Genomic DNA, 55122 nt, shown 5'->3' with positions numbered 1-55122 from the left:
GTGGCTGCCGGTCTGTCGCGATCTGCTGAATGACTTTTTCCTGCCGGACAGTGAGACCGAAGCGGCGCTGGCGCTGATTGAGCAGCAGTGGCTGGCGGTTATTGATAGCGGTCTGGAGGCGCAGTATGGCGAGCAGGTGCCGCTGACGCTGCTGCGCGATGAGCTGGCCCAGCGCCTCGATCAGCAGCGGATCAGCCAGCGCTTTCTTGCCGGCCCGGTCAATATCTGTACCCTGATGCCGATGCGTTCGATCCCCTTTAAGGTGGTGTGCCTGCTGGGGATGAATGACGGGGTTTATCCGCGCACGCTACCGCCGCTGGGCTTTGATTTAATGAGCCAGAAGCCGCAGCGCGGCGACCGCAGCCGGCGCGATGATGACCGCTATCTGTTCCTCGAAGCGCTGATGTCCGCCGAGCAGACGCTGTATATCAGCTATATCGGCCGTTCGATCCAGGACAACAGCGAGCGTTTTCCTTCGGTGCTGGTGCAGGAGCTGGTGGATTATATCGGCCAGAGCCACTGTCTCGCCGGTGACGAAGAGCTTGACTGCGACGCCAGCGAAGCGCGGGTTAAAGCCCATATCACCCATCTGCATACGCGCATGCCGTTCGACGTTGCCAATTTCCAGGAAGACGAGAACAAGAGCTACGCTCGTGAATGGCTGGCGGCCGCCGGCCAGCAGGGAGAGGCGCATAGCGATTTTATACAGCCGCTCACCGCGCCGCCGATTGACAGCCTGCCGTTCGATCAGCTTCTGCGCTTCTGGCAGCACCCGGTACGCGCGTTCTTTCAGCAGCGTTTGCGGGTCAATTTCCGCGCCGAAGAGGACGATATTCCAGACGACGAGCCGTTCACTCTTGAAGGGCTGAGCCGTTATCAACTGAATCAGCAACTGCTCAATACGCTTATTGAGGAGCAGGACGTCTCGGCTATGTTCCGCCGCTTTCGCGCCGCCGGCGAGCTGCCGTATGGCGCCTTTGGCGAGCTGGTCTGGGAGACGCAGCGCCTGGAGATGCAGGCGCTGGCCGAGCGGGTGATGGCCGAGCGCCAGCAGGCGCAGAGCATGGAGATCGATCTGCAGTGCGGCGGCGTGAACCTGACCGGCTGGCTGCAGCAGGTGCAGCCGGACGGTCTGCTGCGCTGGCGGCCTTCGCTGCTGAGCGTCTCCCAGGGGATGCAACTTTGGCTGGAACACCTTGTCTACTGCGCCAGCGGCGGCACCGGCGAGAGCCGGCTGTTTGTGCGGAAAGAGGGAGAGTGGCGCTTTCCGGCGCTGGCGCCCGCCGAGGCGCAGGCGTACCTTAACGAGCTGGTGGATGGCTATTTGCTGGGGATGTCGCAGCCGCTGCTGCTGCTGCCGGAAAGCGGTGGCGCCTGGCTGAAAGCCTGTTACGACGCCGAAAAGGATGTCATCTTAATGGACGAAGAGACGCAGCAGAAAGCGCGGAGCAAATTCCTGCAGACCTACGAAGGGAACATGGTGGTCAGCGGGGAGGGCGCCGATATCTGGTATCAACGCCTGTGGCGTTCGCTGGAGCCGGCGCATTACGAAGAAATCATTGCCCAGACGCAGCGTTATCTGTTACCGCTATATCGTTACCATCGGTCCACACAAATTTAAATAGTATAAAAATTGCGCACTGAATGGCGGTTCATTTAATATGCGCAACGTATCACGGACTGATGGACATAAAAGGCTGCACGCTGTGCAGCGCAAGTTTGTTAATGATGAGGTTCGTGAATGCCCCGCAGTTTATGGTTCAAGGTTTTTGTTGTGCTGGCCGCCCTCTGGGCGCCGTTTAGTCAGGCCGACACCGGATGGCAGCCGATTCAGGAGACGATCCGCAAAAGCGAAAAAGATACGCGTCAGTATCAGGCGATCCGCCTTGATAACGACATGGTCGTGCTGCTGGTTTCCGATCCGCAGGCGGTGAAATCGCTGTCGGCGCTGGTGGTGCCGGTGGGATCCCTGCAGGATCCGGCAGATCATCAGGGGCTGGCGCATTTTCTGGAACATATGACGCTGATGGGGTCGCAAAAATATCCCCAGCCTGACAGCCTTGCAGAGTTTCTTAAGCTGCACGGCGGCAGCCATAACGCCAGTACCGCGCCCTACCGCACCGCGTTTTATCTTGAAGTGGAAAATGATGCGCTGGACGGGGCCGTAGATCGCCTGGCCGACGCCATCGCCGCGCCGCTGCTGGATAAAAAATATGCCGACCGCGAACGTAACGCGGTCAACGCCGAGCTGACGATGGCCCGGACGCGAGACGGGATGCGCATGGCCCAGGTCAGCGCGGAGACCATCAACCCGGCTCACCCGGCGGCCCACTTCTCGGGTGGCAACCTCGAGACGCTCAGCGATAAGCCCGGCAGCCCGGTGCTTGATGCGCTGCACACCTTCCGCGATAGCTGGTACTCCGCCAATCTGATGAAAGCGGTGATCTACAGCAACAAGCCGTTGCCGGCGCTGGCGCGCATGGCTGCGGACACCTTTGGCCGCGTGCCGAATCGTCAGATCAGCAGGCCGGAAATTACCGTCCCGGTGGTCACGGATGCGCAAAAAGGCATCATTATTCACTATGTGCCGGCGATGCCGCGTAAAGTGCTGCGCGTCGAGTTTCGCATCGACAACAACAGCGATCGCTTCCGCAGCAAAACCGATGAGCTGGTCACCTATCTTATCGGCAACCGCAGCCCGGGCACGCTCTCTGACTGGTTGCAAAAACAGGGTCTGGCGGAAGGTATCCGCGCCGATTCCGATCCGGTGGTAAACGGCAACAGCGGCGTACTGGCGATCTCAGCCACCCTCACCGACAAAGGCCTGGCGCACCGCGATGAAGTGACGGCGGCCATTTTCAGCTACCTCGACCTCCTGCGTACTCAGGGCATCGACAAACGCTATTTCGACGAACTGGCGCATGTGCTGGCGCTCGATTTCCGCTATCCGTCGATCAACCGCGACATGGACTACGTGGAATGGCTGGCGGACACCATGATCCGGGTGCCGGTCGAGCATGCGCTGGACGTAGTCAACATTGCCGACCAGTACGACCCGCAGGCGATCAAAGACCGGCTGGCGATGATGACCCCGCAGAACGCCCGCATCTGGTATATCAGCCCCCAGGAGCCGCATAACAAGACGGCTTACTTTGTCGATGCGCCGTATCAGGTGGATAAGATTAGCGAGCAGACGTTCGCTGACTGGCAGCACAAATCGCAGGCCATCCAGCTGCAGCTGCCGGCGCTCAACCCCTATATTCCGGATGACTTCACCCTTATCAAAAGCGATAAAGCCTGGCCGCATCCGCAGCTGATCCTTGATGAACCGACGCTGCGGGTGGTGTATGCCCCGAGCCAGTATTTTGCCAGCGAGCCGAAGGCGGACATCTCCCTGGTGCTGCGTAATCCCCAGGCGATGGACAGCGCTCGCCGGCAGGTGATGTTTGCCCTCAACGATTATCTCGCCGGCATCGCCCTCGACCAGCTCAGTAACCAGGCGGCGGTCGGCGGCATTTCGTTCTCTACCGGCGCTAATAACGGATTAATGGTCAATGCCAACGGCTATACCCAGCATCTTCCGGCGCTGTTCAGCGATCTGCTGCAGGGATACTTCAGCTATACGCCGACCGAGGAGCAGCTGGAGCAGGCCAAATCCTGGTATGCGCAGATGATGGATTCCGCCGAGAAAGGCAAAGCCTACGATCAGGCGATAATGCCGATCCAGATGGTCTCGCAGGTGCCGTACTTCCAGCGCGAAGTGCGCCGGGCGCTGCTGCCCTCCATCACTCTTAAAGAGGTGCTCGACTACCGCGCCAACCTGAAAACCAGGGGGCGTCCTGAACTGATGGTGATCGGCAATATGACCGCCGATGCCGCCACGACGCTGGCCCGCCAGATCCAGCAGCAGCTGGGCGCTGACGGCAACGAATGGTGCCGCAATAAAGACGTGGTGGTGAACCGGCAGCAGCTGGCGATCTTCAATAAAGCGGGCAACAGCACCGACTCCGCGCTGGCCGCGGTGTTCGCGCCGCCCAACGTGGATGAGTTCAGCAGCACCGCCGCCAGCACCCTGCTGGGACAGATCATTCAGCCGTGGTTCTACAACCAGCTGCGTACTGAAGAGCAGCTCGGCTACGCGGTCTTTGCCTTCCCGATGAACGTGGGGCGCCAGTGGGGCATGGGCTTCCTGCTGCAGAGTAGCGATAAGCAGCCGGCCTTCCTCTGGCAGCGGTTCCAGGCCTTCTTCCCCACCGCGGAGGCGAAGCTGCGGGCGATGAAGCCGGAAGAGTTTGCCCAGCTCCAGCAGGCGGTGATAAGCCAGATGCTGCAGGCGCCGCAGACGCTGGGCGATGAAGCCTCGAAACTGAGCAAAGATTTCGATCGCGGTAATATGCGTTTTGATTCACGTGATAAAGTAGTGGCTCAGATTAAACTGCTGACGCCGCAAAAACTTGCCGACTTCTTCCATCAGACGGTGGTGGATCCGCAGGGCATGACGATCTTGTCCCAGATTTCCGGTAGCCAGAATGGCAAAGCGGACTATGCCCAGCCGAAAGGCGGCAAAGTGTGGGAAAACGTCAGCGCATTGCAGCAATCCTTACCCCTGATGCGAGAGAATGAATGACCGACACCGCTGAGTCTTTGGATCCCCTGCGCTTGCCCCTGATCGGCGAGCGCCTGATAGAAGCCTCTGCGGGCACCGGAAAAACCTTTACCATCGCCGCGCTGTATCTGCGGCTGCTGTTGGGGCTGGGCGGTGAGGCCGCCTATCCCCGCGCCATCAGCGTTGAAGAACTGCTGGTGGTAACCTTTACTGAGGCGGCGACCGAAGAGCTGCGCGGCCGTATCCGCAGCAACATCCACGAACTGCGCATCGCCTGCCTGCGCGGCGAATCCGACAATCCGCTCTACAGCGCGTTGTTGGCGGAGATCGCCGATAAAGACGAGGCCGCGAAGACGCTGCTGCTGGCTGAACGGCAGATGGACGAGGCGGCGGTATTCACCATCCACGGCTTTTGCCAACGGATGCTGAGCCTTAACGCCTTCGAGTCGGGCATGCTGTTCGAGCAACAGCTGATCGAGGATGAATCCCGCCTGCGTTATCAGGCCTGCGCCGATTTCTGGCGCCGCCACTGCTATCCCCTGACCCGCGATATCGCGGCGGTGATCCACGACGTCTGGAAAGGGCCGCGCGATCTGCTGAAGTCCCTTGACCGCTGGCTGCAGGGCGAAGCGCCGCAGCTTAAGTCGCCGCCAGCCCCTAACGAGACGCTGGCCGAACGCCATCAGCAGATCATCGCCCGCATTGACTCGCTCAAGCAGCAGTGGCGCGAGCAGGTGGGCGAGATCGAAGGCGTGCTGGAAAATTCCGGCCTTGACCGGCGGAAGTTTAATCGCGGCAACCAGGGCAAGTGGATGGAGAAAGTGAACGCCTGGGCGCAGGAAGAGACGTTAAGCTACCAGCTGCCCGACGCGCTGGAGAAATTTGCCCAGTCGTTTCTGCTCGAGCGCACCAAAGCCGGTGGCGAACCGCCGGTGCATCCCCTGTTTAGCGCCGTAGAGTCGTTGCTGGCCTCCTCGCTGACGCTCACCGATCTGGTGCTGGCGAGAGCGATGGTCGAGATCCGCGATGCGGTCGCCCGCGAAAAGCGCCGCCGCGGCGAGCTGGGGTTTGACGATATGCTCAGCCGGCTTGACGAGGCGCTGCGCGGCGACAGCGGCGAGACGCTGGCCAGCGCCATTCGCCAGCGTTTTCCGGTGGCGATGATCGATGAATTTCAGGACACCGACCCTCAGCAGTACCGGATTTTTCGCCGCATCTGGCGCCGGCAGCCGGAGACGGCTCTGCTGCTGATCGGCGATCCGAAGCAGGCCATCTACGCCTTTCGCGGCGCCGATATCTTTACCTATATGAAAGCGCGCGGCGACGTTGCCGCGCACTACACCCTCGATACCAACTGGCGCTCCTCGCCGGGCATGGTGGGCAGCGTCAATCGGCTGTTCAGCCTCAGCGATAACCCCTTCATGTTCCACGAGATCCCGTTCCTGCCGGTGAAGGCGGCGGCGAAGAACAAGGGGCTGCGCTTTACCGTTGACGCGGCGGACGTACCGGCGATGAACGTCTGGCTGATGCCCGGCGACACTGTCGGGTCTGGCGATTATCAGACCTTTATGGCGCAGCTCTGCGCCACGCAGATCCGCGACTGGCTGAGCGCCGGTCAGCGGGGGCGCGCGCTGCTGTGGCGCGGGGAAACCTCGCGCCCGGTACAGGCTTCGGATATTACCGTGCTGGTGCGCAACCGGCTGGAGGCGGCGCAGGTGCGTGAAGCGCTGCAGACGCTGGGTATTCCCTCGGTCTACCTCTCCAACCGCGACAGCGTTTTTGAGACGCTGGAGGCCCAGGAGCTGCTCTGGCTATTGCAGGCGGTGCTGGCCCCGGAGCGGGAAAATACCCTGCGCAGCGCGCTGGCGACGTCGATGTTTGGCCTGACCGCGCTGGATATTGAAAACCTGAACCAGGATGAGCAGGCGTGGGACGCGCTGGTGGAAGAGTTCAGCGAATACCGCCAGATTTGGCGGCAGCGCGGAGTGATGCCGATGCTGCGGGCGTTGATGACAGCCCGACATATCGCCGAGAATCTGCTGGCGACCCGCGGCGGCGAGCGGCGCTTAACCGACATTCTGCACATCAGTGAACTGCTGCAGGAGGCGGCCAGCCAGCTGGAAAGCGAGCATGCCCTTGTGCGCTGGCTGGCGCAGCATATCGCCGAGCCGGACAGCAACGCCGCCAGCCAGCAGATGCGTCTCGAAAGCGATAAGCACCTGGTGCAAATTGTCACTATTCACAAGTCAAAAGGGCTGGAATACCCCCTGGTCTGGCTGCCGTTTATCGCCCGGTTTCGTAAACAGGACCAGGCGTTTTACCACGATCGCGAGACGTTCGCGGCGGTGCTGGATTTGGGCCAGGATGAGGCCAGCCTCGAGCTGGCGGAGGCGGAACGACTGGCGGAAGATCTGCGCCTGCTGTACGTGGCCCTGACCCGCGCGGTCTGGCACTGCAGCCTCGGCGTGGCGCCGCTCAGCAGCCGGAAATCCGGCAACAGCGATTTCCACCTCAGCGCGCTGGGGCGGCTGCTGCAGGCGGGCGAAGCTATGGACGCCGCCGGGCTGGCTGCGCGGCTGGCAGACTTCTGTCATGGCGATATTGCATTACAGATTCCGGGCGAACTGGATCTCACCCCGTGGCAGGCGCCCGCGGCGACCATCCCGCGATTGTCGGCGCGCGAGCTGCAGCGCCGCATCGCCGACGACTGGCGGGTGACCAGTTACTCCGGACTGCAGCAGCATGGTTTCAGCGGCGGGCAGGATTTGCTGCCGCGTCTGGATGTTGATGCCGCCGGCGTCGGCGAAGTCGTGGAAGAGCCGCAGCTGACTCCGCACCAGTTCCCGCGCGGCGCCGCGCCGGGGACCTTCCTGCACAGCCTGTTTGAGGAGCTGGACTTCACCCAGCCGGTGCCGGAAGGGTGGATGGCGGAGAAGCTGCAGCTGAGCGGGTTTGACGCGCAGTGGGCGCCGGTGCTGACCGACTGGCTGGGGGGCGTGCTGAAGACCCGCCTGCCGGGGCCGGATATCGCGCTCAATCAGCTTGCGGCGCGGGATAAACAGGTGGAGATGGCATTTTACCTGCCCATCGCCCAGCTGCTGACGGCGGAGCGCCTTGACGCGCTTATCCGCCAGTACGATCCCCTCTCTGCCGACACGCCGCCGCTGGATTTCCGCCAGGTGCGCGGCATGCTGAAGGGCTTTATCGATCTGGTCTTCCGTCACGAAGGCCGTTATTACCTGCTGGATTACAAATCCAACTGGCTGGGGGAAGATCGCGAGGCCTACACCCGGCCGGCGATGGAGCAGGCGATGCGTGCCCACCGCTACGATCTACAGTATCAGCTGTATAGCCTGGCGCTGCACCGCTATCTGCGCCACCGGCTGGCCGATTATGACTATGACCGCCACTTCGGCGGCGTGATTTATCTTTTCCTGCGCGGCATGGACGGGCAGGAGGGGGGGCAGGGGATCTTCACCACCCGGCCGGTGCGACCGCTGATTGACGGTCTGGATCAGCTTTTTGCCGGAGAAACTCAGGAGGAGGCCTCATGACTTTCGAACAACTACTGCTGGCGGCGGTGGAGCAGCGTCTGCTGCGGCCGCTGGACGTCCAGTTTGCCCTGATGGTGGCGCAAAACGACCCGCCGGCGGTCAAGCTGGCGGCGGCCTTGCTGAGCCGGGATGCCGGCGAGGGGCACGTCTGTCTGCCGCTCTCGCGGTTGAGCGGCGACGAGGCGCTGAGCGGTAAAGCGGGGGAGATCCGCGATCGGCTGCTGGCCGAAGCCGGCGCGCCGGAGGACTGGCCCGGGCTACTGCTCGCTTCGTCGGCGGTGAGCTGCGGCGATGCTCCGGCGCCGATGATTTTGTGCGGCGACCGGCTCTATCTGAATCGGATGTGGCGCAACGAGCTGACCGTCGCCCGCTTCTTCAATGAAGCCAACCGGGTGCTGGAGATGGATGAGGCCCGGCTGGCGTCAACCCTGAATGCCCTGTTCCCTGCCACCGGCGAAACCGACTGGCAAAAAGTGGCCGCGGCGGTGGCGCTGACCCGCCGCATCTCAGTGATCTCCGGCGGTCCCGGGACCGGGAAGACCACCACCGTGGCGAAGCTTCTGGCGGCACTGATCCAGATCGAAGACAGCCCGCGCTGTCGTATTCGCCTGGCGGCGCCAACCGGGAAAGCGGCGGCGCGTCTGACCGAATCGCTGGGCGCGGCGCTGAGAAAATTGCCGCTGACCGACGCGCAGAAAGCGTTGATTCCCACCGAGGCCAGCACGCTGCATCGTCTGCTGGGCGCCCAGCCAGGCAGCCAGCGGATGCGCTATCACGCCGGCAACCCGATGCATCTGGACGTGCTGGTGGTGGATGAAGCCTCGATGATCGACCTGCCGATGATGTCGCGGCTTATCGACGCGCTGCCGGCCCACGGGCGGGTGATCTTCCTCGGCGACCGCGACCAGCTGGCCTCCGTAGAAGCGGGGGCGGTGCTGGGGGATATCTGCGCCTGGGCGAGTTCGGGCTATACCGCCGCGCGGGCGCAGGAGCTGACCCGGCTGACCGGTTCGCCGGTACCGGCGGGCGAGGGGGCTATCGCGGGCGCGCTGAGAGACAGTTTGTGCCTGTTGCAAAAGAGCTATCGCTTCGGCAGTCACTCCGGCATCGGGAGCCTGGCGCGGGCGGTGAACGCTGGCGCGCGCGCGGAGGTGAAGGCCACGCTGCGCCAGCCGTTTGACGATATCGCGCTTCATCCCCTCAGCACGACTGAAGAGTACGAAGCCATGCTCGGCGCGGCCCAGCAGGGCTATGAACGCTACCTGCAACTGCGCCGCGAGCGGGCCGAACCGCAGGCCATGCTGGCCGCTTTCAGCGAATTCCAGCTGCTGTGCGCGCTGCGCGAAGGGCCGTACGGCGTGAGCGGCGTCAATGAGCGGCTGGAGCAGCGGCTCAACCGCCAGCGAGCGATCGCCCTGCCGCGCCACTCCCGCTGGTATGACGGCCGACCGATCATGATATCGCGCAACGACAGCGCGCTGGGGCTGTTTAACGGCGATATCGGCATAGCGCTGGAGCGCAACGGCGAGCTGCGGGTGTGGTTCCTGATGCCCGACGGCGCCATCAAGTCGGTGCAGCCGAGCCGTCTGCCGGAGCATGATACCGCCTGGGCGATGACCGTGCATAAATCGCAGGGCTCGGAGTTCGAACACGCGGCGCTGATCCTGCCGGCGCGCAGCGTCCCGCTGGTGACCCGCGAACTGGTCTACACGGCGATCACCCGCGCGAAACGGCGGTTGTCGCTCTATGCCGACGAGCAGGTGCTCTCCCAGGCCATTGTGACGCGCACCGAACGGCGCAGCGGCCTGGCGGAGATTTTCGCCGGGCGCGAAACCCCATGAGACGCCGGGTCCGGGCGATGGAAAATGCTGCAGCCGTCGCCCGGGCTGGCGGAAAAATCAGTAACTGAAGAACAGAGGGATAAGCCAGAGCGCCGAGATCGAGTTCATGGCGAAAAAGCGGACTGCTGCGCCGCCGGCCAGCGGTGGGGTGGAACAGCGGGCACAAAAAATCACCAGCGAGGAGATGAGAAGATTCATGCCGGACGTCAGGGCCAGCAGAAATAATATCGCGATGGCAGCGCCGAGCGCGGCATAGCCATGCTGATGATGGCGCTGGTTATCCCAGAGGAGCAGTATCATCAGCAACCACGGATAGAGGGCGATCGCGGTGGTGATGAGATTAATATGTCTGACCAGCCAGTTCGGTTTGGTTTCCATTCTTTAAGCGATCCTTACAGGGCGGGTGGCGGCCGCGGCGCCAGTCGACGTCCTGTCGACAGCCAATAGCATATCGGTGAGCCAGCGAGAAAAAAATGGCCTGCGCGGAAACCAGGAATTTCGCCCGCGTGCGTACGCCAGGCTGGCGGGAAGAGGGGTGGGAGACCGGCCGGGGATAAAGCGATAAGCGTCGCGCTATCCCGGGCCGTTAGAAAGAGTGAAGAAGGGCTTAAGCGAGGTCGGCCATCAGCACCTTCGACCGGCGCTGATAGTTATACATCTGCTTTTTACTCTCCGGCAGCAGGTCGATATCCACCGGCGTGAAGCCGCGCTCCTGGAACCAGTGGATGCTGCGGGTGGTTAACACGAACAGTTTGCTCAGTCCCATCTGCCTGGCCTGAGCGGCAATACGCTCCAGCAGCACCTCTCCCCGCGACGAGCTCCGGTAATCCGGATGCACCGCCACGCAGGCCATTTCGCCGATCTTCTCTTCCGGGAAAGGATAGAGGGCGGCGCAGGCGATGGTGGTGTTATCGCGCTGAATAATGGTGAATTTGTCGATCTCCATCTCCAGCTGTTCGCGGGAACGGCGTACCAGAATGCCCTGCTGCTCGAGCGGGCTTATCAGCTCAAGAATACCGCCGATATCATTGATGGTCGCCCGACGGATCTGCTCCGCGCTCTCCATGACGATCTGAGTGCCGATGCCGTCGCGTGAAAACAGCTCCTGCAGCAGCGCGCCATTTTCCTGATAGCTGATCAGGTGGCAGCGCCGTACGCCGCTGCGGCAGGCCTTCACCGCCCCGCGCAGGAAGCGCACGGTGCCGGAGTTATAGTCTTCGTCTGCTTCCAGCTCTTCGACGCGGGCTTGCGCCTCATTAGGGAACAGTTCGGAGACAATTTCCCCGGCCTGGTTGTAAACCCCTTGCGACGAACAGAAGCCGATCATTTTCTCCGCCTTCAGCTTGATGGCCAGCTGGGTAGCGATCTCTTCCGAAGTCAGGTTAAAGCTCTCGCCGGTGACCGACACCGCGACCGGCCCCATCAGCACAATGGCGCCGCTGTCGAGCTGACGATGAATCGCCTCTTCGTCAATGCGGCGAATACGCCCACTGTGGCAATAATCGACGCCGTCATCGACGCCCAGCGGCTGGGCAATGATAAAGTTGCCGCTGACGACGTTGATATGGGCCCCCTGCAACGGGGTGTTGTTGAGGCTCATCGACAGACGGGCGGTGATCTCCAGCTGCAGCATGCCCGCCGCCTGCTTCACCAGCTCCAGCGTTTTGGCGTCAGTCACTCGCGTCTGCTTGTGATAGATCGGCTCGTGATGGTGCTCGGCGAGGTTCGCGTCAATCTGCGGTCGAGCGCCATAGACCACCACCAGACGGATGCCCAGGCTATGCAATAATCCTATGTCATTGACAATGTTCGAAAAATTCTCATGCTCAATGGCTTCGCCGCCCAGCATGATGACAAACGTTTTTCCCCGATGGGCATTAATATAGGGAACAGAATGGCGGAATCCTTCTACCAGTTCAGTGCGACGTTCCTTCACCATGACAAACCCTCAATGCATGATTATTCGTAATTATTGTATTTTTATTCTGTTTTGCCGTTAAACGCAAGTGCCAATTTTAGGCTAAGTCGCGAAAAACATGTGACCCGGCGCAGGGTGTCAATGAATGTTTACCCTTTTATAGATGACAGGTTATATGCCTTTAGTTAAAGTTTCTGGTCAATCTGTTTGTTTTGGGTACAAATGCGTTTTTATTGCTTGGGAGTGGCATGTCGGGAAACAACTCAGGATTAAGCCGTCGCCGTCTGTTGCAGGGCGCGGGCGCCATGTGGTTAATGAGCGTGAGCCCTGTCGGGTTGGCCGCCGCCGCGCGGGTGGTCGCCGTTCGCGTCTGGCCAGCATCGACCTACACGCGTGTCACGGTAGAATCGAATCATGTGCTGAAATACCGGCAGTTTGCCCTCAGTAATCCGGAACGAGTGGTAGTGGATCTGGAAGGGGTTAACCTGAACTCTGTGCTGAAAGGCATGGGCGGCCAGATCCGCGATGACGATCCCTTTATTAAGTCCGCCCGCGTGGGCCAGTTTGATCCACAAACCGTGCGCATGGTCTTTGAGCTCAAGCAGAACGTCAAGCCGCAGCTGTTTGCCCTCGCGCCGGTGGCTGGCTTTAAAGAGCGTCTGGTGATGGACCTCTACCCCGCCAACGCCACCGATGTTCAGGATCCGCTGCTGGCGCTGCTCGAGGATTACAACAAAGGCGACCTGGAGCGTCAGGTGCCGCCGGCGCAAAGCGGGCCGCAGCCGGGCAAAGCCGGGCGCGACCGGCCGATTGTCATCATGCTCGATCCCGGACACGGCGGCGAAGACTCCGGCGCCGTGGGAAAGTATCGCACCCGCGAAAAAGACGTGGTGCTGCAGATTGCCCGTCGCCTGCGGGCGCTGATCGACAAAGAAGGCAATATGAAGGCCTATATGACCCGCAACGAAGACGTGTTCATCCCGTTGAAAGTGCGTGTCGCCAAGGCGCAGAAGCAGCGCGCCGACCTGTTCGTGTCGATTCACGCCGATGCCTTTACCAGCCGCCAGCCCAGCGGCTCTTCGGTGTTTGCCCTCTCCACCAAGGGGGCCACCAGTACCGCGGCAAAATATCTCGCCCAGACGCAGAACGCCTCGGATCTGATCGGTGGGGTCAGCAAGAGCGGCGACCGCTATGTCGACCACACCATGTTCGATATGGTGCAGTCCCTCACCATCGCCGACAGCCTCAAATTCGGAAAGGCAGTGCTGGAGAAAATGGGCAATATCAATAATTTGCACAAGAATCGGGTAGAGCAGGCGGGCTTTGCGGTACTGAAGGCGCCTGATATCCCCTCCATTCTGGTGGAGACGGCGTTTATCAGTAACGTGGAAGAAGAGCGGAAACTGAAAACGGCCAAATTCCAGCAGGAGGTGGCCGAGTCGATCCTCGCCGGGATTAAAGCCTACTTCGCCGACGGCGCGACGCTGGCCCGCCGCGGATAACCACACAGGAAAGGGACATGGCCTTACTGAAAAGCGCCCATGGCGGCAATATCCGCGAGGCCGCCGCCCTACTGGGCATAGCCCCCGGCGAGCTGCTGGATTTTAGCGCCAACATCAATCCGCTGGGGATGCCTGCCTCGCTCAGGCAGGCGATCGTTGACAACCCAGGCTGCGCCGAACGCTACCCTGACGTCGAGTATCAACAGCTGCATCAGGCGCTGGCTGCCCACCATCAGTTGCCGGCGGCGCATATCCTCGCCGGCAACGGCGAAACTGAATCGATCTTCACCCTCGTCCACGGCCTTAAGCCGCGGCGGGCGATGATCGTCATTCCCGGTTTTGCGGAGTACCGGCGGGCGCTGCAGACGGTGGACTGCGAGGTGGTGGAGTATGCCCTGCGGGAGCGCGATGGCTGGCAGCTGACCGACGCGATCCTCGATGCCCTGACTCCGGCGCTGGACTGCCTGTTTCTCTGCACCCCGAACAACCCCACCGGCCTGCTGCCGGAGCGGGGCCTGCTGGAAGCCATTGCGCAGCGCTGCCGGGCGCTGAACATCAGCCTGATCCTCGATGAGGCCTTCCTCGACTTTATCCCCGACCAGCCGGGGTTTATTCCTCTGCTGGCGCAGCATCCGCACGTCTGGGTTTTGCGATCGCTGACCAAATTTTATGCCATTCCGGGGCTGCGTCTCGGCTACCTGCTGAACGCTGATGCCCAGGCGGTGGCCCGACTGCGCGCGCGACAAATGCCGTGGTCCATCAACGCCTATGCCGCCCTGGCCGGGGAAATTATTCTCCAGGATCGGGCGTATCAGCGGGCCACCTGGCAGTGGCTGCAGGAGGAGGGAGCGCGTTTCTATGCGCAGCTGCAGGAGATGGCCGGGCTGACCGTGTGGCCCGGGCGTGCTAACTACCTGTTCTTGCGCTGCGACAGAGCCGATTTTGACCTGCAATATGCCCTGCTGCGCCAGCATGTGCTGATCCGCAGCTGCGCCAACTACCCGGGGCTGGATAGCCGCTATTTCCGGGTGGCGATCCGCAGCGCCGAGGAAAACGACCAGCTGCTGGCGGCGTTGCGCCGGGTGCTGGCCTGAGGCCTACTGCAGGATGACGCCCCCGGGCACCATTGCCAACAGATGCTGCTGCGGCCAGTGGGCGGCGATGTCGCTGTCTGCCAGCCGCCATTGCAGAAATTCGACGTCATGCCGACGGCGGTCCAGTAGCAGGCCGACGACGCTGCCGCTGTGCGCCACGTTGAGACCATAGAGCCCTGCGCTTTCCACCAGGTCCAGCAGCGCGTCAAACCCCGGCTTAGGCAACAGCTGCTGGCTGGCAATGGCGCTGATGGTCGCTGCTTCGCCCAGCAGCTGCGGGTTGCCGCAGTGGCAGGCCTGCTGTACTTTCTCCCACGCCAGCTGCAGCCGGGAGGCGTTTGCCAACAGGCCCGGCTCGCGCGGCAGCTGGTGATAGTCGGTGGTGCGCAGCGTCAGCGGGCTCTCCAGCACTAACAGGTCGAGCGCCGGCGGAGGGGGACAGGCGATTTGCGTGGCGGCGGTATTATGGTCGAACAGCGTCAGCTGGCGAAACAGGGTGCTGTCGGTAGGCTCCAGCGCGACGCACAGGCGCGCCAGCGTCGGCTCATCCAGTAGATGGCCCAGATGATGGGCGGTGGCGACGGCGGTGGCAGCGATATCGGCGGTGCTGCTGGCCATCCCTTTGGCCACCGGGATCGTTGAGTGCAGGGTGATGCGGATCTGCTGGCTCAGCGCTGGGGGGTAGCCCCAGTGGGCCAGCAGCTGGTCGACCATCGCCCGCGACAGCGGCCGCTCGTCTTTTCGCGGTACCCCGGTCTCGACCTCGACGGTGCTGTACCAGTCCACCGGACAGGAGACCAGCTTTTCGCTGCCGAGGATCCAGCCCTGGATAAGTTCTCCGCACGAGGCGGGACATTGTGCAACAGCCACGTTTTCACCTTTCCGCTTACCTTCGCCAGGGCGCATAGTGGCATGGCGACCCGCCGGTTACCATGATTCTCCGCAAGAGGAGGCGCGTCGTTTATGCCGACACCGCCAGCTCGCGCGCCTGCGGCAATGCAAGACGCATGACGTCGCGGGCAATCATTAGCTCTTCATTGGTGTTGATCACCGCCACTTTGACCAGCGCATTATCCGCCTGAATAAAGGTCGCGCTCCGGTGGTTTTTCTCGTCGTCCAGCGCGAGGCCGAGAAAATGCAAATTGCGGCAGATCGTCGCCCGCGCCCGGGCGGAATTCTCGCCTATGCCGCCGGTAAAGATCAGCGCGTCCAGACCTCCCATCTGCATGATATAGCTGCCGATAGTCGCGCGAATGCGTTCGGCAAACAGCGACAGCGCCAGAGCCGCCCGTTCGTTGCCGGCGTCAGCTGCCTGTTCGACGTCGCGGTAATCAGATGACACACCGGAGACGCCCAGCAGCCCGGATTCATTATTCAGCAGCTGGTTGAGCTGCTGGGCGGATTTCCCTTCTTTCTCCACCAGCCAGGGAAGTATCGACGGGTCGATATCGCCGCTGCGGGTGCCCATCATCACCCCGGACTGCGGGGTAAAGCCCATTGAGGTATTCACCGATTGCCCGCCTTTGATGGCGCAGACGCTACAGCCATTGCCCAGATGGCAGCTTACTACCCGCAGGGCGCTCAGCGGTACGCCCAGCTTTTCCGCCAGCGCGCTGCTGACATAGTGATGGCTGGTACCGTGAAAACCGTAGCGGCGAATGCCCAGCTCGGCGTAATAGCGCCAGGGGAGGGGATAGAGCCAGGCCTCCGGCGCCAGGGTCTGGTGAAAGGCGGTATCAAAAACCGCCACCGCCGGTACCGCGGGTAACAGCTGGCGAAAGAGACGTATGCCCAGCGCATTGACCGGGTTATGCAACGGCGCCAGCTCCGCCAGGCGCTCGATCTCCCGCAGGGTATCGTCGCAGACCAGCGCGGCGTCTTTGAAGCGTTCGCCGCCGTGGGCGACGCGGTGGCCAACGCCGTCGATCTCCTGCAGGCTGCTCAGGATCCCGCGGCCGGTCAGCGCCTCCAGCAGCAGGGTCACTGCCTCATGGTGATCGGCGATGGGCAGCGTCTCCTGCCATTTCTGTGCCGACGTTTTCAGCGTGAAGCGGGCCTCGGGCAGGCCGATACGTTCGATCAACCCCTGACAGAGCAACGCCCCCTGCGGCATGTTAAGCAGCTGAAACTTCAGGGATGAGCTGCCGGCGTTAATCGCCATGATTTTATAGGTCATTGATATTCCTCTGCATTCAGGCAGGCGAACAGGTCATCAAGCCCGTCGCCGGTTAACGCGCTGGTGATAAAGATATGTCCGGCGCCCGCCGCCTCGAGCCATGTCCGGACCTGTTGCAGACGGGGCGGGGCGGCCAAATCGGCTTTGGTGATCACCCCGATGACCGGGCGGTTCATCGGGGCGGTAAACCCCGGAGAAAAAGGTGACCAGGGCGCATCGGCATTTAGTACCAGCGCGATGACATCGGCCTCGCAGGCGCTGGTGAGCAGTGCACTGTACAGGCAGCGGTTTTCCAGATATTCCCCGGGGGTATCGATGGCGGCCGGCGTCCAGACGATGGCCTGGGTTTTCTGATAGCGCAGGGTTTCGCCACGCAATACCTGGGTCAGCGAGGTTTTGCCGCACTGGCTGGGTCCGATTAGCATCAGGCGTTTCATGGGCTCAGGTCCGGGTAATTGGGCAAGCGGTGAAGCGCATCAGCTCACCGAGGGTGCGGGTGACCTGCCTGAGCGCGTACTCCACGGCGGAGACATCGCCGGTCAACACCACCGCGCCGGTGAAGCGATCGAGAAAACCGATCTCCACCGCGCCGGACTTGGTAGCGATGTCGCAGGCGATAATCGATGCTTCACTGGGGGTAATGGTAAGAATGCCGATGGCGGAGACCGCGTCCGGCAGACCCAGCTTTTTGAACAGATCTTTGCCAGGATTGGCAATGAGATGCGCCAGAGTAACCTGTTTGCCCGGGACATACTCCTGGATCATGCGTTCGGTAGGGGTTTGCGGTTCCATTATCCCTCCATCAGCTGTTGCCACAGCGCATCGTGCGGTCGCGGGATCACTGCCCGGTGAACCAGTAATCCTTTCTCGCCTGCGCTGTCGCTGGCCACCGTGACGGCGTTGTCGACATCGGCGATATCACCCGCCACCACCATGTAGCATTTGCCGCCGATACCAAACGCCATATGGACCCGCACCAGGGTGACGTTGGCCGCTTTCACCGCGCGGTCGGCGGCGCTGATGCACGCCGCCACGCTCCAGGTTTCGACGATCCCCGCCGCCTGCCGCTGCCCGACCACGTTGAGACCGCTGATCGCCGGTAGTACGCTGGGGTGAATGTTGGCCAGCACCAGGCTGTCCACCAGCATCTCCCCAGCGCGCGCGGTGCCGGCGGCGATTGCCTGCTGCACGGCGCCGACGTCGCCGCCGAGCATCAGCAGGAATTTCCCGGGGCAAAGGGTTCTGCAGAGCAGGAGCTGTACGTTCGCGCTTTTCAGCATGACGTCACCCAGCTCCATCCCCCTGGCGATGCTGGTCAGTTCTAAAATTCCGATAGCCTGGGTCATGATTAACCTCTTACAAGCGTAATGGCCTGCTCCGTGATGGCGGAGACCTGGCCGTCAATACTGGCGTGCACCGGCGCGCCGAGGGCGTCGGCGGGGATATCCGCCAGTAGCTGGCCGCGCGTTACCCGCTCTCCCGGCGCGACGCAGGGCACGGCGCTGATGCCGATATGCTGGCGCAGGGGCAGGGTGACGCAGGCCACCTCCGGCTCCACCGCCGTCAGCGGCGCTTCCTGATACCAGGGATCAAGTCCCAGTTTGCTGATGAGCCGCTTGACCGGCACCAGGCGGTGCTTCGCCATCTCGTCCGCCGGACGCAGCGGTCCGTCGTAGCGCAGGTTTTTCGCCCTCAGCTCACGTTTCAGCAGACGGTTGATGCGCATGGGGGAAATACCCACCGGGCAGGCGACGCTCTCGCAAACGTTGCACTCCGAACAGGTCAGGGCGCTGAGCAGCAGCGACGGGGTGGCCGCCTGGCGATAGTTCACCGCCCGCACCAGCAGATGAGGGGAAAGCTCATGGCCGATCAGGTGCCGGGGGCATAAATCTGTGCATAAACGGCACTGTTCACAGACGGTGCGGGCGATGGCGAGCAGCGTTCGTTCATCCTGCCGCCGTCGCTGGATCAATGGATGGTTGCCCGGGAGCACCAGCAGGCCGCCGGTGGTTTTGGTGACCGGTGTCTCGAGGGAGGTAATAAGCGAGCCCATCATCGGACCGCCGTTGATAAACCCCGGATCGTCAACCGTCGCGCCGCCGGCCAGATCCAGCACCTCGCGCAGCGATATACCCAGTGGTACGGCCAGCGTCAGCGGACGGGCGACGGCGCCATTGACGGTCAACGTCCGGCGAGTTACCGGATAGCCCTGTTCCACGGCTCTGGCGATATTGAGCACCGTCTGCACGTTATTGACCACCACGCCGACGCTGACCGGCAGCGCGGCAGGTGGTACGCGGCGTCCCGTCGCCAGCCAGATAGTAAGCACCTCATCCCCGGCCGGATAGACGTCAGGCAGAATATGCAGCCGGGCCCATTCCGGGAGTCGTGGGGTTAATGCCGCAATCGCCGGAGCATATTTCGCCTTCAGGGCAATGATCCCTTCCCGGGCGCCAGTGGCGGTCATCGCGTAACCCAGGCCGCGAATCAGTCGGTCAGCCTGCTGAGCCATCAGCTGTTGGTCAACCTTCAGCATCGGTTCGCATTCGGCGGCGTTCACCAGCACGGTGTCCACCCGGGCCTGCAGTTTGATGTGGGTCGGAAAGCCTGCGCCACCGGCTCCTACGACGCCAGCGGCCCGAACGCGTTCGCGGATCTCCGCTGCATCAATGCTTGATAGTGGCACTATCGCTTCACTCATTGCAGGTTCTCCAGCAGTTGCGCGATGGCCGCGCCATCGACCGGACGCGGGTTGGTGCGCAGGGTGGCGTCGGCCAGCGCGGCCGGCACCATGGCGGGAATTCGCGATAAGAAAAGGGGATACTTTTCCTGCAGCGCGCCCTTGAGGGTGGGAATGGCGCACTGCTGTTTCAGCGTTTCCACCGCGGTAAGCAGCGCCTGGAAAGCCTCCTGTTCGCCAGCTGCGGGCGGGCAGAAGCGGCAGGCCCTGGCCAGGCGCGCATAGCGCTTAGCCGCTCGCGGCTCGCCGGCATTGAAGCGGATCACCGCGGTCAGCAGCAGCGCATTGGCCAGGCCATGGGGGAGGTGAAACTGGCCGCCAAGCTGATGGGCGATCGCATGATTGAGCCCAAGGCCAGCCTGGCTAAAGGCCATACCGGCGAGGGTTGATGCATTGTGCATTTTGCTGCGGGTCGCAATGCAGTCGCCCTGACGAATCGCAACGGGCAGGGCGCGAAACACCAGCCTGGCGGCCTTTTCCGCCAGCGCATCGGTAAAATCGGTGGCCTGCGGCGAGACCCATGCCTCCAGGGCGTGGGTCAGCGCGTCCAGCCCGGTATGGGCTGTGATGGTGGGCGGTACGCTAACCACCAGCGTCGGGTCGATGATCGCCATGTCGGGACAGAGCGCCTCATGGAACAGCGGGTACTTGATCCCTTTTTCCGGGTCGCTGATGACGCAGGCGCTGGTCACTTCCGAACCGGTACCGCTGGTGGTGGGGATCGCCACGCAGGTGTCAACAGGCAGACCGCCCTGCTGGCTGAACCAGACGATAGCCTTGGCGGCATCCATCGCCGAGCCGCCGCCGAAGCCGATCACCACCTGCGGACGCAGGGCCTGCATCTGCGCTATCCCTTTCGCCACGGTGTGAATAGTCGGATCCGGTGTAATATCGCTGAACACGCTGACGCGGTTGCTGGCGGGCAGCGCGGCGCGCAGTCGGTCAAGCAGCGGCGAGCGCGCCAGGAAGCCGTCGCAGACGATCCAGATGTGCTGATGGCTAAAGCGCTGCAGCGCGGCCAGGCTGCCCGGGCCGCTGTAGAGGCGCGTTTGCAGAGAAAAGGTATGCATGGCGCCCCCGGTTAGCGAATGGAAAAACCGTTGGTCAACACGCAGCGCCGCAGGCGGGCGAACGTCCGCGCGGAGGTGGTGCCTTCTCCGGTTGGCGTGGCGATGGTGAAGGTGGTAAACCCTTCGCCGCCGACGCCGATTCCCGCGTAAGACGGGCCATTTTTGACAAAAATGGAGGTCTGCAGGGTGCGTGCCGCCAGATTGAGCCGCGAGACATTCTGCGAGTGCATAATGGCGGTGTGGTGCAGACCCTCCTCAACGCGCAGGGCCAGCGCCAGGGCGCTGTCAAAGTCGGCGACCCTGACGATCGGCAGCACCGGCATCAGCTGCTCGCAGGTCACCCAGGGGTCGTTCGCCTCCACCTCGGCTATCAGCAGGCGAGGGGGGCGAGGCGGAACGGCGAGACCCGCCGCCGCCAGCAGCGCAGCCGGGCTTTTACCGACCAGTTTTTTATTCGCCGCGCCGTCGGGCAGGCAGACGGCACGCAGGGTATCGGCCTCCTGTCGGCTCAACAGCAGCGCGTCAAAATCCTGCATCTGCTGGATCAGGCGGTCAGCGACGGAGGCGACGACGATCAGGCTTTTTTCGGCGATACAGGGCAGGTTGTAATCGAAGGCGGCGCCGCTGATGATATCTTCGGCGGCTTTGACGAGATCGGCGGTTTCATCAACGATGCACGGCGGATTGCCGGCGCCAGCGCCGATCACTTTTTTACCGCTTTTCATGCCCATCGCCACAATGCCAGGGCCGCCGGTGATAGCCAGAACGGCAATCAGCGGGTGGGACATCATTTGCTGGGTGGCTTCAAAGGTCGGCTCGGCAACGGTCACCACCAGGTTACGGATCCCGCTGCAGCGGTAGGCGATCTCTTCGATCCTGGCGATAAGCTTCAACGAGACCTTTTTCGTGCCGGGATGGGGGCTGAAATAGACGCTGTTACCCGCCGCCAGCATGCTGATACTGTTGTTGATAATGGTTTCCGTTGGGTTGGTGCTGGGCGCCACGGCGCCAATAACCCCGAACGGCGAGTACTCAAACAGCACCATCCCGCCATCGCCGGTGAGGGCGCTGGTAGTGAGATCCTCTATGCCCGGCGTGTTTTCAAGAGCGGCTTTATTTTTCAGATATTTATCTTCTTTGTTGCCCATGCCGGTTTCCGTGGCGCTCTCTTCCGCCAACGTCGCCAGCTCGGGGGCCAGCGTCTCCCGCAGGGCGCTGATAATGGCGCTGCGGGTTTTTAGCGGACACTGCTGATAGCGGAGAAAAGCCTGATGAGCGGCGTCGATGGCGCTGCCGACATCGCAGAAAATGCCCTGCTCTTGCTGAGGGGCAGGGGGCGTCGGCGCGAGCTTTTCACTGAGGATGGTGCGGATAAGGGTTTCCAGTTCTGCTGTATTCATTGATGAGTTCTCACGTTAATGGCCGCCATGGCAGCCTGTGCAATAGCCATATCCTGCTCGACGCTGCCGCCGCTAATGCCGAGGCCGGCTATTAGCTGGCCATCGCGCCACAGCGGATATCCGCCGCCAAAGGTGACGACTTTGCCCTGCAGATGGCTCTCCAGACCGTACAGCGCAGCGCCTGGCTGTACGGTCGTCGCGAGCTCGTGGGTGGCGGTTTTCATGGCGACGGCGGTCCAGGCTTTTTTCGGCGCCAGCTCGCTGCTGACCAGCAGCGCATCGGGCATTCGCCAGGTCACGGTTTCGGTGCCGTGTGCGTCAACGATGCTGACCACCACCGGCACCTGCAGCTGGCGGGCGTGTTCAATGGCCTGATGGATGAGCTGATGCAGCTCGTGAAAGGAGAGCGACCCGGCCTGGGCTTTGGGCGCGTCGGGCGCAGGCGACCCGCTGGCGGCCAGATAGCGGGCCGCGATCTCCGTCACAAGGCGGCGCTGGTGAGCGGCATGATCCTCGCTGCGCGCCAGGGCATACAGGCAGTCAGATAAGCGGTTCAGATAACGCAGCAGTATCTGACGGATAGTAACCTCTGCCGCCAGCTCGACCAGCCGGCGCTCCGCCCGTCTGGCAACGGTGCGGGCCAGGTGCAGACGGCTGGCGGCTTCACAGCGTCCGGGCAATACAAACTGGTGCAGCGCCGGCACGCGGGCCATCTCGCGATCGATGGTCTGCTCCAGCAGGGCAATCTCTTCGCTGCTGATATAGCGCTTACCCGGTGATGGCTGTTCGCTGTCGCTGGCGAGCTCCGCGCTGAACCAAAAAATGTGCTGCTGCAGGGCTTCGAGCAGGGTGCGCTGTTCCTCTTCAGCGACGGCGCAGACGCACAGGCTCAGCATGGCGTTCAGTTCATCCAGGGTGCCGTAGGCTTCGACGCGCGGATGCGTCTTGCTGACCCGCTGGCCGGTAAAGAGTGATGTACTGCCGGCATCGCCGGTTCGGGTATAGATAGCCACAGGCGCCCCCTTAGCGTGAAAGTGAGTCAACAATGCCCACGACGGCAAGATCGATGGCCTCATTCGGGCCGCTGAAAACGTGGCGTGCGCTCGAGCCGCTGCAGAGCAGCACCAGCTCGCCGACGCCAGCGCCAACCGAATCTACCGCCACTTCATCGCCGCTCGTGGGGAGAATCGGACGATCGTCGTCCGCGCTTACCCGGCGCACCAGCAGCAGTTTTTTGCCGTTCAGAGAGGGCGATTTTTGCGTCGAGACGACGGCGCCGGTCACGCGTGCCAGATGCATAGTTCACTCCTGCTTAATCAATTGAACATGCCGCGCGACGGCCGCTTCGCGGGCGAGGGCGGTGATAATGGGGCGGCGGCGCAGCACCAGATAGCCGCCACTGAAACGGGCTACGTCGGCATAGGTGAGCACCGACGCGGCGTGAAGCCTGACGGGCTGGCCAAGCGGATCGCTGAACGTCAGCGGCAAGCGGGCGAGTTTTTTTACCGCCAGCGCGGGGAGCAGGGTGGGAAGCAGCGTTAGCTGTACCCGAACGCCCCAGGCCATCGCCTCATGCAGTGCGCAACCGGCTGCCGCCAGCGCACGCTGGCCGGCAAGCTGCTCCAGCAGCGGTAAATCGACCTGCACGATGCGCAGCGAAGCGTGCTGGCACAGCAGGCTGCGGATATCCGCTTCGCCGAGCTGGGCCACGCTGAGCGTGGCCGTGCTGAGGGCGCGACGGCGCAGACGGGCGGCGACCTCTTCGACGATACGCTGCAGCATCGCGTGGTTCATGGCTTCGTCACCAGCGTTGCCCAGGCTTGCGCAGCGTCAGCGCCTGCCGCATTAGCCTCGTCAGTATCGATGTGCATCTCAAGACGCATATCCGGGGCAACGCGGACCGCTACGTTGTCGAAGATAAGCCGCCTGTCGCTGCCTTCGATCGCCACCGCGACGCTATCGCCATGGGAGACGCGCAGGATCAACGCATCAAGTGGCGACATATGAATATGTCGCTGGGCAACAATCGTCCCGCCGCTCAGCTCCAGTTCGGCAAAGGGGCTTATCAGGCGGATCCCCGGCGTGCCCTGCAGATTGCCGGACATGCGCAGCGGCGCGGCGATACCGAGGATCCGGGCGTCGGTGCGTGAGATTTCCACCTGGCTGGTCTGGCGCAAAGGGCCGAGCAGGCGCACGTTGTTTAATCGCCCTTTGGGGCCAACCAGGGTCACCGTCTGCTCTGCAGCATATTGTCCCGGCTGCAGCAGCGCTTTTTTCGGCTGGATGGGCTGCGCGGGAAAAAGCCTGGCATAGTCAGCCGCCGCTAAATGGATATGGCGACTGGAGATACCGATTGGAATGGGACGCTGGCGCATCTCATCCAGCACTTTGTTGACTGTCGAAGCCAGCTGTTGTTTATCCATTACGCGTCACCTCGTTTACCGGCGTGCAGGCACTGCGAGCGGGGATCGCCTTTTTGTCGTGGGCAGTGTGGGTCCAGGCACAGGTTGCAGGTCACCCGCTCCGTAGAGTGGGAGGGGGCGTCTGTGAGGGCCGTGTTCTCCTCCGTCACGGCGACGTCAGGCGCTGGTGAAGGCGCCTGGACGCGGGCCGGCAGCAGGCCTTCCCCGGGCCTGGCGATAACCTTCTGCGCTACCAGCCCCTGCTGCCGTTCGGCGAGTTCGGCCCCGGTCATCACCGCCGCCTGGACAGAGGCCACATCACCGGCGATCTTCACCACCATCCAGCCGGAACCGTTGGTCTTTTCCAGGGCGAGCAGCGTGATGGCGGCCGCTTTCGCCATAGCGTCGGCGCAGGTGATGGCCAGGGCCAGACCGCTGACCTCAAGTAATCCCAGTGATTGCTTCACGCGGTGCTCCTTTTTTCAGGGTCAGACGGATTTCGGCAGAATGGCCTCAACATCGCTATGCGGGCGCGGGATCACATGGCTGGACTTGACCTCGCCGACCACGCTGGCCGCCGCGCTGCCGGCGTCAACGGCGGCTTTGACCGCGCCGACGTCTCCGCGGACCATCACGGTAATCAGCCCGGAGCCAATTTTTTCGTAACCAATCAACTGCACGTTGGCGGATTTCACCATTGCATCAGCGGCTTCAATGGCGCCAACCAGGCCTTTCGTTTCAACCAGTCCTAGTGCGTTATTCATACTGCGTTCTCCTGTGGATTAAGCATGGCGATCCCGAAATGGGATCCCTTTGACGAGACGAGCCGCATTGTTGCCAGTGTTTCGCCGGGCCAGCCTGTTCTGGTGATACATCAGCGAAAACAGCGGAGTTGATGCGGGTAAATTTTTGTAGTGCACGATGAGCCGTTCCCGGTCGCAGGCGATGCCTACCTGCAGCGGCGAACGCTGCGCCGCCTGCCAGGCGTGATGAACAAGATCGCCGCCGGTCTGCGGCTGCAGAACAAAAGGAATGCCTTCCTCTTCAATGCCCAGCAGGACATCGCGCCACTGTTCGCTGCATTCGTCAGTGACGGCAATGACGATGGCGGGGGCGACTACGCTACTCTCCATGTGTGCCTCCTTTTTGCCAGGAAAGGAGTAATCCGCTGGCGACCGCATTGCGTGGGCCTTCACAGCCGCGGATATTGCCGCGCCCGGCAACCAGCCGGTAGTGCGCCAGCGCGTCGGTGACCAGCTGGGGGATCTCGAAATCGAGGGACGAGCCGCCCACCAGCACTACGAACGGGATGTCGCGAATGTTGCCGGTAGGGCTCACCTGGCGTAACGCTCGCAGGGCGTTGGTGACAAAGACGCGTGATTTGGCGCTACGGCGAATGGCGCGCACTTTCTCCAGCGGCAGATCGCCGGGCAGGGGAACCAGTTCATCCGGTTTCACCACGCAGACGCGGGCAAATACCGCCGGTGGTAAGGCCGACGGAAAAAACTGGACGCTGCCGTCTTCATGACGCAGATGAAACAGGCTTTCGACTTTTGCCAGCGGATATTTTTTGATCTCTTCCGCCAGGTAACGGTCCTCAAGCCCCAGTTCGCGAGCGATGATCATCGTGACCATATCGCCGGCGCCGGCCAGGTGAGTGGCGCTGATCTCTCCCTGCGCATTGATAATGGAGGCGTCGGTCGACCCGGCGCCCAGATCGAGGATCGCCAGCGGGCGCGTGGTGCCGGGAGTGGTGAGCGCCCCAAGAATGGCCGCCTCCGCTTCGGCGCCGCCCACCTGAACCGCAATCTGCAGTTTGTGCTCAATTTCACGGGCGATCAGGGCCATCTGCAGGCGATCCGACTTGACCATCGAGGCGATACCCACCGCCTGCTCCAGCGAGAACTCCCCCGCAAGACCGCCGGTCACGCTGACTGGCACCGCCGTATCAACGGCCAGCAGATCCTGAATGCGGATCTCCTGAGCTGGCTTATTGGTAAGCTCCGCCATGGTCTGGCGCACGTGCTCTAGCATGCCGCCGATATTGGTGCCCGCTTCTCCCGCGACGTTGTCCAGTTTGCCGCAGCCGTCAACCGCTTTCATGATGGCTTCCGCCCCGGCGGCCACATCAACCTGTACGCTGCGCCCCTGAGCGATGAGCAGCAGATTACCTGCCGGAATAGCGCGGGCCTTGACGTCGCCGGAGGGGGTTTTCACCACCACGGCCGAGCGGTTGCCAATCAGCGCCCGCGCCATTGGCACGATATTTTGGGTCTCCTCGGCGTTGAGATCGAAAACGGTCGCAATACCGTAGGGGTTGGAGAGCGTTTCGATGATCTTACCGGGTAAAGCGACCTCGACGGCCGCCAGCATGCCAAGTGGAATGCGGTCGATATGCTGAACTTCGTCGATCACCGGCAGCGGTTGCTGTAGCCGGTTATTGACCAGCACGCCGTCATCCTGCTGCAAAATAATGCCGGTTATCTGATAGCCCGCTGCCGTTGCCGCATTGACCATCGCGGCGACATCGGCAAAGTCAAAGGCCGAGGAGACCACCAGAATATAGGGAGTGTCCGCGGAGCAGGACAGCAGCGCCTCTGGTGTGATGGTGATGCCGACCCCCAGTCCGACGCCGCCGGGTGTCTTCGGGTTATGGCCGATCATGGTGGACTCGGTGATGATGGTTTCCGTGATGGTTTCCATCGCCACATCGCCAATGACCGGCGTGGCTTCGTTAATGCGAATAAGCGAAATATCGCTGAGCTGAATGCCGGCCGCTTTTGCCGCCTGCGTTAGCGCCTCCTGGATACCGAACACATTTCGTAATGTGCCTTTTATACCCGTGGTTTCAGCCAACGCGCTGTGGCGAATGTTCAGCACTCCTGCGTCATCGACCGTCGCCAGGGCGACTTCTGTCGAGGAGTTGCCAATATCAATGCCAGCGATATAGCGCATGCTTACCCCCCTGTTAATCGTCGCCTTTGAGTTTCTTACGCTCGATGTACAGCCCGGCCGCTTCCCGAACAAAGGCGGCACAGAGTCGTGCCTGGTAGCGATGCTCGAGGTCATCAGCGATCGCCAGTAGCTCCGCCTGGGTGGAACGGTATGGGCGCAGGGCGTTGTAGATCTCAAGGATTCGGTCGTCGGGAACCGCGGTGAGCTCTGCGGCCCGCTCAAAGTTCATCGCCAGCCGATCGCGTCCGGCATCCTGGGCGATCGCCGCCTGCATACGCAGCGTTTCCGGAGTGATGCGCATGTCCTGCGCCGTAACGCGATCGCTTAATACGTTCTCCAGCGTCAGGTCATCGAGCGTTTTATTGGTAGCGGTTTTGACCCACTCCGGATGGCGGGTCGCTAACGGGTAGTCGCTAACTTTTGGCTGGCGAACGGTGTCGTTTGTCGGCGCGGCTGGCGCGGGCGTTATCCCGTCCTGTAGGCTGTTCATCCGGCTCAGCACGTCGCGTACCATGGATTCAATTGCGTCGGTATTCATCGGGATATCCTTTGTTAAAGCGCCACGCGCAGTTCCTGCGGGTTTTTGCCCGTCACCACGTATTTGGTCTCTTTAATGTGCAAAATGGCCGACTTCGCCTGGTATTTGGGACGAGCCATCTGATCGTTAAGCGTCGGCACCGGCTGCGGCGACTCGCGTTTGGCGTAGCGCGCGGCGTTTTTGCCAATCTGACGGTAGGTTTCCAGCGTCAGCAGCGGCGCCTGCGGGAAGAGTTCCAGGTTGGAAAGCGGCGGCAGGCCGCGCTGGTGGATGACGGTGGTGCCTTTCGACTGAATACCGATCGAGATGCCGGAGCCGCTCAGGCGGTTGCCTTCCACTGCCACGAAGGCGACGTCAGATGACTTAAAGCAGCGGATCACCCGGGCTTTGATGCCTTCTTCCTCAATGCCGGCGATCACTTCGCGCAGAATATTTTTATGCGGAATGCCGACGATATTGGCGGTTTGCGCCAGACCAAACGCTGGCCCGACGGCAATAATGACTTCATCCTGCTGCGTGCCGGGTTTGGCTTCGCCGATTTCCGTCAGGAAGCTGTCGCCGGACACAGGTGCAACGGCGACCGGCGCGGCAGAGGCGACAGAAGCCGCAGACGCGCTAAAGGAGACCGGCTTATCTGCGCCTGATTTCATCTCCGACAGCACCTCTTCGATAATCTGGCGCAGCAGCGTTTCGTTAATTTCCATTTTTCACCCCTTAGCCAAGTTCATTGGGATCGAGCGCGCCCGGGATATTTTTAATCTCTTCCCAGCGCTCGCCTTGCAGGCGGTAGCCTGTTGCCGGACCGGCATAATCGTTCACGTCATTCACGGCCGAGAGCACCTGGCCCTCGCCAACAATGATGGCGGAGGTATGCAGGTAGTCGCCGGTGAGCTTGGCTTTCTGAATATTGAGCATGTCCTGGGCGACATCGGGGAAGCCGCCTTTCGCCAGGGCTTTCACCACCTCCAGGCCGTTGCGGTTCTTGTTGATGATCTCCTGAGCAAACTTGATGTCCTCGACGATATTGCGCTCAGGCATATCTTTTGAACCGTGGGCGTAGGTGGCGGCTTCTACTTCTTCATCCGTAATAGGCGGCAAACCCATGCCGGCAAATACCGCCTGCAGCGCGCGGGCGGCTTTGTTGCGAATGGCGATCACGTCCTTTTCACGCACCGGCCGCAGGCCGCCATCGACCTTCAGGTCGCGCTGGATCACGTTGTAGTCATCGAAGTCTTCGGCATCTTCGTTGGAACCGGCGAACATGTTGTCGTAGTTCGGCACCGCCGAGTAACCGGAGGAGATGAAGTCGGTGCCTGGCAGGAACTGCATCAGCAGACGCGCGGTACGCCGCATATCCGAGTGGGTAAAGGTTTGATCGTTGCTGGAGGCGCACTCCAGATCCAGCGCTGAGCAGATCAGGTTTTCCGCCAGTACGGCGCGGATCCCGGACGGCACGGCGGACGGCACGCCGATACAGCTGACGGAGCCATTCTGCAGGCCTTGCACCCCGGCGGCTTTGGTGATGTAGATGCAGCGCGCTTCGAGATAAAGCATCGATTTGCCTTCGGCATAGCCCATCTGCACCTCCGAGCCGGAGCCGGAGGTAAAGCGCATTTTCAGGCCGCGCGAGGCGTAGGAGGAGGCGAGGAAGCCTTTCGACCACGGGGTGTCATCGCCATCGGTAAACACCGGTTCCGTACCGTATACCGAAATGGTTTCGGCATAGCAGGTGTGGCCCAGCATGCCCAGTTTCAGCTCGGTGGCTTCTTCCAGCGAACACTGGGTGAGGACGCCGGGACGGCCAACCTGTGAACCGACCAGCAGGGCGATGGCGTTGAACGGCGCGTAGCGCGCCACGGCGACGGTGGTCTCCTGCTCGTCAAAGCCGCGCCATGCGCCTTCAGCGGCGTCGGCGGCAATCTGTACCGGATTGTCTTTGATATTAGTGACATGCGCCTGCTGGGACGGCGTGCGGCGGGCGCGCATTTTTTGCATCGCCATCATCATCTCGACCACGTTCATATGCGACACCACTTCCACGATTTTCGCCGGAGTCATCGCGGTAGTGAGCGGCACGATGTCGCTGCGTTTAACGTTCGGGTCGCAGAGCATGTTGGCGAGCTTAACCGAATCCATGGCCATCACTTCTTCGGCCCGGGCGAGATTAATGCCGTAGCGCGCGATAAAGTGGTCAATCAGGTCGAACTGCTCAACCGGTTTACCGTCGAGTTCGGTCACCGCGCCGTTGACGATGCGGATAGAAGGTTTGGGATCGTTAGGACTTTCCATCGCGATAAAGCCCTCTTCAATCCACTCCTTAACGAAACCATCCTGATTCACAGGGCGTTTCGCCAGTGCTTCAAATCTTTTCGATCTCATGAATCAGCCTCGCGGGTATTAAATGTAGGAGGGGCGATCGTTTTTCGGTTCGGCGCCCAGCGTCGCCAGTACGGTTTTGCCGATTTCCCGGGCGGAGATCACCGCCTGGCGCACCGCGCCGGAGTCACCGGAAATCACCAGAATGGCTTCGTTGCTGAAACTGGTGCCGTGGGCCGGTGAGCTGTAAGCCACCACCTCGACGTTGGCTGATTTCAGCGCGGTATCGGCCATCAGCACGCCAACGGACGCCGGGGCGCCGACGATAATGCCGCAGGCGCGGCCCAGTGGGGCGCCGAACGCTTTTTCCAGGGCATAACTGGCGCGCGCGGTATACTGCAGCTCAATATGACCCGCTTCGTTGCCGTAGACATCGCCGAAGGTACGGTCCAGCTCTTTCAGCGCGACCTCAATCCCGCGTTTGACGTCGGAAACATCATTCCCGCCCAGCACAATCAGCGAGCCATGGCCGGCGCCGCCTTTGGTGTCGCGGGGAAGCTCAATGCTGACCACTTCGGTGTTGGTGGCTTTGACCGCTTCATCGGCGGCCATGATGTGCGGCCCGGCGCCGGTGCGGGCGCCGAGGATGCCGATAGAGCGATAGCGTTTTTCGAGCTTCATCGCCTCCAGCAACGCGGCATCCACGTTGGCGATGACCAGCCCGAGGGTGTCGCCAATGGCGGTCCCGACAAATTCCGTTAAGCTGCAGCTTTTCTCTGCCATAGCCGTCTCTCCTGTGGGATGGGGGGTATCGGGAAGCGCCTGCTGCTCTGGCGTCGCCACACGGGCTATGACTTGCGCCATGATCTGTTCAACCAGCTCATTGCTGCTCATTGGCTATTCCCCTTCGGTAAGATTTTTTCAACATCGGTATGGGGGCGGGGAATGACGTGTACGGCTTTCACTTCGCCCACGTGGCGGGCTGCGGCGGCACCGGCGTCGGTGGCGGCTTTAACTGCCCCCACGTCGCCACGCACGATGACGGTCACCAGGCCTGAACCGATCCTTTCATAGCCAACTAATAAAACGTTGGCCGACTTAACCATTGCGTCAGCGGCCTCTATGGCTGCGGTTAAGCCTTTGGTTTCTACCATTCCTAATGCTTCTTGTTGCATAAAGACCTCGCAGGATATGTGCCAGTGAGGGAACTATATGGCGGAGCGGCGAAAAAGAATGGCTGAGTTGATGGTGGAGAGCGAAAAAATAGTGGTTTTTATATAATATAGAATGGATTTATTTTATTTTATATCGTTGTTTTTATTTGATTTTATTGTTTGTATAAATGTGATTATATTGCAATTCACGCTCCGTATTTACATTTTAAGAGGTGATTTTTTAAATTGTTTTTGCTATGCGATATTTTGCGTGATGTGATATTTGTTGGAAAATAAGCACTGCGCTTTCGCAATTTTTTATCATTTAGTTGGAAATTAAAATACCCCCCTGAACGCCCGCCATTGCTGCAGGGATTCGCGAACAAATAGCAATAAATTATTCTTCTTCGGCGACTTTACGCCGCCCGATTTCCGCAGGATGCCAACACTTTGCCGCTGCCGGTTTCTATAGTGGGCCTCGCCGTACCCAACGAGCCAGCGGATGGTTGGCTGGCCTGGACACGAACTTCGTCACGAGGTGTCACAATGAATGGTTCTTTACGCGCGCAATGTATCGCCGAGTTTTTAGGCACCGGGCTGTTTCTGTTTTTTGGTATCTGCTGCCTGAGCGCCCTGAAACTGACCGGCGCCAGCCTGGGGCTGTGGGAGATCTGTATTATCTGGGGACTGGGTATTTCTCTGGCGGTGTACCTGACGGCCGGCATTTCGGGGGGACATCTGAACCCCGCGGTCACCGTCGCCCTGTGGCTGTTTGCCTGCTTCCCGGGCAGAAAAGTGGTGCCCTATATCCTGGCTCAGGTCGCCGGCGCGTTTGGCGGCGCCGTGCTGGCCTGGATACTTTACAGCACCCTGTTTACGCAATTTGAAACGGTGCATCATATGGTGCGCGGCAGCCTGGAAAGCCTGCAGCTGGCCAGTATATTCAGCACCTACCCGGCGCCTGAGCTCAGCATCTGGCATGCGGCGCTGGTGGAGGTGGTGATCACCTCGATGCTGATGGGGATGATCATGGCGCTCACCGATGATGGCAACGGCGTACCCAAGGGCCCACTGGCGCCGCTGTTGATTGGCATTCTGGTGGCGGTGATCGGCGCCTCGACCGGGCCGCTTACCGGCTTCGCGATGAATCCGGCACGCGATTTTGGCCCGAAATTGTTCACCTGGTTCGCCGGGTGGGGCAATATCGCCATGACCGGGGGAAGAGATATTCCCTATTTTATCGTGCCCATTATCGCACCGTTGTTAGGGGCCTGCCTCGGCGCCGCAATTTATCGTTTTCTTATCGCCAATAATCTGCCCTGTCATACCTGCGTGGAGGAAGAAAATACGCGTTAGCGTCATAAGGGGAATGTATCTGTGAAATAGCCAGGCTAATTTCATGAACCGATATCACGAACCGCTCAAAAAGTCTCCCCGGGTTGGGAGACTTTTGTTATTGTCAATGCACTTTTTTATCGTCGATGGGATCTGATGCTAAAAAAGGTAAATATGAAAAATATGTTTTATTTATAACAAAAATTAACTGAGGGGTTTTATCATGATTTCTGCGAGTACCTTGAACTCAGAACTCATCAATAAAATCGCACAGGATTTTGCGCAAGCCACCAGTCTGGCGGTTGTGGTCGTCAATATTCACGGTGATGAGATTTCTGAATTGTTTAATTTCACGCCGTTTTGCCAGCTGATGCGTCAGCACCCGGAGCACAGCGGACGCTGTCGCATGAGCGACCGCTGCGGCGGGCTGGAAGCCTCGAAAAAAGACCAGCTGTGTATCTACCGCTGTCATGCGGGGTTAACCGATTTTTCCATCCCGCTGGTGATCGCCGGCCACCTAGTCGGTTTCGTGCTGTGCGGGCAGGTGCGTCTGAGCAATGATGTTGAACTGGTTGATATCTTGAACGTCGATGACCGCTGGCAGGACGATCCGGCGCTGGTCCAGGCGTTTCGCGATGTGCCGGAGATGGACTATTCGCGGGTTATCGCTTCGGCGGATCTGCTGAAGCTGATCGTCGAGAATTGCCTGAAAAAACAGCTCAACTTTGTGGTTATCAAAGATAACCCGTCGCAGAACGACCCGGCGCAGGCCAGCCGGGCGCCCTCGCCGCACGATGGCAAAATGAAGAAGGCGCTGCGCTATATCGACGCGCATCTCTCCGATGAGCTGCGTCTGGAGGATGTGGCGGCGCATGTCTATCTCAGCCCGTACTACTTCAGCAAACTGTTTAAAAAGTATCAGGGGATCGGTTTTAACGCCTGGGTCAATCAGCAGCGGATGGCGAGCGCAAAAGAGCTGCTATGCCACAGCGACTGGAGCATCGCCAGCATCGCGCGGAATTTAGGTTTTTCGCAAACCAGCTATTTTTGCAAAGTGTTTCGCCAGACCTATCAGGTAACGCCGCAGGCATTTCGTCAGCAAATTAATGCCGGATCACAAACTGAGTCTTTTTAAATGACAATATTTTGCTATTGCCGATTTTTGATATCCCCGAGTATCTTCATCAATATAAAATGAAAAAAACGACAGTAGAGCAATAAATTGTCATAGCGCAACAAAATAGTGATATTCGAGGGATAAACTACACCAGTTTTTATTTTTGTGATGAGATAGAGTGTCCGTTAATACGAGACAGCTGATTATCACAACACCGCTTTCCTTCACTGACGTCATTGTGACGAGTGATGAAACGGTAAAAGAAAACATAAAGTAATACCCGTCGATGCAGGGCGCATCGGCGAAACAAACCGACAGGTTCGACACCAGTTTGGTGTCAGGGAAGGGGGTGTAAATCCCCCGCAGCCCCCGCTGCTGTGATGCTGACGACCCCGCAAAAACCACTGATCGAAAGATTGGGAAGGGCGGGCGAGAACGAGGCTAAGCCAGAAGACCTGCCTGCCGGTAACTGACCAACAACTTCGGTGGGAAGTGGGTGGCTTAGCGGTGCGTGGTCGCAGGACCAGGCATGCGCGTAGCTATACCCTGACCGCCAGAACAGGACAGGGTATGGCAACCAGGCGTGCGTTCATTCTTGCGGGTACCGGCAGCGGTTGTGGCAAAACCACCGTTACGCTCGGCCTGCTCAGCTTGCTCCAACAGCGCGGTATGCGGGTGCAACCCTGTAAAGTCGGGCCTGACTACCTGGATACCGCCTGGCACACCGCCATCAGCGGCATCGCTTCCCGCAATCTCGACAGCTTTATGCTTCCCGCCCCGATACTCAACGCGCTGTTTACCGAACAGCTACAGCAGGCCGACATCGCGGTTATCGAAGGGGTGATGGGCCTGTATGACGGCTACGGCATCGACCCTAACTACTGCAGCAGCGCGGCAATGGCTAAGCAGCTTGGCTGCCCGGTGATTTTGCTGGTCGATGGCAAAGCGGTGTCGACCTCCATCGCCGCCACGGTGATGGGTTTTCAACATTTTGATCCGGCTCTCGACATCGCTGGCGTTATCGTCAATCGGGTCAACAGCGACGCGCACTTCCAGCTGCTGAAAAGCGCCATTGAGCGCTACTGTCGGGTGCCAGTGCTCGGCTATGTGCCGCGCGTGGAAGGCGTGGCGCTGCCCGAACGACATCTGGGACTGGTGACCGCCCGCGAGTCGGTGGTCAATCAGCAGGCATGGCGGGATTTTGCCAGCCTGCTGGGGCGCACCCTCGACATAGACCGGCTGCTGGCCCTCAGCGAACTGGCCGCCATGCCGATCGGCGAGTGGGGAGAACAGCTTGCCGCCGATGCCGGCGAAGGACTGACGCTGGCCCTCGCCGACGATGAGGCCTTCAATTTTTATTACCCCGATAACCTGGCGCTGCTGGCGCGCTGCGGCGTGAAGATGGTGCGCTTTAGTCCACTGCGCGATCGCCAACTGCCGGCCTGCCAGATGATCTGGCTCGGCGGCGGCTATCCGGAGCTGCATGCGGCCGGGCTATCCGCTAACCACGAGATGCTAACACAGCTTCGCGCGGCGCACCGGCGCGGGGTGGCGATCTACGCCGAGTGCGGCGGCCTGATGTATCTGGGCACGACCCTGGAAGTCACCAGCGGCGAGCGCTACACGATGGCGGATATTATTCCCGGACACAGCCGAATGGGGACGCGTCTGACCCGGTTCGGCTACTGCGAAGCGCAGGCGCAGCAGCAGACGCTGCTGGCAGCCCCTGGCGAGTGGCTGCGCGGCCATGAATTTCATTACTCCGATTTTTCTCCCGCCACCCCCGCCGTACTGGCCTGCCGTAAACAGCGAGACGGTAAGACGCTCCAGCAGTGGCAGGGAGGATGGCAGTCCGGCAGCGCCTTTGCCAGCTATCTCCATGTCCATTTTGCCCAGCGTCCCACCATGCTCAACCACTGGTTGCGGGCAGCAAGGAGGGCGCTATGACCCTTCTCGCCTGGTGTGTAGCCTGGATACTTGATGTCGTCATTGGCGATCCGCCGCACTGGCCGCATCCGGTGCGCTGGATAGGTCGCCTGATCGCCGTCAGCCAGCGTGTAGTGCGACGCGTCTGCCATAGCGACCGGGCGCTGCGCATCGGCGGCGGGGTGATGTGGCTGGTGGTTATCGGCCTGACATGGGGCGTGGCCTGGGGCGTACTGGCGCTGGCGCACGGGATCCACCCCTGGCTTGGATGGCTGGTGGAAGTGTGGATGATCTTCACCGCGCTGGCGGGACGCTGTCTGGCACAGTCGGCGATGGCGGTGGCCCGGCCGCTGCAGGCCGGAGATCTCGCCGAAAGCCGGCATAAGCTCTCCTGGATTGTCGGGCGCGATACCTCTCAGCTCCAGCCAGCGCAGATCAACCGTGCGGTGGTAGAGACCGTGGCGGAGAACACGGTGGATGGCATTATCGCGCCGCTCTTTTTCCTGCTCCTCGGCGGCGCGCCGCTGGCCATGGCCTATAAAGCGGTCAACACCCTCGATTCCATGGTCGGCTATAAACACGAAAAATACCGGGCGATCGGCATGGTCAGCGCTCGTCTTGATGATGTAGCCAACTTCCTTCCCGCCCGGCTGAGCTGGCTGCTGCTCAGCCTTGCCGCGGTGCTATGCCGGGAAGATGGCGCCCGGGCGCTGCGTACGGGCTGGCGCGATCGCTATCAGCACAGCAGTCCTAACTGCGCCTGGCCGGAAGCGACCGTCGCCGGCGCGCTGGGGATCCGCCTTGGCGGCCCGAACGATTACTTCGGCCAGCGCGTTGAAAAGCCCTGGATAGGCGACGCCGTCCGCGACATCGCGGTGGACGATATTTCCCGAACCATTCGATTAATGTGGGTGGCGTCAAGCCTGGCGCTGGCGCTGTTTATCGGCGTGCGCTACTGGCTGGTCGGCGCGGCCTGAGGAGAACCTGATGCAGTACATCCAACAACCGCAGGCGATCGAGGCGAAAAGCTTCGACATCATCAGCGAGATCATCGCCGAAACGCGACCGGACTACCGTTTCGCCAGCCCGCTGCACGAGGCGATTATCAAGCGGGTGATCCACACCACCGCTGACTTCGACTGGCTGGATATTCTGTGGTTTTCTCCGGATGCCCTGATCGCGCTGAGCGAGGCCTTGAGCCGGCCCTGCACGCTGTATACCGATACCACCATGGCGCTGTCCGGGATCAACAAAACCCTGCTGGCCCGCTTTGGCGGCGAATGCCGCTGCTATATCAGCGACCCGCGGGTGGTGCGCGAGGCGCAAAGCCGGGGGATGACCCGCTCGATGGCGGCGGTGGATATTGCGGTGCAGGAGCCCGGGGAGAAAGTGTTCGTCTTCGGCAATGCGCCAACCGCGCTGTTTCGCCTGCTGGAACATCGCGAGACCGCCATCGGCGGCGTGGTGGGGGTGCCGGTCGGGTTCGTCGGCGCGGCGGAGTCGAAAGCGGCGCTCAGCGAGAGCGGCCTGCCGGCCATCGCCGCGCTCGGCCGCAAAGGGGGAAGCAACGTGGCGGCAGCGATTGTGAACGCTCTGCTTTACCACCTGCGGGAGGCGCAATGAGCGATCAGACCTTTGACGCCCCGGTGTGGCATCACGGCAAAGCGCTGCGCAAGGGCTACACCACCGGCTCCTGCGCCACAGCGGCGGCAAAAGTGGCGGCGCTGATGGTGATGCGCCAGCATCTGATTCATCAGGTCTCGATCGTCACCCCCTCCGGCGTCACCCTGTGCCTGAACGTTGAGTCCCCGCACGTCGAAGGGCAGCAGGCGGTCGCCGCGATCCGTAAAGACGGCGGCGATGATGTCGACGCCACCCACGGCATGCTGATTTTTGCCCGGGTCACCCTCAATGACAGCGGAGAGATTAGCCTGCAGGGCGGGGAGGGCATCGGCACGGTGACCCGCAAAGGGATCGGCCTGCCGACAGGCAGCCCGGCGATAAACCGCACTCCGCGGCACACCATCGAGACCGCCGTGCGCGAAGCGATAGGTCCTACCCGCGGCGCGCAGGTGGAGATTTTTGCCCCGGAAGGCGCGCTTCGCGCGCAAAAACCTATAACGCCCGGCTGGGGATCCTCGGCGGCATCTCGATTATCGGCACCACGGGGATCGTTACCCCGATGTCGGAAGAGAGCTGGAAGCGCTCGCTCTCCCTCGAGCTGGAGATAAAACGCGCCGCCGGGCTGGAGCGCGTGGTGCTGGTGCCGGGCAACCACGGTGAGCGCTTTGTCCGCGAGCAGATGGGCATCGACCCGCAGATGGTGGTCACCATGAGCAACTTCGTCGGCTACATGATTGAAGAGGCGGTCCGGCTCGGTTTCCGCCAGATTGTGCTCATCGGCCATCCCGGCAAACTGATCAAAATCGCCGCCGGGATCTTTCATACCCACAGCCATATCGCCGATGCGCGGATGGAAACCCTCGTCGCTCATCTGGCGCTGCTTGGCGCGCCGCTGCCGCTGCTGACGCTGGTCAGCGAGTGCGACACCACCGAAGCGGCAATGGAGCATATCGACGCCTGGGGATTCCAGCGCCTCTATAACCATCTGGCTGAGCGAATCTGCCAGCGTGTTCTTGAGATGTTGCGCTTCACTCAGCAACCGCCCACCTGCGACGCGGTTCTGTTTTCTTTTGATAACCAGGTACTGGGCAGCAGCCGTCCGCTGGCGGCGATTGCCCGGGAGCTGACATGTTGACGGTCGTGGGAATGGGCCCGGCGGGGCTGCAGTGGCTGATCCCGGCCGCGCGCGAGGCAATCGCCGCCGCCGAGGCGCTGGTGGGCGGCAGCCGTCATCTCCAACAGTTTCCCGACTTCGCCGGCGAGCGCTTCGCGCTGGGGGCCGATATGCCGGCGCTGCTGGCGTGGATTGAGGCCCGTACCGGGCGCCGCGTCGTGGTGCTGGCCTCTGGCGACCCGCTGTTCTATGGCATTGGCACCCGGCTGATTGCCCATTTTGGCCGGGAACGAGTGCAGGTGATCCCCGGCATCAGCGCGGTGCAGTACCTCTGCGCCAGGGCGGGCATCGACATGAACGATATGTGGCTGACCAGCAGCCATGGCCGGGCGGTGAGCTTCGATGCGCTGGCCGCCCACCGGAAAGTCGCCATGGTGACCGACGGCCGCTGCGGACCGCGGGAGATAGCCGCCCAGCTGATGGCCCGCGGCAAAGGCCATCGCTGGATGGTGATAGGCGAGAACCTGGCGATGGAAAACGAGCGGATCCACTGGCTGCCGGTCAGCGCCGTGGAGGACGAATATGAGATGAATGCGGTGGTGATCCTCGATGAAAGATGAGCTGTTTTTGCGCGGCGCCCAGGTGCCGATGACCAAAGAGGCCGTGCGCGCGCTGGCGCTGGCGAAGCTGGAGCTGCACCGGGCGCGCCATCTGATTGATATCGGCGCGGGCACCGGCAGCGTCAGCATTGAGGCTGCTCTACAGAACCCGGCGCTGCGGGTGACGGCGATTGAGCGTCAGGCCGACGCGCTGCGCCTGCTGGCGGAGAACCGGCAGCGCTTTGGCTGCGACAACATCGCTATCGTGGCGGGCGTTGCGCCGCTGGCGGTCGCCGACAAAGCCGACGCGATCTTTATGGGGGGCAGCGGCGGCCACCTGACGGCGCTGATCGACTGGTCGCTGGCGCAGCTGCATCCCGGCGGCCGGCTGGTGATGACTTTTATTTTGCAGGAAAACCTTCATAGCGCTCTGGCGCACCTGCGGCAGAGCGGCATCCACGAGGTGGACTGCCAGCAGCTGGCGGTCTCCACCCTGGCTACCCTGGGCAGCGGCCACTACTTCAAACCCCATAATCCCGTTTTTGTCATCGCCTGTCAGAAGGAAGAAAACCATGGCTGAGACTTTTGATCCCCATTGCGTGTGGTTCGTCGGCGCCGGTCCGGGCGATCGCGAACTGATTACTCTCAAAGGCTACCGTCTGCTACAGCAGGCGCAGGTAGTGATCTACGCCGGGTCGCTGATCAACACCGAGCTACTGGCCTACTGTCCGCCACAGGCGGAGTGCCACGACAGCGCCGCGCTGCATCTGGAGCAGATCCTCGACCTGATGGAGGCGGGGGTGAAGGCGGGAAAAACGGTGGTGCGTCTGCAGACGGGCGACGTCTCGCTATATGGCTCGGTGCGCGAGCAGGGCGAAGAGCTGACCCGCCGCGGGATCCGCTGGCAGGTGGTGCCGGGCGTCAGCGCTTTCCTCGGCGCGGCGGCGGAGCTGGGGGTGGAGTACACGGTACCCGAAGTCTCGCAGAGTCTGATTATTACCCGTCTGGAAGGGCGCACGCCGGTTCCCGCGCGCGAACAGCTGGAAGCCTTTGCCAGCCATCAAACCTCGATGGCGATTTACCTGTCGGTGCAACGTATTCACCGGGTGGCGGAGCGGCTGGTGGAGGGCGGCTACCCCGCGACCACCCCGGTCGCGGTGATCTACAAGGCCACCTGGCCGGAAAGCCAGACCGTCCGCGGTACCCTCGCGGACATCGGCGACAAAGTACGCGACGCCGGGATCCGCAAAACGGCGCTGATCCTGGTCGGCCCCTTCCTCGGCGATGAGTATCACTACTCAAAACTGTACGCAGCGGATTTTAGCCATGAATACCGTAAAGCCTGAATCCATTGCCCTGTTTTGCCTGACGCCCGGCGGCGTGCGGCTGGCAAAACGGCTGGCGGCCATGCTGCCGCTTACCTGTTACAGCAGCGAAGCGCTGCAGGAAGAGGGGTTTATCCCCTTCAACGGCGGCTTTGCCAGCGCTGCCCGCGAGGCGTTCAGCAGCTTCTCGGCGCTGATTTTTATCGGCGCCACCGGGATTGCCGTGCGGGTGCTGGCCCCGCTGGTGAATGACAAGCTCAGCGACCCGGCGGTGGTGGTGATTGATGAGCGCGCCCGGCACGTCATCAGCTTGCTCTCCGGCCATGCCGGGGGGGCCAATGCGCTGACCCGCTATCTCGCCGGGATGCTCGACGCCGACCCGGTGATCACCACCGCCACCGACGTCAACGAGCTGTCCGCCCTCGACACGCTGGCCTTCCAGCTGAACGCCCGGATGACCGATTTTCGCGCGGCGGTGAAAACCGTTAACCAGATGCTGGTGAGCGGTAAGCGGGTGGGGCTGTGGTGCGACGGCGAATTCACCGGAGCGCTAAGCCGCTGCGACCGACGCGGGTTTATCCCGGTAAGCGACCTGGCGCGCTTGCCGGCGCTCGACGCCCTGATCTGCGTCACCCTGCGCCGGTCGCTGCCGCCGCTGCCGGTGCCTCACTGGAAGCTGGTGCCCCAGCGGGTGGTGGCGGGGATCGGCTGTCGGCGCGACACCCCCTGCGCGCTGCTCAGTACGTTGCTGGATCGCCAGCTTGCCGCTCAGCGTCTTGACCCGCTGGCGCTGAAAGCGATCGGCAGCGTGAGCCTGAAGGCAAACGAGCCGGGGTTGCGCCAGCTGGCTCACCGCTGCCGGGTGCCGTTCGAAACCTTCAGCGCCGAGGCGCTGCGCGAGCACGAGCACCGCTTTCCGGCCTCGTCTTTTGTCCGGGAGACGGTCGGCGTCGGCAGCGTCTCCGGCCCGGTGGCCTGGCTGCTGAGTCAGGGAAACCTGTCCGGCGAAACCCTGCGTGAGCAGGGCGTGACCATTACTTTGGGAGTAACACACTGATGTTAAGCGTAATCGGAATTGGCCCTGGCTCGCAGGCGATGATGACCATGGAAGCCGTGGAGGCCCTGCAGGCGGCAGAGATCGTGGTGGGCTACAAGACCTACACCCACCTGGTAAAAGCCTTTACCGGCGACAAGCAGGTGATCAAAACCGGCATGTGCAAAGAGATTGAGCGCTGCCAGGCGGCCATCGAGCTGGCGCAGGCCGGGCACAACGTTGCGCTGATCAGCAGCGGCGACGCCGGCATCTACGGCATGGCGGGGCTGGTGCTGGAGCTGGTTAATAAGCAGCAGCTGGACATTGAGGTCCGTCTGATCCCAGGGATGACGGCCAGTATCGCCGCCGCCTCGCTGCTCGGCGCGCCGCTGATGCATGATTTCTGCCATATCAGCCTTAGCGATCTGCTGACGCCCTGGCCGGTGATTGAAAAACGCATAGTCGCCGCCGGGGAAGCGGACTTCGTTATCTGTTTCTACAACCCCCGCAGCCGCGGCCGCGAAGGACATCTGGCGCGCGCCTTTACGCTGCTGGCGGCCAGTAAAAGCGCAGATACGCCGGTCGGCGTAGTCAAATCCGCCGGACGCAAAAAGCAGGAGAAATGGCTGACCACCCTCGGGGAGATGGATTTTGCCCCAGTGGATATGACCAGTCTGGTGATCGTTGGCAACAAAGCGACTTACATCGACAACGGCCTGATGATCACCCCGCGAGGCTACGCGCTGTGAATCACGGCGACGTGCTGGTTATCGGGGGCACCAGCGATGCGCGGGCGATCTGCCAGCAGCTGGACGCCGCCGACGTACGCTACACCCTGTCGGTGGCGACCCCTACCGGCGAGCGGCTGGCCGGCGATATCCGCGGGCAGATACGCTGCGGGCGTATGGAGTGGCAGCAGATGGCGGAGTGGCTCAGAGCGCAGCGCACCCGCTGGGTGATCGATGCCTCTCACCCCTACGCCGAGGTGGTCAGCCAGAATATTGTGCGCGCCTGCGCCAGCGTCGGGGTTCTGCTCAGCCGCTATCAAAGGCCGGAGCAGCTGAGCGATCTGCGCCATCCGCTACTTCACGTGGTCGGCGATCTGAACGAGGCCTGCGCGGTGGCTCGTCGCCTCGGCGAGCGGATCCTGCTGACCACCGGCAGCAAAGATCTGGCGGCCTGGCGGGCGGGACTGGCGGAGAAAACGCTGCTCGCCCGGGTGCTGCCGGTGCCGGAGGTGGTTCAGCACTGTAGCGATCTGGGGTTTGGCGTCGGGGAGATCTTCGCCCTCTGCGGGCCGTTCAGCGCCGAATTTAACGCCGCCTTTTATCGCCAGTGCCGGGCCGATGTTGTGGTGACGAAAGCCTCGGGGGCGGAAGGAGGCTATCAGGAAAAAGTACAACCCTGTCTTGATGCGGGGATCCCCTGCATCGTCATTACCCGTCCGGCACCGCTGGTGACGGGCGATGAACTACTGCAAAGCCAGGCCGATTTCACTGCGCGGCTGACGCGCTGGCTGTCGGCGACTTGAGGAAGAGGATATGAAAAAAGCACTTCTGGTGGTGAGCTTTGGCACCAGCTATCACGACACCCGCGAGAAGAACATCGCCGCCTGCGAGCGCGATCTGGCCGCCAGCTGCCCGGACCGCACGCTGTTCCGCGCCTTCACCTCGGGGATGATTATTCGCAAACTGCAGCAGCGCGATGGTATTCATATCGATACTCCGCTGCAGGCTCTGCAAAAGCTGGCCGAGCAGGGATACCAGGATGTGGCTATCCAGTCCCTGCACATTATCAACGGCGACGAGTACGAGAAGATCGTTCGCGAAGTGCAGAGCATGCGCCCGCGCTTTCAGCGTCTGACGCTGGGCGCGCCGCTGTTGAGCGGTCATGGCGATTATGTGCAGCTGATGCAGGCCCTGCGCCAGCAGATGCCGCCGCTGGCGGCGACGGAGCGAGTGGTGTTTATGGGGCACGGCGCCAGCCACCACGCCTTCGCGGCCTACGCCTGTCTGGATCATATGATGGCGGTGCAGGGTTTTCCGGCGCGGGTGGGGGCGGTGGAAAGCTATCCCGAAGTGGACATCGTCATTAACGAACTCTCCCGCCAGGGCGTGACCGGCGTGCATCTGATGCCGCTGATGCTGGTGGCCGGCGATCATGCCATTAATGATATGGCCTCCGACGAAGACGATTCGTGGAAAACCCGCTTCAATGCCGCCGGTATCCCCGCCACGCCGTGGCTTAACGGGTTAGGGGAGAATCCGGCGGTGCGGGCGATGTTTGTCGCCCATCTGCAGCAGGCGCTGAACGACACGATGGAGAAAGCAGCATGAGCGGCAAACTATATGCCCTGAGCAGCGGGCCGGGGGCGGCCGATCTGATCACCGTGCGTGCGGCGCGGATCCTCGGCCAGCTGGATGTGCTGTATGCGCCAGCCGGCCGCAAAGGCGGCGACAGCCTGGCGCTCTCCATCGTACGCGAGTACCTGGGCGCACACACGGAGGTCCGCTGCTGCCATTTTCCGATGAGCGCCGACAGCGCGGAAAAAGAGGCGGTGTGGAACGACGTTGCCGCGGCGCTGGCCCAGGAGGTGGCGGCGGGCAGGCAGGTCGGGTTTATCACCCTCGGCGACGCCATGTTGTTCAGCACCTGGGTCTTTCTGCTGCAGCGGATTGGCTGCCCGGAGTGGCTGGAGATTGTCCCTGGCGTTACCTCCTTCGCCGCCATTGCCGCCCGGGCGAAAACCCCGCTAGCCATGGAGCAGCAGTCGCTGGCGGTGATCTCCTGCACCGCGCCGGAAGCGGACATTGCCGCGGCGCTGCGCCAGCATGACAGTCTGGTGCTGATGAAAGTCTACGGCCGCTTCGCCCGCATTAAGGCGCTGCTGGCGCAGGCGGGGCTGCTGGATGCGGCGCTGATGATGTCAGAGGCCACCCTGCCGGGCGAGCAGTGCTGGCGCCGTCTGCGCGAGGTCAGCGATGACCAGCCGCTGCCCTATTTCTCGACCATTCTGGTTAACAAACAGTGGGAGGAGGCGTAATGAATCAGGTGAAATCGCTGAAGCAGCTTTCGTATGTGGGGCTGGCGGCCGCTGTTCTGCTGATCATCGTCCCGCAGGAGGCGTTCGCCATGCATATCATGGAGGGCTTTTTGCCGCCGATGTGGGCGCTGGCGTGGTGGCTGCTGTTTTTACCCTGCCTGTGGTACGGCCTGGTGCGCCTGCGGCGTATCGTTCAGGAAGAGAGCAATCAGAAGGTGCTGCTGGCCCTCTGCGGGGCGTTTATTTTTGTTCTTTCGGCGCTGAAGATCCCGTCGGTGACCGGCAGCTGCTCGCATCCGACCGGCGTCGGTCTGGCGGTGATCCTCTTCGGGCCGGGCGTGGTGGCGGTGCTGGGGGCGATCGTTCTGCTGTTCCAGGCGCTGCTGCTGGCGCATGGCGGCCTGACCACCCTTGGCGCCAACGGGATGTCGATGGCGGTGATCGGCCCGATGGTCGGCTATCTGGTGTGGAAGCTGGCCTGTCGGGCGGGGATCCGTCGCGATGTCGGGGTCTTTCTCTGCGCCATGCTGGCGGATCTGATGACCTACTTTATCACCTCCGTCCAGCTCGGGGTGGCCTTTCCCGATCCGGCAACCGGGGCAGGCGGATCGATCGCCAAGTTTATGGGCATTTTCTGTCTGACGCAGATCCCGATCGCCATCGCGGAAGGCTTGCTCACCGTGATGATCTACGATCAGCTAACCAAACGGCGGCTGATCGCCGCGGAGGGACATTAATATGAAAAAGCCCCTGATCCTGTTGGCGATGGTGGCCGCCCTGATGATCCTGCCATTTTTTATTAACCACGGCGGCGAGTTTGGCGGCTCGGACGGCGAAGCGGAGAGCCAGATCCAGGTGGTGGCGCCGGATTATCAACCCTGGTTCCAGCCGCTATATAAACCGGCGAGCGGCGAGATTGAGAGCCTGCTGTTTACCCTGCAGGGCTCGCTGGGCGCGGCGGTGATTTTTTACATTCTCGGATACGCGAGGGGCAGACAGCGCCGTGATGACCGGGTTTGACCGACTCAGCTACCAGAGCCGCTGGCTGCAGGTGGCGCCAGAGCGGAAGTTTCTGCTCTGGCTGCTGCTGATGGCGCTGGCCTTTACGCTGCCGGCGTGGGGCCAGGCGCTGACGCTGGCGCTGACCGCCGCGCTGACCTGCTGGCTGCTGCGGGTCTCATTCTGGCGCTGGTGCCGCTGGATGGCGCTACCCTTTGGCTTTTTGCTGGTCGGCGTGCTGACCATTCTGTTCAGCGTCAGCCGCGATCCGCAGATGCTGTTAGCGAGCTTTCGGCTGGGCGCTTTCTCGATAGGGATTTCCGCCCCGGGGCTGGCCGTGGCCGGGGAGACCTTCTGGCGCAGCCTGGCGGCGATGGCGGCGACGCTCTGGCTGGTGCTTAATCTGCCTTTCCCGCAGTTGATTATTTTACTCAAGCGCGGTCGCGTACCGCGGCTGTTGACGGAGCAGATCCTGCTGACCTGGCGCTTCATTTTTATTCTGTTGGACGAGGCGATGGCGATTCACCGCGCGCAAACCCTGCGTTTTGGCTATGGTAGCGTGCCGCAGGGCTATCGCTCGCTGGCGATGCTGGTGGGACTGCTGTTCACCCGCGTCCTCCTGCGCTATCAGCAGATGAGCACGGCGCTGGATATCAAATTGTACCAGGGTGATTTTCACCTCTAAGGATAAGTATGCTTGCCACAACCGATCTCTGGTTTCGCTATCAGGATGAGCCGGTACTTAAAGGGCTGACGCTGGATTTTTCCCGCCATGCGGTGACCGGCCTGGTGGGGGCCAACGGCTGCGGAAAGTCGACGCTGTTTATGAACCTGAGCGGCCTGCTGCGCCCGCAGCAGGGGGCGGTGCTGTGGCAGGGAGAGGCGCTGAATTACAGCAAGCGCGGTCTGCTGGCGCTGCGCCAGCAGGTGGCGACGGTATTTCAGGATCCGGATCAGCAAATATTCTATACCGATATCGACAGCGATATCGCTTTTAGTCTGCGTAACCTCGGGGTGGCGGAAGAGGAGATCGCCCGCCGGGTGGATGAGGCGTTGACCCTCGTCGATGCCCAGGGGTTTCGCCAGCAGCCGATCCAGTGCCTCAGCCATGGGCAGAAAAAACGGGTGGCAATCGCCGGGGCGCTGGTGCTGCAGGCGCGCTACCTGCTGCTTGACGAGCCCACCGCGGGCCTCGATCCACGCGGGCGGGCGCAGATGATCGCCATCATCCGCCGCATTGTCGGGCAGGGGCGGCGCGTGGTGATCTCCAGCCACGATATCGATCTGATCTATGAGGTGAGCGACGCCGTTTACGTGCTGCGTCACGGCGAAGTACTGGCCGCGGGGGATCCCGGCGAGGTATTTGCCTGCGCGGAGACGATGGACAGGGCGGGATTGACGCAGCCGTGGCTGGTGAAACTTCATAGCGAACTGGGGCTGCCGCTGTGTAAAACCGAGGCGGAGTTTTTTCAGCGGATGCACAACAACGCGATAGGCGCGATAAAGGAGGCGTCATGACGCTGGCAGTGATGTTGCAGGGCACGGCTTCCGACGTTGGGAAAAGCGTGCTGGTGGCGGGACTGTGCCGCATTTTTCATCAGGATGGGCTGCGTACCGCGCCGTTTAAATCACAGAATATGGCGCTGAACTCCGGCATTACGCCGGATGGCAAAGAGATGGGCCGGGCGCAGATTTTCCAGGCCGAAGCGGCCGGGATTGCGCCGGATGTCCGCATGAATCCGATTTTGCTCAAGCCCACCAGCGACCGTCAGGCGCAGGTGGTGCTGATGGGGCAGGTGGCGACCAGCATGGATGCGGTGAGCTATCACCAGTACAAGCCGCGCCTGCGCGAGCAGATCCTCGCGGTCTACCAGAGCCTGGCCGGAGAGTATGAGGCGCTGGTGTTGGAAGGCGCCGGCAGTCCGGCGGAGATTAACCTGCGCGACCGCGATATCGTCAATATGGGCATGGCCGAGATGGCGCAATGCCCGGTGATCCTGGTGGCCGATATCGACCGCGGCGGGGTGTTTGCCGCGATTTACGGCACGCTGGCGCTGCTGCAGCCTCAGGAGCGGGCGCGGGTGAAAGGGGTGATCATCAATAAATTCCGCGGCGATGTGGCGCTCCTGCGCTCCGGGATAGAGCAAATCGAGGCGTTGACCGGGGTGCCGGTGCTGGGCGTTATGCCATGGCTTGACGTGGATCTTGAGGATGAGGACGGCGTCGCGCTGCAGGCCGGGAAATACCATCGCACCGACCGGCGCGACATCGACATCGCCGTGGTTCACCTGCCGCATATCGCCAATTTTACCGACTTTAACGCCCTGGCGGTGCAGCCAGACGTCCGGGTGCGCTATGTCCGCGATCCGCAGGCGCTGGCCGACGCCGACCTGGTCATTCTCCCGGGCAGTAAAAATACCCTCGGCGATCTGTGCTGGCTGCGCGAGAGCGGCATGGCGCACGCGGTCGAGCAGGCCCGGCAGCGCAAGGTGCCGCTGCTGGGGATCTGCGGCGGCTATCAGATGCTGGGCGAAACCATTATCGATGAGGTGGAGTCTGGCCTTGGCGCCCAGCCCGGGCTGGGGGTGCTGAAGACCGTGACCCACTTCGCCCAGCACAAAACCACCACCCAGGTGCAGGCGACCCTGGGGTCTGCGCTCCCGGATTGGTTAGCCGACGCGGCGAGGCTGCGCGTCAGTGGCTATGAAATTCATATGGGCGAGACGCGCCGCGAGGCAGGCTGCCCGCCGCTGCTGCAGCTGCATAAAGCGGGGCAGGCAGTGGACGACGGGGCGATAAGCGACGACGGCCTGGCGTTCGGCACCTATCTCCATGGCCTGTTCGACAGCGATGCCTTTACCCGGGCGCTGCTCAACGGCCTGCGCCAGCGCAAAGGGCTGGCGCCGCTGGACAGCGCCCTGGAGTATGCCCGCTATAAAACCCGGCAGTTTGATCGGCTGGCCGAGGCCATGCGCGAACATATCGCCATCGATAAAATTTACGCCATCATGCGCCAACATCAGGAGCCCCTATGCTGACTCTGGTTACCGGCGGCGCGCGCAGCGGCAAAAGTCGCCATGCCGAGGCGCTGATTGCCGATGCGCCGCAGGTGTTATATATCGCCACCTCGCAAATCTTTGACGACGAGATGGCCGCAAGGATCCAGCATCATCGCGACGGCAGGCCCGCCCACTGGCGCACCGCCGAGCGCTGGCAGCAGCTTGATGAACTGATCACCCCGGCTATCGCCCCAGAGGAGGCGATTTTGCTGGAATGCATCACCACCATGGTCACCAACCTGCTGTTCGCGCTCGGCGGCGACAGCGACCCCGACGGCTGGGATTACGCCGCCATGGAACGGGCTATTGATGACGAAATTGGCGTGCTGATTGCCGCCTGTCAGCGCTGTCCGGCGCACGTCGTGCTGGTGACCAACGAGGTGGGGATGGGCATTGTGCCGGAGAACCGCCTGGCGCGGCATTTTCGCGATATTGCCGGGCGGGTCAATCAGCGCCTGGCGGCCGCGGCGGATGCGGTCTGGCTGGTGGTCTCCGGCATCGGCGTCAAAATCAAATAACTCAATCGCTGGCTGACTGGGCCAGCCCTGGCAGGGATTCTGTATGCAAAATTTAAACACGGTTCTGCGGGCGATCCCCGCGCCGGACACCGACGCCATGGCGCGGGCACAGCAACACATCGACGGCTTACTCAAGCCCCCCGGCAGCCTCGGGCGTCTGGAGGCGCTGGCGGTGCAGCTGGCGGGAATGCCCGGCCTGGGCGGCCAGCCGCAGGTGGCGAAAAAGGCCCTGCTGGTGATGTGCGCCGACCATGGAGTGTGGGACGAAGGGGTGGCGATTTCGCCGAAGGCGGTCACCGCCATCCAGGCGGCAAATATGACCCGCGGCACCACCGGCGTCTGCGTGCTCGCCGCCCAGGCCGGGGCGAAAGTGCATGTAATTGATGTCGGTATCGATAGCAAACCGCTGCCCGGCGTGGTGAATATGCGGGTGGCGCGGGGCTGCGGCAATATTACCCGCGGCCCGGCGATGAGCCGTGAGCAGGGGCAGGAGCTGTTGCTGGAGGTGATGCGCTACACCCGCGCGCTGGCCCAGGAGGGCGTTACCCTGTTTGGCGTCGGCGAACTGGGGATGGCCAATACCACGCCGGCGGCAGCGATCGTCAGCGTTTTGACCGGCAGCGATGCGCAGGAGGTGGTCGGGATTGGCGCCAATCTGCCGCTGGCGAAGGTTGGCAACAAGGTGGAGGTGGTGCGGCGGGCTATCGCCGTCAATCAGCCCGACCCGAATGATGGCCTCGACGTACTGAGCAAAGTCGGTGGTTTCGATCTGCTGGGGATGACCGGTGTCATGCTGGGGGCGGCGTCCTGTGGGCTGCCGGTGGTGCTGGATGGCTTTCTCTCCTACGCGGCGGCGCTGGCGGCGTGTCAGATAGCGCCGGAGGTGAAACCGTATCTGATCCCGTCCCACTATTCGGCGGAGAAGGGGGCGCGTATCGCGCTGGCGCACCTGGGTCTCGAACCGTATCTCAATATGGGCATGCGTCTGGGAGAAGGCAGCGGCGCGGCGCTGGCGATGCCGATCGTCGAGGCGGCCTGCGCGATGTACCATCGCATGGGCATGCTGGCGGCAAGCAATATTGTGTTACCGAAGGGGTAAGCAGGAGATGGGGGCGGCAATGGCCGTTCCCGTTTTCGGCAGAGGTTTTGCCGGCGGCAGAAACAAAAAAACACCCTTGAGGGTGTTTGTAATGTTGGTTGCGGGGGCCGGATTTGAACCGACGACCTTCGGGTTATGAGCCCGACGAGCTACCAGGCTGCTCCACCCCGCGTCACCGTACTGCTTCACTTTGTCAAATTTGATTGGTTGCGGGGGCCGGATTTGAACCGACGACCTTCGGGTTATGAGCCCGACGAGCTACCAGGCTGCTCCACCCCGCGTCACCGTACTGCTTTACTTCATCAAATTTTAATTGGTTGCGGGGGCCGGATTTGAACCGACGACCTTCGGGTTATGAGCCCGACGAGCTACCAGGCTGCTCCACCCCGCGTCCGTGGAAGCGCACTATACTCCGCTAGCGAGATGATGCAACCTTTTTTCGACCAAATCGACATTTTTGTAAGAATTGGCTTATAAAACGCCATGTTGTGGTGTTTTTTTACACAAATCTGTGCCATCGATGAGATCGCGCATTTCAATAGCTCCGGCGCTTTGTTATCTTCAACACGCACTAAGGCTTCGCAGCAAAAGATGAGACACCATGAAAGGACGTTGGGCAAAATATGTAGCGACGGGGGCAATGCTGGCCATGCTCGCCGCCTGTTCCTCAAAACCGACCGACCGCGGTCAGCAATATAGCGATGGCAAGTTCACCCAGCCGTTTTCACTGGTAAACCAGCCGGATGCCGTCGGGGCGCCGATCAACGCCGGCGACTTCTCCGAGCAGGTTAATCAAATTCGTAACGCCTCGCCACGCCTCTATAATAGCCAGAGCAACGTCTATAACGCGCTGCAGGAGTGGCTGCGCGCCGGCGGCGACACCCGTACGCTGCGCCAGTTTGGCATCGACGCCTGGCAGATGCAGGGCGTCGACAACTATGGCAACGTCCAGTTTACCGGCTACTACACGCCGGTGGTGCAGGCGCGCCACACCCGTCAGGGCGAATTCCAGTACCCCATTTACCGTATGCCGCCAAAGCGCGGTAAGCTGCCTTCCCGCGCCAGCATCTATGCCGGCGCGCTGAGCGATAACTATGTGCTGGCGTACAGCAACTCGTTGATGGATAACTTCATCATGGACGTGCAGGGCAGCGGCTATATCGACTTTGGCGATGGTTCGCCGCTCAACTTCTTTAGCTATGCCGGGAAAAACGGCTGGCCCTATCGCAGCATCGGCAAAGTGCTGATCGACCGCGGGGAAGTGAAGAAAGAAGATATGTCGATGCAGGCGATCCGCGAGTGGGGTGAAAAGCACAGCGAAGCGGAAGTGCGCGAGCTGCTGGAGCAGAACCCGTCGTTCGTGTTCTTTAAACCGCAGTCTTTCGCGCCGGTGAAAGGGGCCAGCGCTGTGCCGCTGATCGGCCGCGCCTCGGTGGCCTCCGACCGGTCGATTATTCCGCCGGGAACCACCTTGCTGGCCGAGGTGCCTCTGCTGGATAATAACGGCAAGTTTAACGGCCAGTACGAACTGCGCCTGATGGTCGCCCTCGACGTCGGCGGGGCCATCAAGGGCCAGCATTTCGACATCTATCAGGGCATTGGGCCTGACGCAGGCCACCGTGCCGGCTGGTATAACCACTACGGCCGCGTATGGGTGCTGAAAAACGCCCCGGGCGCGGGGAATGTTTTTAGCGGCTAACCCCCCTGGCCGTGCCTGTTGACCAGGGCGCCCGGATGACGCCGCTTGCGGCGGCCTCCGGGCGCTGTCATTTTGTTCTGAGGTTCTATGTCTGTTGTAATCAGCGATGCCTGGCGCCAGCGTTTTGGCGGTACGGCACGTTTATATGGTGAAAAAGCGCTGCAATGTTTTGCCGACGCCCACGTCTGCGTGGTCGGGATCGGCGGGGTCGGCTCCTGGGCGGCGGAAGCGCTGGCGCGGACCGGCATCGGGGCGATCACCCTTATCGATATGGACGATGTCTGCGTCACCAACACCAATCGTCAGATCCACGCCCTCAGCGGCAACGTCGGGCTGGCGAAAGCGGAGGTGATGGCGGAGCGTATTCGTCTCATCAACCCGGAGTGTCGGGTGACGGTGGTGGATGATTTCGTGACCCCGGAAAACGTGGCGGAATATCTTGGCGTCGGCTTTAGCTATGTTATCGACGCGATCGATAGCGTCCGGCCGAAAGCGGCGCTTATCGCCTGGTGTCGCCGCTACAAGGTGCCGCTGGTGACTACCGGCGGGGCGGGTGGTCAGATTGACCCAACGCAGATCCAGGTCGCTGACCTGGCGAAGACCATCCAGGATCCGCTGGCGGCCAAACTGCGCGAGCGGCTGAAAAGCCAGTTTGGGGTGGTGAAAAACAGCAAAGGTAAGCTCGGTGTAGACTGCGTCTTCTCTACGGAAGCGCTGGTCTACCCGCAGGCGGACGGCAGCGTCTGCGCAATGAAGAGCACGGCGGAAGGGCCGAAGCGGATGGACTGCGCTTCCGGCTTTGGCGCGGCGACGATGGTGACCGCGACCTTCGGCTTCGTCGCGGTGTCGCATGCCCTGAAGAAGATGCTGGCGAAAGCGCAGCGTGACGCTGCGGCTGCCGGAAAGTAGTTTGCCCACCGGGCGCGGCGGCGGGAAAGCGAAATCGTGAGATTACCTTTCGCGGGCGGCGGCGAGCACCGCCTCGCTCAGGGCGCTGAGGCCCTGGCTGCGCGAGGCGCTGAGCTGGCCGCGCAGCCCCAGCTCGTCGAACAGCGCCAGCGGATCCTGCGCCAGGATCCCGGCGCGGGTTTTTCCTTCCACGGCGGTTAAAAGTACCGCCAGCAGACCGCGCACAATCCTTCCTTCGCTGTCGCCAAAGAAGTGCAGCCTGCCCTCGGCGTCCTCCTCATAGCCCAGCCAGACGCGGTTCTCACAGCCGGCAATCTCATGGGCCTGCGCTTTGCGCTCGTCGGTCAGCGTCGGCAGCTTTTTGCCCAATAAAATCAGCTGACGGTATTTATCCTCCCACTGGTTCAGCGGGGCGAAGATCTGGCGCAGCGTAGCGTCGGTAATGGTTGTGCCGAAGGGGTGCAGAGTTGTCATTAATCCACCAGAATTTCCAGGGCGCGATCCAGCGCGTGGACCAGCGCCGCAACATCGTCTTGGGTATTGTAGGGGGCGAAAGAGGCCCGCAGGGTGCCGCTGACCCCTAAGGCCGCCAGCAGCGGCTGGGCGCAGTGTTGTCCGGCGCGCAGGGCAATGCCGGACTCCGCCAGCAGCGTCAACAGATCGCTGTGATGAATACCCTCAAATTCAAAGGCCAGCAGGCTTGACTGCTGGCAGCGGAAAGAGCGGAAGCCCGGCCGTTTCGCCAGTTCCTCTTCCGCCAGGCTCGCCAGACTGCGGCTCCAGTTTTCCGCCTGGCCGATATCGCTCTGCGCCAGCCACTCCAGCGCGGCGCTGAGGCCGATAACCCCGGCGACATTCGGCGTACCGGCCTCGAGGCCATAGGGGGCCGGCTGCGGCGTAAAGCCGTCAAAGCTGACCTCGGCGATCATTTTCCCGCCGCCGAGCCAGGGCGACATCGCTGCCAGCAGCTCGCTTTTGCCGTACAGGGCGCCGATCCCGGTCGGGCCATACAGCTTATGGCCGGAAAAGGCGTAAAAATCGATATCCAGCGCCTGCACGTCAGCGGGGAAATGCACCGCCCCCTGGGCGCCATCGACCATCACCACCATCCCGGCGGCGTGGGCAAGGCGGATAGCCTGGGCCAGGTCCGGGCAGCCGCCGGTGACGTTGGACATCTGGCCGATGGCCAGCACCCGGCTGCGCGGGGTAATCAGCGCGCTGAGGCTGGCGATATCCGGCAGACGGTCGGCGCCAAGCGGCAGTTTGACCACTCTGGCGCCGGTCTGCCCGGCCACCATCAGCCAGGGCACGAGGTTGGCATGATGCTCGGCTTCGCTAACGATAATTTCATCGCCAGGCTGCAGGCGCGGCCGGACGTAGCTCTGCGCCACCATATTGATGGCCTCGGTGGTCCCCCGCGTCCAGACGATATCTTTGCCGGACGGGGCGTTAAGCCACGCCGCCACGCGATCGCGGGCCGCCTCGTAGCGCTCGGTCAGCCGCTGGGCGGCGGCGAACTGGCTGCGATGGACATTGCCGGCGCTCAGGCGATAAAACTGGTCGCTGGCGTCGATCACCGCCAGCGGTTTGAGCGCTGTCGCCGCGCTGTCGAGATAGACGCCGGCATCGGCCAGAGCCGGAAACTGCGCGCGAAAGTGCGCCGGGTTGAATGCGTTCATGGAATTCCTCGTATCAATACCGCGATCGTCGCGCAATTTGCCGGGCGTGACAAGGTCTCTGCGTCCTGTGGAATTGTCCGAATGTGACTCCACGTCGGTCAAAGAGGGTTATGCTGAAAAGTGTTGGGTTTGTGTTTTAACCTATTACTTAACGAGTTACGAATAGTATAAATAGCCGTAAGGAGAGAAGAATGAAAATGACTAAGGCCGCTGCGATTATCTCTGCCTGTATGCTGACTTTAGGCCTGAGCGCCTGTTCCTCTAACTATGTGATGCATACCAACGATGGGCGGACCATCGTTACCGACGGGAAACCGCAAACCGATAATGACACTGGCATGATCTCGTATAAAGACGCGTGGGGCAACAAACAGCAGATCAATCGCTCTGACGTGAAACAACTGGGTGAACTGGACGAGTAAGGCAGTAAAAAGGCAAAAAAAAGCACCGCGCGTTGCGGTGCTACATTAAATCACTATGGACAGACAGGGTAAATGTACAGGAAGTGAAAAGGGGTAGCTTTGCTACCAGGGTCTGCAAAAACAGACCAATTGCAAACACAACAACACAACATCACAACCGTAAGCCAAAAGCTTGATGGAACACGCATTCCAAAAAAAGCTTCTCGTTCCGGCTCAGGAAGTGCCGCCACTATAGGTATTTGCTGGTAGAACCTCAACGGACAATTTATAATGGCTCAGATAAAAAAAACTAATAGGTTAATCATTGTTTCCTATTTGTTAAATTGAGTTAACATCTAAGCCAGAATAACCATGTCG

General features: G+C 61.6%; 55 protein-coding genes, 3 tRNA genes, 1 pseudogene and 1 riboswitch (2 of these 60 cut by a window edge). Of the genes and pseudogenes, 31 read left to right on the top strand and 28 right to left on the bottom strand.

Going from position 1 to position 55122, the window contains the following annotated elements; all coding sequences use genetic code 11:
• The 4 genes from recC to recD all read left to right on the top strand — a co-directional run.
• Positions 1 to 1621, top strand: partial view of an exodeoxyribonuclease V subunit gamma gene (gene recC, locus HMPREF1024_RS13985; protein WP_004149621.1) — the 3' portion only. Its footprint begins 1757 nt before the window's first position; the window shows 1621 of its 3378 coding nt (coding positions 1758–3378); the start codon falls outside the window, past its left edge; the stop codon is at positions 1619 to 1621.
• Positions 1622 to 1741: 120 nt separating this feature from the next.
• The gene (gene ptrA, locus HMPREF1024_RS13990) at positions 1742 to 4627 is read left to right on the top strand and encodes a pitrilysin (protein WP_004181181.1); all 2886 of its coding nucleotides are present in this window, start codon (positions 1742 to 1744) and stop codon (positions 4625 to 4627) included.
• Entirely contained in the window at positions 4624 to 8160 is a 3537-nt protein-coding gene (gene recB / locus HMPREF1024_RS13995) for an exodeoxyribonuclease V subunit beta (protein WP_009308568.1), read from the top strand. Before ptrA ends, recB begins: the two co-directional genes overlap by 4 nt.
• Complete coding sequence (recD, locus tag HMPREF1024_RS14000) at positions 8157 to 10001, top strand: exodeoxyribonuclease V subunit alpha (protein WP_009308567.1); 1845 nt, start codon at positions 8157 to 8159, stop codon at positions 9999 to 10001. Before recB ends, recD begins: the two co-directional genes overlap by 4 nt.
• A gap of 57 nt (positions 10002 to 10058) precedes the next feature.
• On the opposite strand, the gene HMPREF1024_RS14005 is transcribed toward recD, so the two are convergent.
• Together HMPREF1024_RS14005 and argA are read right to left on the bottom strand one after the other, a co-directional pair.
• Entirely contained in the window at positions 10059 to 10379 is a 321-nt protein-coding gene (locus tag HMPREF1024_RS14005; protein WP_009308566.1) for a hypothetical protein, read from the bottom strand.
• 229 nt (positions 10380 to 10608) lie between these two features.
• A complete protein-coding gene (gene argA, locus HMPREF1024_RS14010; RefSeq protein WP_009308565.1) occupies positions 10609 to 11940 on the bottom strand; it encodes an amino-acid N-acetyltransferase in 1332 nt (443 codons plus the stop codon).
• A gap of 227 nt (positions 11941 to 12167) precedes the next feature.
• Between argA and amiC the strand changes: the two genes are divergently transcribed.
• Both amiC and cobD read left to right on the top strand, forming a co-directional pair.
• Positions 12168 to 13421, top strand: a complete 1254-nt coding sequence (gene amiC / locus HMPREF1024_RS14015) for an N-acetylmuramoyl-L-alanine amidase AmiC (protein WP_004900318.1) — start codon at positions 12168 to 12170, stop codon at positions 13419 to 13421.
• 17 nt (positions 13422 to 13438) lie between these two features.
• Positions 13439 to 14515 (top strand): threonine-phosphate decarboxylase CobD, encoded by a 1077-nt coding sequence (gene cobD, locus HMPREF1024_RS14020; RefSeq protein WP_004143954.1) that lies wholly within the window; start codon positions 13439 to 13441, stop codon positions 14513 to 14515.
• Between the two features lie 3 nt (positions 14516 to 14518).
• Here cobD and HMPREF1024_RS14025 read toward each other — a convergent pair whose 3' ends face one another.
• The 21 genes from HMPREF1024_RS14025 to pduA form a co-directional block, all read right to left on the bottom strand.
• Positions 14519 to 15385: an L-threonine kinase gene (locus HMPREF1024_RS14025; protein WP_004193729.1), complete on the bottom strand. Its 867-nt coding sequence runs from the start codon at positions 15383 to 15385 to the stop codon at positions 14519 to 14521.
• A 91-nt stretch (positions 15386 to 15476) separates the two neighbouring features.
• Positions 15477 to 16691 (bottom strand): acetate/propionate family kinase, encoded by a 1215-nt coding sequence (locus HMPREF1024_RS14030; protein ID WP_009308564.1) that lies wholly within the window; start codon positions 16689 to 16691, stop codon positions 15477 to 15479.
• Positions 16688 to 17128, bottom strand: a complete 441-nt coding sequence (gene pduV, locus HMPREF1024_RS14035; RefSeq protein ID WP_004185483.1) for a propanediol utilization protein PduV — start codon at positions 17126 to 17128, stop codon at positions 16688 to 16690. The genes HMPREF1024_RS14030 and pduV overlap by 4 nt, the downstream gene beginning before the upstream one ends.
• A 4-nt stretch (positions 17129 to 17132) precedes the next feature.
• Positions 17133 to 17483 (bottom strand): propanediol utilization microcompartment protein PduU, encoded by a 351-nt coding sequence (pduU, locus tag HMPREF1024_RS14040; protein ID WP_002915850.1) that lies wholly within the window; start codon positions 17481 to 17483, stop codon positions 17133 to 17135.
• A complete protein-coding gene (gene pduT, locus HMPREF1024_RS14045; protein WP_004151971.1) occupies positions 17483 to 18037 on the bottom strand; it encodes a propanediol utilization microcompartment protein PduT in 555 nt (184 codons plus the stop codon). The genes pduU and pduT overlap by 1 nt, the downstream gene beginning before the upstream one ends.
• Before the next feature lie 2 nt (positions 18038 to 18039).
• Positions 18040 to 19392, bottom strand: a complete 1353-nt coding sequence (locus tag HMPREF1024_RS14050; RefSeq protein WP_009308563.1) for a 4Fe-4S dicluster domain-containing protein — start codon at positions 19390 to 19392, stop codon at positions 18040 to 18042.
• Complete coding sequence (gene pduQ / locus HMPREF1024_RS14055; protein ID WP_004149612.1) at positions 19389 to 20501, bottom strand: 1-propanol dehydrogenase PduQ; 1113 nt, start codon at positions 20499 to 20501, stop codon at positions 19389 to 19391. Before pduQ ends, HMPREF1024_RS14050 begins: the two co-directional genes overlap by 4 nt.
• Before the next feature lie 11 nt (positions 20502 to 20512).
• Complete coding sequence (gene pduP, locus HMPREF1024_RS14060) at positions 20513 to 21901, bottom strand: CoA-acylating propionaldehyde dehydrogenase PduP (RefSeq protein ID WP_009308562.1); 1389 nt, start codon at positions 21899 to 21901, stop codon at positions 20513 to 20515.
• The gene (pduO, locus tag HMPREF1024_RS14065; protein WP_009308561.1) at positions 21898 to 22914 is read right to left on the bottom strand and encodes a two-domain cob(I)yrinic acid a,c-diamide adenosyltransferase PduO; all 1017 of its coding nucleotides are present in this window, start codon (positions 22912 to 22914) and stop codon (positions 21898 to 21900) included. The genes pduP and pduO overlap by 4 nt, the downstream gene beginning before the upstream one ends.
• Positions 22915 to 22924: 10 nt before the next feature.
• Entirely contained in the window at positions 22925 to 23200 is a 276-nt protein-coding gene (locus HMPREF1024_RS14070; RefSeq protein ID WP_002915814.1) for a EutN/CcmL family microcompartment protein, read from the bottom strand.
• Positions 23201 to 23203: 3 nt separating this feature from the next.
• Positions 23204 to 23695, bottom strand: a complete 492-nt coding sequence (gene pduM, locus HMPREF1024_RS14075; RefSeq protein ID WP_009308560.1) for a microcompartment protein PduM — start codon at positions 23693 to 23695, stop codon at positions 23204 to 23206.
• Positions 23692 to 24324: a phosphate propanoyltransferase gene (locus HMPREF1024_RS14080; protein ID WP_002915810.1), complete on the bottom strand. Its 633-nt coding sequence runs from the start codon at positions 24322 to 24324 to the stop codon at positions 23692 to 23694. The genes pduM and HMPREF1024_RS14080 overlap by 4 nt, the downstream gene beginning before the upstream one ends.
• Positions 24324 to 24770 (bottom strand): BMC domain-containing protein, encoded by a 447-nt coding sequence (locus HMPREF1024_RS14085; protein WP_002915808.1) that lies wholly within the window; start codon positions 24768 to 24770, stop codon positions 24324 to 24326. The genes HMPREF1024_RS14080 and HMPREF1024_RS14085 overlap by 1 nt, the downstream gene beginning before the upstream one ends.
• 21 nt (positions 24771 to 24791) lie before the next feature.
• A complete protein-coding gene (gene pduJ, locus HMPREF1024_RS14090) occupies positions 24792 to 25067 on the bottom strand; it encodes a propanediol utilization microcompartment protein PduJ (RefSeq protein WP_002915806.1) in 276 nt (91 codons plus the stop codon).
• Between the two features lie 18 nt (positions 25068 to 25085).
• The gene (locus HMPREF1024_RS14095) at positions 25086 to 25436 is read right to left on the bottom strand and encodes a glycerol dehydratase reactivase beta/small subunit family protein (protein WP_004900279.1); all 351 of its coding nucleotides are present in this window, start codon (positions 25434 to 25436) and stop codon (positions 25086 to 25088) included.
• A complete protein-coding gene (locus tag HMPREF1024_RS14100; RefSeq protein WP_009308559.1) occupies positions 25426 to 27258 on the bottom strand; it encodes a diol dehydratase reactivase subunit alpha in 1833 nt (610 codons plus the stop codon). The genes HMPREF1024_RS14095 and HMPREF1024_RS14100 overlap by 11 nt, the downstream gene beginning before the upstream one ends.
• Positions 27259 to 27271: 13 nt before the next feature.
• Positions 27272 to 27796, bottom strand: coding sequence for a propanediol dehydratase small subunit PduE (gene pduE / locus HMPREF1024_RS14105; RefSeq protein ID WP_002915750.1), 525 nt, complete (start codon positions 27794 to 27796; stop codon positions 27272 to 27274).
• A gap of 14 nt (positions 27797 to 27810) precedes the next feature.
• The gene (gene pduD, locus HMPREF1024_RS14110) at positions 27811 to 28500 is read right to left on the bottom strand and encodes a propanediol dehydratase medium subunit PduD (protein ID WP_004185474.1); all 690 of its coding nucleotides are present in this window, start codon (positions 28498 to 28500) and stop codon (positions 27811 to 27813) included.
• 10 nt (positions 28501 to 28510) lie between these two features.
• On the bottom strand, positions 28511 to 30175 hold the full coding sequence (pduC, locus tag HMPREF1024_RS14115; RefSeq protein WP_009308558.1) for a propanediol dehydratase large subunit PduC: 1665 nt from the start codon (positions 30173 to 30175) through the stop codon (positions 28511 to 28513).
• Between the two features lie 18 nt (positions 30176 to 30193).
• Positions 30194 to 31006 carry a propanediol utilization microcompartment protein PduB gene (gene pduB / locus HMPREF1024_RS14120; protein WP_002915739.1) on the bottom strand — a complete coding sequence of 271 codons (813 nt, stop codon included), beginning with the start codon at positions 31004 to 31006 and terminating at the stop codon, positions 30194 to 30196.
• Positions 31003 to 31287 (bottom strand): propanediol utilization microcompartment protein PduA, encoded by a 285-nt coding sequence (gene pduA / locus HMPREF1024_RS14125; RefSeq protein WP_002915737.1) that lies wholly within the window; start codon positions 31285 to 31287, stop codon positions 31003 to 31005. Before pduA ends, pduB begins: the two co-directional genes overlap by 4 nt.
• Positions 31288 to 31812: 525 nt before the next feature.
• Between pduA and pduF the strand changes: the two genes are divergently transcribed.
• The 21 genes and pseudogenes from pduF (at position 31813) to cobT (ending at position 50056) form a co-directional block, all read left to right on the top strand.
• Entirely contained in the window at positions 31813 to 32622 is an 810-nt protein-coding gene (gene pduF, locus HMPREF1024_RS14130) for a propanediol diffusion facilitator PduF (RefSeq protein WP_004185469.1), read from the top strand.
• Positions 32623 to 32824: 202 nt separating this feature from the next.
• Positions 32825 to 33736 (top strand): regulatory protein PocR, encoded by a 912-nt coding sequence (pocR, locus tag HMPREF1024_RS14135; protein ID WP_004181164.1) that lies wholly within the window; start codon positions 32825 to 32827, stop codon positions 33734 to 33736.
• Positions 33737 to 34017: 281 nt separating this feature from the next.
• Positions 34018 to 34196: riboswitch (cobalamin riboswitch) on the top strand.
• A 92-nt stretch (positions 34197 to 34288) separates the two neighbouring features.
• Positions 34289 to 35665 (top strand): cobyrinate a,c-diamide synthase, encoded by a 1377-nt coding sequence (locus HMPREF1024_RS14140; protein WP_009308557.1) that lies wholly within the window; start codon positions 34289 to 34291, stop codon positions 35663 to 35665.
• Positions 35662 to 36621 (top strand): adenosylcobinamide-phosphate synthase CbiB, encoded by a 960-nt coding sequence (gene cbiB / locus HMPREF1024_RS14145; RefSeq protein ID WP_002915724.1) that lies wholly within the window; start codon positions 35662 to 35664, stop codon positions 36619 to 36621. The genes HMPREF1024_RS14140 and cbiB overlap by 4 nt, the downstream gene beginning before the upstream one ends.
• Before the next feature lie 10 nt (positions 36622 to 36631).
• Positions 36632 to 37267, top strand: a complete 636-nt coding sequence (locus HMPREF1024_RS14150) for a cobalt-precorrin-8 methylmutase (RefSeq protein ID WP_002915711.1) — start codon at positions 36632 to 36634, stop codon at positions 37265 to 37267.
• Positions 37264 to 38402, top strand: a pseudogene (gene cbiD / locus HMPREF1024_RS30620) (cobalt-precorrin-5B (C(1))-methyltransferase CbiD). Before HMPREF1024_RS14150 ends, cbiD begins: the two are co-directional and overlap by 4 nt.
• On the top strand, positions 38396 to 39001 hold the full coding sequence (locus HMPREF1024_RS14155) for a cobalt-precorrin-7 (C(5))-methyltransferase (protein WP_004174583.1): 606 nt from the start codon (positions 38396 to 38398) through the stop codon (positions 38999 to 39001). Before cbiD ends, HMPREF1024_RS14155 begins: the two are co-directional and overlap by 7 nt.
• Positions 38991 to 39560: a decarboxylating cobalt-precorrin-6B (C(15))-methyltransferase gene (locus tag HMPREF1024_RS14160; RefSeq protein ID WP_002915684.1), complete on the top strand. Its 570-nt coding sequence runs from the start codon at positions 38991 to 38993 to the stop codon at positions 39558 to 39560. The genes HMPREF1024_RS14155 and HMPREF1024_RS14160 overlap by 11 nt, the downstream gene beginning before the upstream one ends.
• Positions 39553 to 40326, top strand: a complete 774-nt coding sequence (locus HMPREF1024_RS14165) for a cobalt-precorrin-4 methyltransferase (RefSeq protein WP_004149602.1) — start codon at positions 39553 to 39555, stop codon at positions 40324 to 40326. Before HMPREF1024_RS14160 ends, HMPREF1024_RS14165 begins: the two co-directional genes overlap by 8 nt.
• Positions 40307 to 41362, top strand: a complete 1056-nt coding sequence (gene cbiG, locus HMPREF1024_RS14170; protein WP_009308554.1) for a cobalt-precorrin 5A hydrolase — start codon at positions 40307 to 40309, stop codon at positions 41360 to 41362. The genes HMPREF1024_RS14165 and cbiG overlap by 20 nt, the downstream gene beginning before the upstream one ends.
• Positions 41362 to 42087: a precorrin-3B C(17)-methyltransferase gene (locus HMPREF1024_RS14175; RefSeq protein WP_004214523.1), complete on the top strand. Its 726-nt coding sequence runs from the start codon at positions 41362 to 41364 to the stop codon at positions 42085 to 42087. The genes cbiG and HMPREF1024_RS14175 overlap by 1 nt, the downstream gene beginning before the upstream one ends.
• On the top strand, positions 42084 to 42869 hold the full coding sequence (locus HMPREF1024_RS14180) for a cobalt-precorrin-6A reductase (protein ID WP_002915627.1): 786 nt from the start codon (positions 42084 to 42086) through the stop codon (positions 42867 to 42869). Before HMPREF1024_RS14175 ends, HMPREF1024_RS14180 begins: the two co-directional genes overlap by 4 nt.
• A 10-nt stretch (positions 42870 to 42879) precedes the next feature.
• Entirely contained in the window at positions 42880 to 43674 is a 795-nt protein-coding gene (locus HMPREF1024_RS14185; RefSeq protein ID WP_004174588.1) for a sirohydrochlorin cobaltochelatase, read from the top strand.
• Entirely contained in the window at positions 43671 to 44381 is a 711-nt protein-coding gene (locus HMPREF1024_RS14190) for a cobalt-factor II C(20)-methyltransferase (protein ID WP_002915624.1), read from the top strand. The genes HMPREF1024_RS14185 and HMPREF1024_RS14190 overlap by 4 nt, the downstream gene beginning before the upstream one ends.
• The gene (gene cbiM, locus HMPREF1024_RS14195; RefSeq protein WP_009308553.1) at positions 44381 to 45118 is read left to right on the top strand and encodes a cobalt ECF transporter S component CbiM; all 738 of its coding nucleotides are present in this window, start codon (positions 44381 to 44383) and stop codon (positions 45116 to 45118) included. Before HMPREF1024_RS14190 ends, cbiM begins: the two co-directional genes overlap by 1 nt.
• A gap of 1 nt (position 45119) precedes the next feature.
• The gene (locus HMPREF1024_RS14200) at positions 45120 to 45401 is read left to right on the top strand and encodes an energy-coupling factor ABC transporter substrate-binding protein (RefSeq protein ID WP_009308552.1); all 282 of its coding nucleotides are present in this window, start codon (positions 45120 to 45122) and stop codon (positions 45399 to 45401) included.
• Positions 45388 to 46065 carry an energy-coupling factor ABC transporter transmembrane protein gene (locus HMPREF1024_RS14205; protein WP_009308551.1) on the top strand — a complete coding sequence of 226 codons (678 nt, stop codon included), beginning with the start codon at positions 45388 to 45390 and terminating at the stop codon, positions 46063 to 46065. Before HMPREF1024_RS14200 ends, HMPREF1024_RS14205 begins: the two co-directional genes overlap by 14 nt.
• A gap of 8 nt (positions 46066 to 46073) precedes the next feature.
• Positions 46074 to 46898 (top strand): energy-coupling factor ABC transporter ATP-binding protein, encoded by an 825-nt coding sequence (locus HMPREF1024_RS14210; RefSeq protein WP_002915614.1) that lies wholly within the window; start codon positions 46074 to 46076, stop codon positions 46896 to 46898.
• Complete coding sequence (locus HMPREF1024_RS14215) at positions 46895 to 48418, top strand: cobyric acid synthase (RefSeq protein WP_009308550.1); 1524 nt, start codon at positions 46895 to 46897, stop codon at positions 48416 to 48418. The genes HMPREF1024_RS14210 and HMPREF1024_RS14215 overlap by 4 nt, the downstream gene beginning before the upstream one ends.
• Complete coding sequence (gene cobU, locus HMPREF1024_RS14220; RefSeq protein ID WP_004174597.1) at positions 48412 to 48957, top strand: bifunctional adenosylcobinamide kinase/adenosylcobinamide-phosphate guanylyltransferase; 546 nt, start codon at positions 48412 to 48414, stop codon at positions 48955 to 48957. Before HMPREF1024_RS14215 ends, cobU begins: the two co-directional genes overlap by 7 nt.
• Positions 48958 to 49000: 43 nt before the next feature.
• Positions 49001 to 50056: a nicotinate-nucleotide--dimethylbenzimidazole phosphoribosyltransferase gene (gene cobT, locus HMPREF1024_RS14225; RefSeq protein WP_009308549.1), complete on the top strand. Its 1056-nt coding sequence runs from the start codon at positions 49001 to 49003 to the stop codon at positions 50054 to 50056.
• Between the two features lie 95 nt (positions 50057 to 50151).
• On the opposite strand, the gene HMPREF1024_RS14230 is transcribed toward cobT, so the two are convergent.
• From HMPREF1024_RS14230 to HMPREF1024_RS14240, 3 genes are all read right to left on the bottom strand, one after another.
• Positions 50152 to 50228, bottom strand: a tRNA-Met gene (locus HMPREF1024_RS14230).
• A 32-nt stretch (positions 50229 to 50260) separates the two neighbouring features.
• Positions 50261 to 50337: transfer RNA gene (locus HMPREF1024_RS14235), tRNA-Met, on the bottom strand.
• A gap of 33 nt (positions 50338 to 50370) precedes the next feature.
• A tRNA-Met gene (locus HMPREF1024_RS14240) sits at positions 50371 to 50447 on the bottom strand.
• Between the two features lie 210 nt (positions 50448 to 50657).
• Here HMPREF1024_RS14240 and mltA point away from each other — a divergent pair.
• Both mltA and tcdA read left to right on the top strand, forming a co-directional pair.
• Entirely contained in the window at positions 50658 to 51755 is a 1098-nt protein-coding gene (gene mltA / locus HMPREF1024_RS14245) for a murein transglycosylase A (RefSeq protein WP_002915579.1), read from the top strand.
• Positions 51756 to 51842: 87 nt separating this feature from the next.
• Complete coding sequence (tcdA, locus tag HMPREF1024_RS14250; RefSeq protein ID WP_004174602.1) at positions 51843 to 52664, top strand: tRNA cyclic N6-threonylcarbamoyladenosine(37) synthase TcdA; 822 nt, start codon at positions 51843 to 51845, stop codon at positions 52662 to 52664.
• A 42-nt stretch (positions 52665 to 52706) separates the two neighbouring features.
• Here tcdA and csdE read toward each other — a convergent pair whose 3' ends face one another.
• Both csdE and csdA read right to left on the bottom strand, forming a co-directional pair.
• The gene (gene csdE, locus HMPREF1024_RS14255) at positions 52707 to 53138 is read right to left on the bottom strand and encodes a cysteine desulfurase sulfur acceptor subunit CsdE (protein ID WP_004142894.1); all 432 of its coding nucleotides are present in this window, start codon (positions 53136 to 53138) and stop codon (positions 52707 to 52709) included.
• Positions 53138 to 54343: a cysteine desulfurase CsdA gene (gene csdA / locus HMPREF1024_RS14260; protein WP_009308548.1), complete on the bottom strand. Its 1206-nt coding sequence runs from the start codon at positions 54341 to 54343 to the stop codon at positions 53138 to 53140. Before csdA ends, csdE begins: the two co-directional genes overlap by 1 nt.
• Positions 54344 to 54540: 197 nt before the next feature.
• Here csdA and HMPREF1024_RS14265 point away from each other — a divergent pair, with 197 nt between their 5' ends.
• Entirely contained in the window at positions 54541 to 54765 is a 225-nt protein-coding gene (locus HMPREF1024_RS14265) for a YgdI/YgdR family lipoprotein (RefSeq protein ID WP_002915549.1), read from the top strand.
• 351 nt (positions 54766 to 55116) lie between these two features.
• On the top strand, positions 55117 to 55122 hold the 5' portion of the coding sequence (gcvA, locus tag HMPREF1024_RS14270; RefSeq protein WP_002915545.1) for a glycine cleavage system transcriptional regulator GcvA. The gene runs 912 nt beyond the window's last position; only the first 6 of its 918 coding nucleotides appear in the window; its start codon is at positions 55117 to 55119; the stop codon falls past the right edge of the window.

The sequence above is a fragment of the Klebsiella sp. 4_1_44FAA genome (genome assembly GCF_000238715.1).
GTDB classification, from domain to species: Bacteria; Pseudomonadota; Gammaproteobacteria; order Enterobacterales; family Enterobacteriaceae; genus Klebsiella; species Klebsiella pneumoniae.
The sequence above is the reverse complement of the archived record's forward strand: the minus strand, read 5'-3'. Positions and strand labels throughout refer to the sequence as shown.

What these genes read in the sequence shown, in the direction of transcription:
- ptrA (WP_004181181.1), top strand. Translation starts at nt 1,742, where the DNA reads ATGCCCCGCAGTTTATGGTTCAAGGTTTTTGTTGTGCTGGCCGCCCTC.
- recB (WP_009308568.1), top strand. Translation starts at nt 4,624, where the DNA reads ATGACCGACACCGCTGAGTCTTTGGATCCCCTGCGCTTGCCCCTGATC.
- recD (WP_009308567.1), top strand. Translation starts at nt 8,157, where the DNA reads ATGACTTTCGAACAACTACTGCTGGCGGCGGTGGAGCAGCGTCTGCTG.
- HMPREF1024_RS14005 (WP_009308566.1), bottom strand. Translation starts at nt 10,379, where the DNA reads ATGGAAACCAAACCGAACTGGCTGGTCAGACATATTAATCTCATCACC.
- argA (WP_009308565.1), bottom strand. Translation starts at nt 11,940, where the DNA reads ATGGTGAAGGAACGTCGCACTGAACTGGTAGAAGGATTCCGCCATTCT.
- amiC (WP_004900318.1), top strand. Translation starts at nt 12,168, where the DNA reads ATGTCGGGAAACAACTCAGGATTAAGCCGTCGCCGTCTGTTGCAGGGC.
- cobD (WP_004143954.1), top strand. Translation starts at nt 13,439, where the DNA reads ATGGCCTTACTGAAAAGCGCCCATGGCGGCAATATCCGCGAGGCCGCC.
- HMPREF1024_RS14030 (WP_009308564.1), bottom strand. Translation starts at nt 16,691, where the DNA reads ATGACCTATAAAATCATGGCGATTAACGCCGGCAGCTCATCCCTGAAG.
- pduV (WP_004185483.1), bottom strand. Translation starts at nt 17,128, where the DNA reads ATGAAACGCCTGATGCTAATCGGACCCAGCCAGTGCGGCAAAACCTCG.
- pduU (WP_002915850.1), bottom strand. Translation starts at nt 17,483, where the DNA reads ATGGAACCGCAAACCCCTACCGAACGCATGATCCAGGAGTATGTCCCG.
- pduT (WP_004151971.1), bottom strand. Translation starts at nt 18,037, where the DNA reads ATGACCCAGGCTATCGGAATTTTAGAACTGACCAGCATCGCCAGGGGG.
- HMPREF1024_RS14050 (WP_009308563.1), bottom strand. Translation starts at nt 19,392, where the DNA reads ATGAGTGAAGCGATAGTGCCACTATCAAGCATTGATGCAGCGGAGATC.
- pduQ (WP_004149612.1), bottom strand. Translation starts at nt 20,501, where the DNA reads ATGCATACCTTTTCTCTGCAAACGCGCCTCTACAGCGGCCCGGGCAGC.
- pduP (WP_009308562.1), bottom strand. Translation starts at nt 21,901, where the DNA reads ATGAATACAGCAGAACTGGAAACCCTTATCCGCACCATCCTCAGTGAA.
- HMPREF1024_RS14070 (WP_002915814.1), bottom strand. Translation starts at nt 23,200, where the DNA reads ATGCATCTGGCACGCGTGACCGGCGCCGTCGTCTCGACGCAAAAATCG.
- pduM (WP_009308560.1), bottom strand. Translation starts at nt 23,695, where the DNA reads ATGAACCACGCGATGCTGCAGCGTATCGTCGAAGAGGTCGCCGCCCGT.
- HMPREF1024_RS14080 (WP_002915810.1), bottom strand. Translation starts at nt 24,324, where the DNA reads ATGGATAAACAACAGCTGGCTTCGACAGTCAACAAAGTGCTGGATGAG.
- pduJ (WP_002915806.1), bottom strand. Translation starts at nt 25,067, where the DNA reads ATGAATAACGCACTAGGACTGGTTGAAACGAAAGGCCTGGTTGGCGCC.
- HMPREF1024_RS14095 (WP_004900279.1), bottom strand. Translation starts at nt 25,436, where the DNA reads ATGGAGAGTAGCGTAGTCGCCCCCGCCATCGTCATTGCCGTCACTGAC.
- HMPREF1024_RS14100 (WP_009308559.1), bottom strand. Translation starts at nt 27,258, where the DNA reads ATGCGCTATATCGCTGGCATTGATATTGGCAACTCCTCGACAGAAGTC.
- pduE (WP_002915750.1), bottom strand. Translation starts at nt 27,796, where the DNA reads ATGAATACCGACGCAATTGAATCCATGGTACGCGACGTGCTGAGCCGG.
- pduD (WP_004185474.1), bottom strand. Translation starts at nt 28,500, where the DNA reads ATGGAAATTAACGAAACGCTGCTGCGCCAGATTATCGAAGAGGTGCTG.
- pduC (WP_009308558.1), bottom strand. Translation starts at nt 30,175, where the DNA reads ATGAGATCGAAAAGATTTGAAGCACTGGCGAAACGCCCTGTGAATCAG.
- pduB (WP_002915739.1), bottom strand. Translation starts at nt 31,006, where the DNA reads ATGAGCAGCAATGAGCTGGTTGAACAGATCATGGCGCAAGTCATAGCC.
- pduA (WP_002915737.1), bottom strand. Translation starts at nt 31,287, where the DNA reads ATGCAACAAGAAGCATTAGGAATGGTAGAAACCAAAGGCTTAACCGCA.
- pduF (WP_004185469.1), top strand. Translation starts at nt 31,813, where the DNA reads ATGAATGGTTCTTTACGCGCGCAATGTATCGCCGAGTTTTTAGGCACC.
- pocR (WP_004181164.1), top strand. Translation starts at nt 32,825, where the DNA reads ATGATTTCTGCGAGTACCTTGAACTCAGAACTCATCAATAAAATCGCA.
- HMPREF1024_RS14140 (WP_009308557.1), top strand. Translation starts at nt 34,289, where the DNA reads ATGGCAACCAGGCGTGCGTTCATTCTTGCGGGTACCGGCAGCGGTTGT.
- cbiB (WP_002915724.1), top strand. Translation starts at nt 35,662, where the DNA reads ATGACCCTTCTCGCCTGGTGTGTAGCCTGGATACTTGATGTCGTCATT.
- HMPREF1024_RS14150 (WP_002915711.1), top strand. Translation starts at nt 36,632, where the DNA reads ATGCAGTACATCCAACAACCGCAGGCGATCGAGGCGAAAAGCTTCGAC.
- HMPREF1024_RS14155 (WP_004174583.1), top strand. Translation starts at nt 38,396, where the DNA reads ATGTTGACGGTCGTGGGAATGGGCCCGGCGGGGCTGCAGTGGCTGATC.
- HMPREF1024_RS14160 (WP_002915684.1), top strand. Translation starts at nt 38,991, where the DNA reads ATGAAAGATGAGCTGTTTTTGCGCGGCGCCCAGGTGCCGATGACCAAA.
- HMPREF1024_RS14165 (WP_004149602.1), top strand. Translation starts at nt 39,553, where the DNA reads ATGGCTGAGACTTTTGATCCCCATTGCGTGTGGTTCGTCGGCGCCGGT.
- cbiG (WP_009308554.1), top strand. Translation starts at nt 40,307, where the DNA reads ATGAATACCGTAAAGCCTGAATCCATTGCCCTGTTTTGCCTGACGCCC.
- HMPREF1024_RS14175 (WP_004214523.1), top strand. Translation starts at nt 41,362, where the DNA reads ATGTTAAGCGTAATCGGAATTGGCCCTGGCTCGCAGGCGATGATGACC.
- HMPREF1024_RS14185 (WP_004174588.1), top strand. Translation starts at nt 42,880, where the DNA reads ATGAAAAAAGCACTTCTGGTGGTGAGCTTTGGCACCAGCTATCACGAC.
- HMPREF1024_RS14190 (WP_002915624.1), top strand. Translation starts at nt 43,671, where the DNA reads ATGAGCGGCAAACTATATGCCCTGAGCAGCGGGCCGGGGGCGGCCGAT.
- cbiM (WP_009308553.1), top strand. Translation starts at nt 44,381, where the DNA reads ATGAATCAGGTGAAATCGCTGAAGCAGCTTTCGTATGTGGGGCTGGCG.
- HMPREF1024_RS14200 (WP_009308552.1), top strand. Translation starts at nt 45,120, where the DNA reads ATGAAAAAGCCCCTGATCCTGTTGGCGATGGTGGCCGCCCTGATGATC.
- HMPREF1024_RS14205 (WP_009308551.1), top strand. Translation starts at nt 45,388, where the DNA reads ATGACCGGGTTTGACCGACTCAGCTACCAGAGCCGCTGGCTGCAGGTG.
- HMPREF1024_RS14210 (WP_002915614.1), top strand. Translation starts at nt 46,074, where the DNA reads ATGCTTGCCACAACCGATCTCTGGTTTCGCTATCAGGATGAGCCGGTA.
- HMPREF1024_RS14215 (WP_009308550.1), top strand. Translation starts at nt 46,895, where the DNA reads ATGACGCTGGCAGTGATGTTGCAGGGCACGGCTTCCGACGTTGGGAAA.
- cobU (WP_004174597.1), top strand. Translation starts at nt 48,412, where the DNA reads ATGCTGACTCTGGTTACCGGCGGCGCGCGCAGCGGCAAAAGTCGCCAT.
- cobT (WP_009308549.1), top strand. Translation starts at nt 49,001, where the DNA reads ATGCAAAATTTAAACACGGTTCTGCGGGCGATCCCCGCGCCGGACACC.
- mltA (WP_002915579.1), top strand. Translation starts at nt 50,658, where the DNA reads ATGAAAGGACGTTGGGCAAAATATGTAGCGACGGGGGCAATGCTGGCC.
- tcdA (WP_004174602.1), top strand. Translation starts at nt 51,843, where the DNA reads ATGTCTGTTGTAATCAGCGATGCCTGGCGCCAGCGTTTTGGCGGTACG.
- csdE (WP_004142894.1), bottom strand. Translation starts at nt 53,138, where the DNA reads ATGACAACTCTGCACCCCTTCGGCACAACCATTACCGACGCTACGCTG.
- csdA (WP_009308548.1), bottom strand. Translation starts at nt 54,343, where the DNA reads ATGAACGCATTCAACCCGGCGCACTTTCGCGCGCAGTTTCCGGCTCTG.
- HMPREF1024_RS14265 (WP_002915549.1), top strand. Translation starts at nt 54,541, where the DNA reads ATGACTAAGGCCGCTGCGATTATCTCTGCCTGTATGCTGACTTTAGGC.